The sequence below is a fragment of the Aeromonas sp. QDB03 genome, assembly GCF_027707985.1.
GTDB classification, from domain to species: Bacteria; Pseudomonadota; Gammaproteobacteria; order Enterobacterales; family Aeromonadaceae; genus Aeromonas; species Aeromonas hydrophila.
Genome location: NZ_JAPCJG010000001.1, coordinates 576,716 through 634,386, shown reverse-complemented (window position 1 = coordinate 634,386; position 57,671 = coordinate 576,716). Strand labels below are relative to the sequence as shown.

General features: G+C 61.2%; 46 protein-coding genes and 1 other annotated feature (1 of these 47 cut by a window edge). Of the genes, 22 read left to right on the top strand and 24 right to left on the bottom strand.

What is annotated here, in order from left to right:
- Window positions 1-79: 79 nt before the first annotated feature.
- Window positions 80-724, bottom strand: a complete 645-nt coding sequence (locus PG900_RS02840) for a glutathione S-transferase family protein (protein WP_227291399.1) — start codon at window positions 722-724, stop codon at window positions 80-82.
- Between the two features lie 260 nt (window positions 725-984).
- Between PG900_RS02840 and PG900_RS02835 the strand changes: the two genes are divergently transcribed.
- The 4 genes from PG900_RS02835 (at window position 985) to PG900_RS02820 (ending at window position 5,359) form a co-directional block, all read left to right on the top strand.
- On the top strand, window positions 985-2,169 hold the full coding sequence (locus PG900_RS02835) for an acyltransferase family protein (protein WP_270830882.1): 1,185 nt from the start codon (window positions 985-987) through the stop codon (window positions 2,167-2,169).
- A gap of 383 nt (window positions 2,170-2,552) precedes the next feature.
- A complete protein-coding gene (selD, locus tag PG900_RS02830) occupies window positions 2,553-3,590 on the top strand; it encodes a selenide, water dikinase SelD (protein ID WP_016350735.1) in 1,038 nt (345 codons plus the stop codon).
- The gene (mnmH, locus tag PG900_RS02825) at window positions 3,587-4,687 is read left to right on the top strand and encodes a tRNA 2-selenouridine(34) synthase MnmH (protein ID WP_270830881.1); all 1,101 of its coding nucleotides are present in this window, start codon (window positions 3,587-3,589) and stop codon (window positions 4,685-4,687) included. The genes selD and mnmH overlap by 4 nt, the downstream gene beginning before the upstream one ends.
- Window positions 4,688-4,714: 27 nt before the next feature.
- The gene (locus tag PG900_RS02820) at window positions 4,715-5,359 is read left to right on the top strand and encodes an MBL fold metallo-hydrolase (protein ID WP_024945381.1); all 645 of its coding nucleotides are present in this window, start codon (window positions 4,715-4,717) and stop codon (window positions 5,357-5,359) included.
- Here the strand turns inward: PG900_RS02820 and PG900_RS02815 are convergent.
- The 7 genes from PG900_RS02815 to PG900_RS02785 form a co-directional block, all read right to left on the bottom strand.
- The gene (locus tag PG900_RS02815; RefSeq protein ID WP_270830880.1) at window positions 5,349-6,350 is read right to left on the bottom strand and encodes a response regulator; all 1,002 of its coding nucleotides are present in this window, start codon (window positions 6,348-6,350) and stop codon (window positions 5,349-5,351) included. The two genes, PG900_RS02820 and PG900_RS02815, sit on opposite strands and share 11 nt — an antisense overlap.
- On the bottom strand, window positions 6,347-9,517 hold the full coding sequence (locus PG900_RS02810; protein ID WP_270830879.1) for a hybrid sensor histidine kinase/response regulator: 3,171 nt from the start codon (window positions 9,515-9,517) through the stop codon (window positions 6,347-6,349). The genes PG900_RS02815 and PG900_RS02810 overlap by 4 nt, the downstream gene beginning before the upstream one ends.
- 205 nt (window positions 9,518-9,722) lie before the next feature.
- A complete protein-coding gene (gene rplY, locus PG900_RS02805) occupies window positions 9,723-10,010 on the bottom strand; it encodes a 50S ribosomal protein L25 (protein ID WP_024945378.1) in 288 nt (95 codons plus the stop codon).
- A 106-nt stretch (window positions 10,011-10,116) separates the two neighbouring features.
- On the bottom strand, window positions 10,117-10,983 hold the full coding sequence (locus PG900_RS02800; RefSeq protein WP_270830878.1) for a hypothetical protein: 867 nt from the start codon (window positions 10,981-10,983) through the stop codon (window positions 10,117-10,119).
- Between the two features lie 66 nt (window positions 10,984-11,049).
- The gene (gene hrpA / locus PG900_RS02795; RefSeq protein ID WP_270830877.1) at window positions 11,050-14,964 is read right to left on the bottom strand and encodes an ATP-dependent RNA helicase HrpA; all 3,915 of its coding nucleotides are present in this window, start codon (window positions 14,962-14,964) and stop codon (window positions 11,050-11,052) included.
- Between the two features lie 219 nt (window positions 14,965-15,183).
- Entirely contained in the window at window positions 15,184-15,606 is a 423-nt protein-coding gene (locus PG900_RS02790; RefSeq protein WP_270830876.1) for a CBS domain-containing protein, read from the bottom strand.
- Window positions 15,607-15,690: 84 nt separating this feature from the next.
- Window positions 15,691-16,761, bottom strand: a complete 1,071-nt coding sequence (locus PG900_RS02785; RefSeq protein ID WP_011706072.1) for a helix-turn-helix transcriptional regulator — start codon at window positions 16,759-16,761, stop codon at window positions 15,691-15,693.
- Window positions 16,762-16,931: 170 nt separating this feature from the next.
- Here PG900_RS02785 and PG900_RS02780 point away from each other — a divergent pair, with 170 nt between their 5' ends.
- On the top strand, window positions 16,932-17,270 hold the full coding sequence (locus tag PG900_RS02780; RefSeq protein ID WP_270830875.1) for a hypothetical protein: 339 nt from the start codon (window positions 16,932-16,934) through the stop codon (window positions 17,268-17,270).
- Window positions 17,271-17,802: 532 nt separating this feature from the next.
- Window positions 17,803-19,491: an ArnT family glycosyltransferase gene (locus PG900_RS02775; protein WP_333563437.1), complete on the top strand. Its 1,689-nt coding sequence runs from the start codon at window positions 17,803-17,805 to the stop codon at window positions 19,489-19,491.
- A gap of 186 nt (window positions 19,492-19,677) precedes the next feature.
- Here PG900_RS02775 and PG900_RS02770 read toward each other — a convergent pair whose 3' ends face one another.
- From PG900_RS02770 to PG900_RS02755, 4 genes are all read right to left on the bottom strand, one after another.
- Window positions 19,678-20,007 carry a YbaB/EbfC family nucleoid-associated protein gene (locus PG900_RS02770; RefSeq protein ID WP_011706069.1) on the bottom strand — a complete coding sequence of 110 codons (330 nt, stop codon included), beginning with the start codon at window positions 20,005-20,007 and terminating at the stop codon, window positions 19,678-19,680.
- A 115-nt stretch (window positions 20,008-20,122) separates the two neighbouring features.
- Window positions 20,123-22,675: a DNA polymerase III subunit gamma/tau gene (gene dnaX, locus PG900_RS02765; RefSeq protein ID WP_270830873.1), complete on the bottom strand. Its 2,553-nt coding sequence runs from the start codon at window positions 22,673-22,675 to the stop codon at window positions 20,123-20,125.
- A gap of 182 nt (window positions 22,676-22,857) precedes the next feature.
- Window positions 22,858-23,403 carry an adenine phosphoribosyltransferase gene (gene apt / locus PG900_RS02760; protein WP_016350746.1) on the bottom strand — a complete coding sequence of 182 codons (546 nt, stop codon included), beginning with the start codon at window positions 23,401-23,403 and terminating at the stop codon, window positions 22,858-22,860.
- 131 nt (window positions 23,404-23,534) lie between these two features.
- On the bottom strand, window positions 23,535-23,912 hold the full coding sequence (locus PG900_RS02755; RefSeq protein WP_270830872.1) for a YbaN family protein: 378 nt from the start codon (window positions 23,910-23,912) through the stop codon (window positions 23,535-23,537).
- 219 nt (window positions 23,913-24,131) lie between these two features.
- Between PG900_RS02755 and dusC the strand changes: the two genes are divergently transcribed.
- The 3 genes from dusC to PG900_RS02740 all read left to right on the top strand — a co-directional run bounded on the left by dusC (window position 24,132) and on the right by PG900_RS02740 (window position 26,395).
- Complete coding sequence (dusC, locus tag PG900_RS02750) at window positions 24,132-25,076, top strand: tRNA dihydrouridine(16) synthase DusC (RefSeq protein ID WP_270799943.1); 945 nt, start codon at window positions 24,132-24,134, stop codon at window positions 25,074-25,076.
- A 97-nt stretch (window positions 25,077-25,173) separates the two neighbouring features.
- A complete protein-coding gene (locus PG900_RS02745) occupies window positions 25,174-25,542 on the top strand; it encodes a TraR/DksA family transcriptional regulator (protein WP_011706064.1) in 369 nt (122 codons plus the stop codon).
- 94 nt (window positions 25,543-25,636) lie between these two features.
- On the top strand, window positions 25,637-26,395 hold the full coding sequence (locus PG900_RS02740) for a substrate-binding periplasmic protein (RefSeq protein ID WP_270799945.1): 759 nt from the start codon (window positions 25,637-25,639) through the stop codon (window positions 26,393-26,395).
- Between the two features lie 45 nt (window positions 26,396-26,440).
- On the opposite strand, the gene rnd is transcribed toward PG900_RS02740, so the two are convergent.
- The 7 genes from rnd to PG900_RS02705 form a co-directional block, all read right to left on the bottom strand.
- A complete protein-coding gene (gene rnd, locus PG900_RS02735; protein ID WP_270799948.1) occupies window positions 26,441-27,553 on the bottom strand; it encodes a ribonuclease D in 1,113 nt (370 codons plus the stop codon).
- 96 nt (window positions 27,554-27,649) lie between these two features.
- Window positions 27,650-29,326 (bottom strand): long-chain-fatty-acid--CoA ligase FadD, encoded by a 1,677-nt coding sequence (fadD, locus tag PG900_RS02730; protein WP_011706061.1) that lies wholly within the window; start codon window positions 29,324-29,326, stop codon window positions 27,650-27,652.
- A 198-nt stretch (window positions 29,327-29,524) separates the two neighbouring features.
- Entirely contained in the window at window positions 29,525-30,382 is an 858-nt protein-coding gene (locus PG900_RS02725) for an alpha/beta fold hydrolase (RefSeq protein WP_411608561.1), read from the bottom strand.
- Between the two features lie 17 nt (window positions 30,383-30,399).
- Window positions 30,400-30,915 (bottom strand): Slp family lipoprotein, encoded by a 516-nt coding sequence (locus PG900_RS02720; RefSeq protein WP_011706059.1) that lies wholly within the window; start codon window positions 30,913-30,915, stop codon window positions 30,400-30,402.
- Window positions 30,916-31,010: 95 nt separating this feature from the next.
- On the bottom strand, window positions 31,011-31,712 hold the full coding sequence (tsaB, locus tag PG900_RS02715; protein WP_270799952.1) for a tRNA (adenosine(37)-N6)-threonylcarbamoyltransferase complex dimerization subunit type 1 TsaB: 702 nt from the start codon (window positions 31,710-31,712) through the stop codon (window positions 31,011-31,013).
- A 109-nt stretch (window positions 31,713-31,821) separates the two neighbouring features.
- Window positions 31,822-33,744, bottom strand: coding sequence for an ATP-dependent DNA helicase (locus tag PG900_RS02710; RefSeq protein ID WP_270830869.1), 1,923 nt, complete (start codon window positions 33,742-33,744; stop codon window positions 31,822-31,824).
- Between the two features lie 67 nt (window positions 33,745-33,811).
- Window positions 33,812-34,054, bottom strand: coding sequence for a hypothetical protein (locus PG900_RS02705; RefSeq protein ID WP_201973721.1), 243 nt, complete (start codon window positions 34,052-34,054; stop codon window positions 33,812-33,814).
- A gap of 186 nt (window positions 34,055-34,240) precedes the next feature.
- Window positions 34,241-34,369 (top strand) — a sequence feature (His leader region).
- Between the two features lie 24 nt (window positions 34,370-34,393).
- Between PG900_RS02705 and hisG the strand changes: the two genes are divergently transcribed.
- The 11 genes from hisG (at window position 34,394) to hisIE (ending at window position 49,225) form a co-directional block, all read left to right on the top strand.
- The gene (gene hisG, locus PG900_RS02700; protein ID WP_017408376.1) at window positions 34,394-35,290 is read left to right on the top strand and encodes an ATP phosphoribosyltransferase; all 897 of its coding nucleotides are present in this window, start codon (window positions 34,394-34,396) and stop codon (window positions 35,288-35,290) included.
- Window positions 35,291-35,302: 12 nt separating this feature from the next.
- Window positions 35,303-36,628, top strand: coding sequence for a histidinol dehydrogenase (hisD, locus tag PG900_RS02695; protein WP_270830868.1), 1,326 nt, complete (start codon window positions 35,303-35,305; stop codon window positions 36,626-36,628).
- On the top strand, window positions 36,625-37,695 hold the full coding sequence (hisC, locus tag PG900_RS02690; RefSeq protein WP_270830867.1) for a histidinol-phosphate transaminase: 1,071 nt from the start codon (window positions 36,625-36,627) through the stop codon (window positions 37,693-37,695). Before hisD ends, hisC begins: the two co-directional genes overlap by 4 nt.
- A 15-nt stretch (window positions 37,696-37,710) precedes the next feature.
- Window positions 37,711-38,862: a bifunctional histidinol-phosphatase/imidazoleglycerol-phosphate dehydratase HisB gene (gene hisB / locus PG900_RS02685; RefSeq protein ID WP_270830866.1), complete on the top strand. Its 1,152-nt coding sequence runs from the start codon at window positions 37,711-37,713 to the stop codon at window positions 38,860-38,862.
- The gene (gene hisH, locus PG900_RS02680) at window positions 38,862-39,503 is read left to right on the top strand and encodes an imidazole glycerol phosphate synthase subunit HisH (protein ID WP_073350368.1); all 642 of its coding nucleotides are present in this window, start codon (window positions 38,862-38,864) and stop codon (window positions 39,501-39,503) included. The genes hisB and hisH overlap by 1 nt, the downstream gene beginning before the upstream one ends.
- A 5-nt stretch (window positions 39,504-39,508) precedes the next feature.
- A complete protein-coding gene (gene hisA, locus PG900_RS02675) occupies window positions 39,509-40,252 on the top strand; it encodes a 1-(5-phosphoribosyl)-5-[(5-phosphoribosylamino)methylideneamino]imidazole-4-carboxamide isomerase (protein WP_270830865.1) in 744 nt (247 codons plus the stop codon).
- A gap of 165 nt (window positions 40,253-40,417) precedes the next feature.
- Window positions 40,418-41,527: a response regulator gene (locus PG900_RS02670; RefSeq protein WP_045789725.1), complete on the top strand. Its 1,110-nt coding sequence runs from the start codon at window positions 40,418-40,420 to the stop codon at window positions 41,525-41,527.
- Complete coding sequence (locus PG900_RS02665) at window positions 41,520-43,676, top strand: PAS domain-containing protein (protein WP_270830864.1); 2,157 nt, start codon at window positions 41,520-41,522, stop codon at window positions 43,674-43,676. Before PG900_RS02670 ends, PG900_RS02665 begins: the two co-directional genes overlap by 8 nt.
- The gene (locus PG900_RS02660; protein ID WP_270830863.1) at window positions 43,673-47,644 is read left to right on the top strand and encodes a PAS domain S-box protein; all 3,972 of its coding nucleotides are present in this window, start codon (window positions 43,673-43,675) and stop codon (window positions 47,642-47,644) included. Before PG900_RS02665 ends, PG900_RS02660 begins: the two co-directional genes overlap by 4 nt.
- A gap of 179 nt (window positions 47,645-47,823) precedes the next feature.
- Window positions 47,824-48,597 (top strand): imidazole glycerol phosphate synthase subunit HisF, encoded by a 774-nt coding sequence (gene hisF / locus PG900_RS02655; protein WP_024945358.1) that lies wholly within the window; start codon window positions 47,824-47,826, stop codon window positions 48,595-48,597.
- On the top strand, window positions 48,590-49,225 hold the full coding sequence (gene hisIE, locus PG900_RS02650) for a bifunctional phosphoribosyl-AMP cyclohydrolase/phosphoribosyl-ATP diphosphatase HisIE (RefSeq protein ID WP_270799980.1): 636 nt from the start codon (window positions 48,590-48,592) through the stop codon (window positions 49,223-49,225). Before hisF ends, hisIE begins: the two co-directional genes overlap by 8 nt.
- 39 nt (window positions 49,226-49,264) lie before the next feature.
- Here hisIE and PG900_RS02645 read toward each other — a convergent pair whose 3' ends face one another.
- The 3 genes from PG900_RS02645 to PG900_RS02635 all read right to left on the bottom strand — a co-directional run bounded on the left by PG900_RS02645 (window position 49,265) and on the right by PG900_RS02635 (window position 52,517).
- Window positions 49,265-49,753 (bottom strand): hypothetical protein, encoded by a 489-nt coding sequence (locus PG900_RS02645; RefSeq protein ID WP_270799982.1) that lies wholly within the window; start codon window positions 49,751-49,753, stop codon window positions 49,265-49,267.
- Window positions 49,754-49,846: 93 nt separating this feature from the next.
- On the bottom strand, window positions 49,847-50,755 hold the full coding sequence (locus tag PG900_RS02640) for a KAP family P-loop NTPase fold protein (RefSeq protein WP_270799983.1): 909 nt from the start codon (window positions 50,753-50,755) through the stop codon (window positions 49,847-49,849).
- 139 nt (window positions 50,756-50,894) lie between these two features.
- Window positions 50,895-52,517, bottom strand: a complete 1,623-nt coding sequence (locus tag PG900_RS02635; protein ID WP_270830862.1) for an acyl-CoA synthetase — start codon at window positions 52,515-52,517, stop codon at window positions 50,895-50,897.
- Between the two features lie 635 nt (window positions 52,518-53,152).
- On the opposite strand from PG900_RS02635, the gene PG900_RS02630 reads away from it, so the two are divergent.
- A complete protein-coding gene (locus PG900_RS02630) occupies window positions 53,153-54,679 on the top strand; it encodes a YfcC family protein (protein WP_253627780.1) in 1,527 nt (508 codons plus the stop codon).
- A 60-nt stretch (window positions 54,680-54,739) separates the two neighbouring features.
- On the opposite strand, the gene PG900_RS02625 is transcribed toward PG900_RS02630, so the two are convergent.
- A complete protein-coding gene (locus PG900_RS02625; RefSeq protein WP_268000991.1) occupies window positions 54,740-54,928 on the bottom strand; it encodes a hypothetical protein in 189 nt (62 codons plus the stop codon).
- A 505-nt stretch (window positions 54,929-55,433) separates the two neighbouring features.
- On the opposite strand from PG900_RS02625, the gene PG900_RS02620 reads away from it, so the two are divergent.
- The gene (locus tag PG900_RS02620) at window positions 55,434-55,979 is read left to right on the top strand and encodes a glycine zipper 2TM domain-containing protein (protein WP_016350791.1); all 546 of its coding nucleotides are present in this window, start codon (window positions 55,434-55,436) and stop codon (window positions 55,977-55,979) included.
- A 126-nt stretch (window positions 55,980-56,105) separates the two neighbouring features.
- Here the strand turns inward: PG900_RS02620 and PG900_RS02615 are convergent, their stop codons facing one another.
- Window positions 56,106-57,671: the end of an ExeM/NucH family extracellular endonuclease gene (locus PG900_RS02615; protein WP_270830861.1), read on the bottom strand. The gene runs 1,653 nt beyond the window's last position; only the last 1,566 of its 3,219 coding nucleotides appear in the window; its start codon lies off the right edge, out of view — the gene reads right to left on this strand; its stop codon occupies window positions 56,106-56,108.

Below are 57,671 nucleotides of genomic sequence, written 5' to 3'. Positions count from 1 at the left end.
GCAGTCGATGCCGCCATGCCCCTGTCCGCCTCGCACATTGCCCGGGGCGGCAATGCCCGCCCGCCACAAACCATTCCGTTCAGTCACGCGCCGGCGCGCCCAGCGGAAAATAGTGTCGAAATGGCCTGCCCTCCTCCACTACCCGCACGATGGAGGGATGGCTAAGCAACCGGGCGCGATAGGCACGCAGACGGCCATAGCCAACGGGGATCTCGTGGGCCCAGTCGGCGTAGAAGAGCGAGGGGGCGGCGGCGCAATCGGCCAGCGTGAAGCCAGCGCCGGCAATCCAGTGGCGCCCTTCGAGCCGCAGATCGAGCCAGGGGTAGATCTGATCGAGCAGCTCGCGGGCCTCCACTACGCCATAGCGGTCGCGATCCGCGACCGGGCGCAGTGCATCCAGCACCACTTTTTGCATCGGCGTCATCACATAGTTGTCGAAGACGCGATCCAGCATATGCACCTCCAGACCCGCATCGCCAGGCGGGATCAGGCTGACGGGGCCCGGGTGGTGCGCCTGCAGATGGGCGACGATGGTGCTGCTCTCGAGAATGCAGCGACCGTCATCGAGCAACACGGGAAAGCGCTTGAGTGGCCACAGGGCGGCAAGTTCGGCGTTGGCCGCCGGCTCTTCGAGATTCAGGTATTCGAACGGGGTGGCATTCTCGTAGAGGGCGATCAGCACCTTCTGGCTGTAGGATGAGAAAGGATGGGCATAGAGTTTCATCGGGACAATCCTTGCACGCTGATGGATGACTTCCCTAGTCTAGATCCCCTCTTCACCTTCGCTGCAGCGCTTATTCCTTGCTGGTTTTTGGATGATAAATGCGCATTCATGATGACAATCACACCCGTATGGCTCTCTTTTAGGTAGGGTGATCCCGCCTGTGGCCGCCAAGCCGGGGCAGCCGACTCATCAGGGTTGATGAGCGGCACCACAACAAAAATCGATGTCAGGCCAAGCTGAACATCATCAAGGATCCCGTCATGAATCAATCATTGCCGCTGTTGACGCCGCTGCGGGGCATCGCTGCTCTGATGGTGGTGCTGTTCCACGCCCGCTTGCTGCTCTTTCCCCAGTGGATGGAGTCGATCGCCGGCCACACCCAACTCATCGAGAACGGCTACCTCTGGGTCGATCTGTTCTTTATCTTGAGCGGACTGGTGCTGGCCCACGTCTACGGGGAAGCCTTCGCCCGCTCGCCCCGCACCATAAGTTATGGCCGCTTCCTCTGGCTGCGGCTGACCCGGGTTTATCCCCTCTATCTGGTGACTCTGCTGCTGCTGGTGGGCTGGGAGCTCTACAAGGCCCACCATGGGATTGGCTTCTACGCCGGCCCCCTGTTCAAGATGTGGGAGTGGGAGGGGATGCCTCCTTTCGGCTCGCCCTTTACCCCGGCCGAGGCGCTGCCAAGCAGCCTGTTGCTGCTGCAGGTGGTAACCGATCACGGGTTGACCTGGAACTTCGCCGCCTGGTCGCTCAGCGTGGAGTGGATCAGCTATCTGTTGTTTCCGCTGCTCATCCCGCTCGCCGTCACCCGCAGCCGCTGGAGCAACCTCGCCCCCTTGCTGGCCCTGACGGTGCTGGCCTTTATCGTGCACAGCCGCGGCACCCTGGATGTCACCAGCGGGGCGCTGGCCATCGGGCGCGGGGTAAGTGAATTCGTGCTCGGGCTCTGGCTGCTGCCGAAGGTCAAGGCTGCCCGCCAGTGGCCCATGATGCAGCAGGATCTGCCGCTGCTGCTCGCCTTTCTACTCCCCTTCGCGCTGATGCAGTTCACCATGACGCCGCAGCTGACTCTGCTGCTGATCAGCGCCTACGTGTTGCTGATCTGGATTGCCGCCTGCCAGGGTGATCGCCAGAGCCCGCTGCTGCGCCTCCTGGATAACCGCTTCACCAACTGGCTGGGGGATCTCTCCTACTCCATCTACCTGCTGCACGCCCTGGTGCTGCTCACCGGCTGCGAGCTTGTCCACTATCTGGCGCCAGGGCTCACCGCGTGGTGGTACGCCCAGACCAACCCCTTGCTGGGTGTACTAGCCACCTTGTTGATGCTGGCTGTGCTGATCGGGCTCTCGGCGCTGAGCTACACCCTGCTGGAGCGGCCGCTGCAACGGCGCCTGCGCCGGCTCGGCAAAACTCGCCAGCCGGTAATGGAGCAAGCCGGCTAAGTTCCCCACCAAAAGATGGCCCCGATGGCAGCATGGCTCGCCTTCGGGGCTACGCCGGGGGAGGACCTTGCCGGCGTCATGCCCAACGGCTCCCTTCCTCTAAACCCGCCAATTCCCTGCGCTTTGTGTGAATTCCAGTTCGAACCTGAAAGACCATTTATGGCATAATGGCCCGTCCTGTGGCCCTTGGCGGGGCTGCGCCGGCGCATCTGTCGCCTCTCCTCCCCCGTCCTGCCAGACTGCCTTGCACGGCTGCCTGACATCGCTGCGCTCAAAGCCAGCCAAGGCCACCCGAATTTCGCGCGCATACGCGCACATTTGACGGCTCCACAGAGCCGCTGCACTTATTTTTACACGCAAGTTTGCACACACAAGGGGAAAGTATGTCTTCCATTCGTCTGACCCAATACAGCCACGGCGCTGGCTGCGGCTGCAAAATCTCTCCCAAGGTGCTCGACACCATTCTCAAAAGCCAGATCCCGGGCTTTGACGACCCGACGCTGGTGGTCGGCAACAGCAGCAAGGATGACGCGGCCGTGGTCGATATCGGCAACGGTCAGGGTATCGTCTCCACCACCGACTTCTTCATGCCCATCGTCGATGATCCCTTCACCTTCGGCCGTATCGCCGCCACCAACGCCATCAGCGATATCTACGCCATGGGCGGCAAACCCATCGTCGCCATCGCCATCCTCGGCTGGCCCATCAACACCCTGGCGCCGGAAGTGGCCCAGCAGGTGATCGACGGCGGCCGTCAGGTGTGCCACGAAGCGGGAATTTCTCTGGCTGGCGGCCACAGCATCGATGCCCCCGAGCCCATCTTCGGCCTCGCGGTGACCGGTATCGTGCCGCTCAATGCCATCAAGCAGAACGACACCGCCAAGGTGGGTGACACCCTCTATCTGACCAAGCCGCTTGGCATCGGCATCCTCACCACCGCCCAGAAGAAGGGCAAGCTCAAACCCGAGCACGAACAACTGGCCCCCAACGCCATGTGCACCCTCAACAAGATTGGCCAGCGCTTTGCCGAGCTGCCCGGTGTGCATGCCATGACCGACGTGACCGGCTTTGGCCTGGCCGGCCATCTGCTGGAGATGTGCGAAGGTTCCGGCGTCAGCGCCCGCCTCGACTTCAAGGCGCTGCCGCTGCTGGACGAGGTGGATTACTACCTGAGTGAGGGCTGCGTACCGGGCGGTACCCTGCGCAACTTCGACTCCTATGGTGACAAGCTGGACGCCATGGATGATCGCACCCGCAACATCCTGTGCGACCCGCAGACCAGCGGCGGCCTGCTGGTAGCCGTCGGTAAAGAAAGTGAAGCCGAGCTCCTCGCCATTGCCGCACAGGCAGGGTTGACCCTCTCCCCCATCGGCCAGCTGCAGGCCCGCACCGGCAACCAGTTCATCGAGGTTGTCCAATGAGTGCACTGCCACTGGCCACGGATTACGCCCGGATTTTTCTCGATGACGTTCCGCTCATCGACCTGCGCGCCCCCATCGAGTTCAAGGAGGGGGCCTTCCCCTGCTCGACCAATCTGCCATTGATGACGGATGATGAGCGGGCCCAGGTCGGCACCTGCTTCAAGCAGCAGGGGCAGGCGGCCGCCATCGCACTGGGCCATCAACTGGTCGGTGGCGCCGTGCGGGCCGAACGCCTCGAGGGCTGGCTGGCTCAGCTGCGTCAGCAGCCGGATGCCGTGCTCTACTGCTTTCGCGGCGGCCTGCGCTCGCAAACGGTGCAGCAGTGGCTGCATGAAGCTGGAGTCACCCGCCCGCGGATCGCCGGCGGCTACAAGGATCTGCGCCGCTTCCTCATCGATACCCTCGACGGGGCGGCGGCAGAGTGCCAATGGACCGTGCTGACCGGCATGACCGGCTCCGGCAAGACCCACATGCTGGCCGAGGTGGCCCAGGCACTGGATCTGGAAGGCCATGCCCATCACAGGGGGTCGTCGTTTGGCCAGCTGCCCGGCGGCCAGCCCAGCAACATCAACTTTGAAAACAATCTGGCCATCGAGCTGCTCAAGCGTCGCCATCAGGGCGAGCAGGCGTTCGTGGTGGAGGACGAGAGCCGCCTCATCGGCCGCTGCTGCCTGCCCAATCCACTGTTCGATGCCATGAGCCAGGCGCCGCTGGTGGTGGTCGAGGTGCCGCAAGAAGAGCGCGCCGAACAGATCCGCCAGGACTATGTGCACGATCTCTGGCTGCGCTATCAGGCGATGTTTGGCGCCGAAGAGGGCTGGCCACTGTTTGCCGCCTACCTCACCGATGCACTGGCCAGACTCAAACGCCGGCTTGGCGATCAGGCCCATCGCGAGCTGGACGCCCTGATGCAGAACGCGCTCACCGAGCAGGCCAGCAGCGGTGATACCTCGCTGCACCTGGCCTGGATCACCCTGTTGCTGACCCGCTATTACGATCCCATGTATCTTTACCAGCTTGGCAACAAGCGCGAACGCATCATCTTCCAAGGTGACAAGCAGGCTTGCCTCGACTTCTTTGCCGAGCAGCGCGCCTGAATCAGCGGCCCATCAAGAGGACCCCATATGTTGAAATTCGAGGTGATCCCGGTCACCCAGTTTGCCCAGAACTGCTCCCTTATCTGGTGTGACGAGACCCATCAGGCCGCCCTCATCGATCCGGGCGGCGAAGCGGACAAGCTGCTGACCGCCATCGCCAAACGCGGGCTGACCCTGACCCATATCCTGCTGACTCACGGTCATCTGGATCACGTGGGTGCCGCTGCCGAGCTGCGGGAGAAAACCGGGGTGGCCATCACCGGCCCCCACAAAGAGGATGCGTTCTGGCTCGACATGCTGCCCCAGCAGAGCCAGATGTTCGGCTTCGCCCATACCCCCGCGTTCACGCCGGATCACTGGCTTGAGCAAGGTGACAAGGTAAAGGTGGGTCAATGCGAGCTGGAGGTGTACTTCTGCCCTGGCCACACTCCGGGCCATGTGGTACTGCTCTCTCAGACCGAGCGACTCGCCTGGGTGGGTGACGTGCTGTTTGCCGGCAGCATAGGTAGGACCGACTTTCCCCGTGGCGATCACGGGACGCTCATCAAGTCGATCACCGAGACCCTGCTGCCCCTTGGCGATGACATTGTCTTCATCCCCGGCCACGGTCCCAGCTCGACATTCGGCCGCGAGCAGGCAAGCAATCCCTACCTGACACAACCTATCTGGTGATCCCCCGCTCCTCGCGGGTGTCCCACTGGGCCTTGAGGCGCAAGATCTCCGGCATGATCTCGAGAAAACAGGCGAGCAGCCGGGGATCAAAGTGCTGGCCGGCACCGTCACGCATCGTCGCCAACACCTGCTCCAAAGGCCAGGGATCCTTGTAAGGGCGACGCACGCTCAAGGCGTCAAACACATCGGCGATGGCCACGATCCGCGATGCCTCGGGGATCCCTTCACCGGTCTCTCCTGCGGGGTAACCCGAACCGTCCCACTTCTCGTGGTGATGCAGGGCAATCTCTGCCGCCATCCGGAAGATGAGCCCGTCTGAGCGCTTCAAGATTTCGTAACCGATGCGCGGGTGGGTGCGCATGATGGCCCACTCCTCTTCGGTGAGAGGACCGGGCTTCTTGAGGATATGATCGGGGATCCCAATCTTGCCCATGTCGTGCATGGGGGCCGCCAGCTCCAGTAGCTCGGACTGATCCGAACTCCAGCCCGCCGCGTCGGCCAGGGCTCGGGCATAGGCGGCCATGCGCCAGATATGTACCCCGGTGTCGGTGTCGTTGTAGTGACCCGCCTCGCTCAACATCACGATGGCGGTGCGGTAGCTGCGCTCGAGCTGATCGAGGCGCACCAGCGAGAGGTGAGTACGCACCCTGGCGCGCACCGTGCTTGGGCAGACCGGCTTGTAAATGTAATCCACCCCGCCCGCTTCGAACCCCTGGCTCTCGCTGTCCGTGTTGTCGCTCGCCGTGATGAACAGCACCGGGATCCCGGCGTGAGCCGGATCGGCCTTGAGCCGGCGGCACACCTCGTAGCCGTCCATGTCAGGCATGCGCACGTCAAGCAGGATCAGGGCCGGTTCGTGGCGCGCCACGGCGGCCAGCCCCTCCTCGCCGCCTTTGGCGAAAAAGAGGCTGTACTCCTCCTTGAGGATTTGCCGCAACAGCCCGAGGTTGCTCGGCTCGTCGTCGATGATCAGCACTCGCGGTCGATTCATGATCCAGGTGCCTCCCGATTATCCAGATACCCCTCCAGCTTGCAGGTCGCGAGCTGGATGTCGAACAGCTCCAGGGCCGCACCGATCTCGCTCACCAGCTCAGCAGGCAAGTAACTCTTGGCCTGGCCCAGCGCCGGTTCAATCAGTTCCAGATCCTCGCTTACAAGTGCCTCACGCAGGGCGTGCAGGCACACCTCCTGCGCCTCGCCCTGCGCCAGCGGGGAGCTGACAGCCCCCGGCTCGCGTCCGGCATAGAGGTCGATGGCCTGCTGCGCCCGTTCCAGTGCCTCCAGGAACGGAGCTATCAGCTGACTGGTGTCTCCCCCCTGCTCGATGGCCTCATTCAGTTCTGCGCTGATGCGCGCCACATCGGTGAGCGACAGGCTGCCCGCCACCCCCTTGAGCTTGTGTGTCAGGCTCGCGGCTGCATCAGTCTCGTGCTGGGCGATGTAGTCCGGCAGCACGGTACCGACCGTCATGTAGTCATCACGGAATCGGCGCAGGTATTTGAGATAGACGGAGGCCTCGCCCCAGTTGCGAAGCCCGGTATCGATATCGATGCCGGCTACCGGCTCCACGGCAGGTGGCGCGTCGTTGATCGTGAGCGGCACCACGCTGTCGGGCAGGTAACGCAGCAGGGTCGCAATGAGCTGCTCCACATCGAGCGGCTTGGCGATGAAATCGTTCATGCCACAGGCCAGCGCCGCCTCGCGTTGATCCTTGAACACCCCGGCGGTGAGTGCCAGCACAGGCGTCTCCTTGTGTCCCGGCAGCTGACGCAGGCGACGGGTCGCCTCGTAGCCATCCATCACCGGCATCTGCACGTCCATGAGCACCAGATCGATACGCTGCGTCGGGTTGGCAAGACAGGCCAGGGCCCGCTCCCCGTCGATGGCGGTGATCACCTCGGCCCCCTCCCGCTGCAACAGGCGGGTTGCCACCTCCAGGTTGATGTCGCTGTCATCGACCAGCAGTATGTGAACGCCAGGCAGGCGCAGACGGCGCTGGCCGCTCTCCAGCAGATCCACATGCTCGCGCTTCTCATGAATGAGGCGCGCCACCGCGTTGTAGAGGCTGGAGCCGGTGACCGGCTTGTGCAGCACCAGATCCACCTGCTCTGAGCCGGGGCGGCGCATCAACTCTTCCTGGGAATAGGCCGTTGCCATGATGATGATGGGCGAACGATCCTGCTGCTCGAAGGCTTGGCGAATGGCCACGCAGGTCTCGAGACCGTCCATGCCCGGCATGATCCAGTCGAGCAGGATCACATCGAAACGCTCCCCCTGCCGCAGCAGATGGTGCAAGGCCTGTTCGCCCGACTCCACCACCCGTGACTGCCAGCCGAGGGAGCCCACCGTCATCGACAGGGTGTCGCGGGTCACCTGGTTGTCGTCGGCGATAAGCAACGAAACGTGCTGCAGCCGCTCGTGGAAAGCCTCGGGCCGCTCTACCTGCTCCAGCCGGACGCGGAACCAGAACTCGCTCCCCTTGCCCAGTTCGCTGATAACGCCGATGTCGCCCCCCATCAGGTTCACCAGACGGCGACTGATGGTCAGGCCGAGCCCGGTTCCTCCAAAACGGCGGCTGGTGGAGGAGTCGGCCTGGGAGAAGGCATTGAAGATGTTGGCCTGCTGCTCGGGCGGAATGCCGATCCCGGTGTCACGCACCCGAAACAGCAAGGTGGCCATGCCGTCTTGCTCGGCTTCCAGCTCGACCTTGACCTCCACCTCCCCGCGCTCGGTGAACTTGATGGCGTTGCCGGTCAAGTTGAGCAATATCTGCTCGAGGCGCAGGGCGTCCCCAACCAGGTGGGCGGCCTGCTCGGGGGCGCTGCTCACCACCAGCTCGAGGTGCTTGTTGCCAACGCAGGTGGACATGATGGCTGCCACATGATCGAGCACCTCTTCCAGGCTGAATGGCACCTGCTCGAGCTCGAGCCGGCCCGATTCAATCTTGGAAAAATCGAGGATGTCATTGATGATCCCGAGCAGAGCCTGCCCGGCCTGATGGATCTTGCGTACCAGGGCGCGCTGGCCATCGTCGAGCCCCCCCTGTTCGAGCAGGTAAGCCAACCCCATGATGGCGTTCATGGGGGTGCGGATCTCGTGGCTCATGTTGGCGATGAAATCCCCTTTGACCCGCGCCAGTCTGGCCGCCTCCTGCTGCGCCAGCTGCTCCCGATGCCGGCTGAGCACCAGCGAGGCCACTGCGGCGCCGAACAACAACAGCAAGATGGCGCAAGTGGCCGAGATGATCCCCCAGATATGAGTGCGAATGGCCAGCAGCTCGCTGCGTGGCACCATGGAGGCAGCCTTCCAGGCCAGCTGATCGTGATTCAGTGCCGGGTACAGCGTGGTCCAGCTCCACAGACCGTCGGCGAGTTCAACCTGGCCGCTCGAAGCCCCCAAGAATGCCTGCCAGGCCTGGGGAGAAAACTGCTTCAAGGTGAGGTCCGGACGCTCGAGCATGAAGCCCCACTCCTGTGCCGGATCCGGGCTGCGCAGCCAATAGCCATCCTGATTGAGCAGCATGGTGTGATCGGCGGCCCTGCCACTGCTGTTGGCAAATACCTTGAGCATACGGCCGGCCTGCACGTTGATGAGCAGCAAGCCCAGATCGCGATCCCCCAGGCGCAGGCGCTTGGCAATACGGATCATGGGATTGAAGGGGCGATCGATCACCCCCTGCTCGACGTTGAGATCGAGCGGCGAGACGTAGATCCGCTCCCAAGGCAGCGCCATGGCATCACGGAAATAGTAGCGATCCTTTTTGTTTTGCAGCTGGTCATCGGGCACACGCTGCAGATGCTGGCCCTGACGATTGAAGCGCACCAACTCCATGCCATCGGGCGCCAGCCAACGCACCTGGGCGTAGTCGGGATTGCGGTTCATCAGCACGGTAAACTGGGCGGCAATGTTGTCACGCTCGTTGCGCCCCGCCGCCTCGAGCAGGATGGGTTCTTCAGACATGCTGCGCACATGGCGCAGCGGCACCGCCAGTTCGTCGTCGAGACGACCGCTGGCGAGCGACAGGAAGGTGCTCTCATCGCTGCGTACACGGTAGAGCTCGCGCTCGATCAGTGCGTCACCCAGCAGATACCCACCCACCAAAACCAGTACCAGAATGGGTGTGAACAGCAGGAAATATCCCCGTATGATTCCCTTCATCACGGTCAACATTACCCCGTATTTGGACTTGTTCGAATACTTTATAGATGCCAGAGCATCACAGTTGGTGTGCTGCTGTCAATCATGCCTACAAGTAAAGACTAACAGTACTATTTGAGTATTTTATTTTTATCGGGGAAAAATCCTGTAAAAACAAAGAGGCCACCCAATTGGGTGGCCTCTTTACTGGAACGTTCGTTGTCGATTAAACGCGAACGAAGTCCAGGTGAACCAGCTTGTAACGTACCGGGTGACGCTGGATAGCCTTCACTTTCACGTTAACTTCTTCGCCGTTGATAACCAGAGTCAGTACAGACTCGTAGAATTCCGGCTTTTCTTGGGCCAGGATGAATTTCTTGTGGTCAACGGTGATGGACTGGGCTTCTTTGCCTGCACCGTAAACGATGGCAGGAACTTGGTCAGCATGACGCAGGCGGCGGCTCGCACCTTTCCCCAGGTCAGAACGGACTTCAGCTTGGAATACGAAAGACATAATGTTTATCTCATATGGATGAATGTATGGTGTTGACTGCGACCGGTCAGCACCTCGCAAAACGAGGGCGCATACTATCACGGGCCCCGAACAGTGACAAGAGACCTTAACGCCCCTGCTCCAACCGGGCAAAGCGCTGCTGCCGCTGGGCCGGGCTCAGGGCATCGAAGCGGGCCAGGGTCTGCGGCGCCGGACAATACAGGGTGTCTCCGGCCTTGACCCGAATGCCGTTGCCCATCAGCGCCCGATTGTCATCGACGATGGCCAGCAGATAGCTGTAGGTATCCCCTGCCGTCCCCGTCACGGTTCCGCTCTGGGCCAGCATGGCGGCGATGCGCCAGAGCGTCTCCCCCGCCGCGACCTGATGACATACCCGTTTGCCGCCCGCCGCTGGTGCCGCCAGCGTGAGGGTACTGCCGGTCGGCTCGCTCGCCAGTGAAACCAGCGCGGGATCCTGCCCCTCACCTGCTTGAGCAAGCAGCGTCGCAGGCGCTTGCCAGTCCGCTGCTCGCAGATTCATAACGGCCAGCAGGGGCTCGGCATCCTCTGTACTATTGCTACGGGGCTGACCTTGTCGCTGCGGCGCGGCAAACTCGGCCATGAAGGGCACACCAAGGGTGGCCACCTCTTGCTGCGCATGGTGCTGGTAAGGGGGAACCGCAACGGGTGCCAGCCCGTAGGCCGCCTCGTCAATGCGCCTTAACCTGGCCAGATAGGCCTTGGAAAGCTCGGCCTCCCCTTCGAACAGATCGAATGGGGGCACCAGCCTGGCCGGAAACAGCACCTGCCAGCGCCCCTTCTTCTTCTTGAGTTCCAGGGTGGGAAATTGATTGCCCCGCCAGGCCACGAACATGGCGGGCGGGGTGCGTTGCAGCGGGTAGTATTCCGGGTTCAGTTGCACCCAGGTTTGCTCGGCAATGGGTTGATAGCCACTGATGTTGACCATCGCCATCCCTAACCAGATTCCAAGCATCCTTGCTCCTCCGTCAGCGTCCATCCGGCCGGCAACACGGCACCGGCCCCTCTCCTTTACAGCAGATTAGCACTGAGCGATAGCGTTCAGCACCCGTTTATCGGAGACCGGATAGGGGGTACCCAGATTCTGGGCAAAAAACGATACCCGCAGCTCCTCGATCATCCAGCGGATATTGGCCACCTCGGTGGGAATAAGCTGGGATTTGGGGATCTTGGCGAGCAGCGCCTTGTACTCCGACTCCACGCTGTGCACCTTGAGCATGTAGACCCGATCCCGGTTGGGATCGATGGCGAGCTTCTCCAGGCGACGCTCGATGGCCCGCAGGTAGCGCAGCAAGTCAGGCAGCCGCTGCCAGCCGGTCTCGGTGACAAAGCCCTTGTGGATGAGGTTGCCGAGCTGCTGCTGGATGTCGGACATGGCAAAGGCGGTGTCGAGCTGCATCTTGCCCTTGAGCCGCTTCTTGATCTCGTGGGATAGCGTCAGCACGGCTTCCACCTGCTTGGCCACCTCCACCACCGCATCGTTGAGCTCGGCGCGGACATACTCCTTGAGCGCCTCGAAACCGGCCTCGTCCCACGCCATGCCGCCGTGCTGCTCAATCAGCTTGTCGCAGCCGCAGGCGATGCAGTCGTCAATCAGCTCGGCCACCTTGCCAAACGGGTTGAAATAGAGCCCCAGCTTGGCCTTGTTGGGCAGCTTCTCCTGCAGGTATTTGATGGGGGATGGCACGTTGAGCAGCACCAGCCGGCGCTGACCGGCCCACATCAGCTGCTGCTGCACCACCGGGCTCTCCACCAGCTGGATGGCGACCGAATCCTTCTGATCCACCAGGGCTGGATAGGCTTTCACCTCGAATCCGCCGCGCTTCTGGCTGTACTCTTGCGGCAGCTCGCCAAAGCTCCACAGAGTGAGACCGGACTGCTCGATATCATCGTCCGCCACTTGTGACAGGGTCTCCTGCACCTTGCCACGCAGCGACTCTTTCAAGGCCTCCAGATCTTTGCCTTCCGCCACCTTCTTGTGTTTGTCGTCCACCACCCGGAAGGTGAGTTTCAGGTGATCGGGCACAGATGCCCAATCCCAGGATTCGCGGGGTACGGAGACGCCTGTCATGCGGCGCAGCTGGCGCTCCATCTCGTCCAGCAGCGGCCCCTGCTCTGGGTTGAGGCTGGCGAGCAGGGCATCGGCGTAGTTGGGCGCCGGCACAAAGTTCTTGCGCATCGGCTTTGGCATCGACTTGATGAGGGCCACCAGCAGCTCATGGCGCAGCCCGGGGATCAGCCACTCGAACCCTTTCACCTCCACCTGATTGAGCAGCGGCAACGGAATGTGCAGGGTGACGCCGTCCGCCGCCTCCCCCGGTTCAAACTGGTAGCTCAACTTGAGCTTGAGTCGCCCCTGTTGCCAGAAGTTGGGGTAGTCGAGATCACTGATGTGGGCAGCATCCCCCTTCATCAGCATCTCTTTCTCGAAGTTGAGCTGCTCGGGATCCTGCTTTTGCGCCTCCTTCCACCACTTGTCGAAGTGGCGGGCGGAGATGACGTCTTCCGGCAAGCGGGCATCGTAGAAGCGGAACAGGTCCTCGTCATCCACCAGGATGTCGCGGCGACGGGACTTGTGCTCCAGCGCCTCCACCTCGGCCAGCAGCTTGCGGTTATCGCTGAAGAAACGGTGGCGGGTCTCGAAATCCCCCTCCACCAGCGCACGGCGAATAAACAGCTCACGGCACAGCGCCGGATCGATACGGCTGAAGTTGATGGTGCGCTCATTGACCAGCGTCAGGCCATAAAGCGTCACCTTCTCCTTGGCCATCACGGCGCCATTTTTCTTCGACCAGTGGGGGTCGCTGTGGTGCAGCTTGATGAGGTGGCCCGCCAGCGGTTCCACCCACTCGGGTTCAATCTTGGCGTTGATGCGAGCGTAGAGGCGCGAGGTCTCCACCAATTCTGCGGCCATCACCCACTTGGGTGGCTTTTTGAACAAGCCCGAGGCCGGGAAGAGGTGGAAACGGCCGTTGCGGGCCCCGAGGAATTCGGCCTTTTCCAGATCCTTGTTGCCGATATGGCTCAAGAGGCCGGTCAGCAGCGCGCAGTGCACCGTCTTGAAATCCGCCGGTTCATGGTTGGCTTTAAAACCAAGCTCTTTGACCGTCTGACGCAGCTGGAAGTGAATGTCCTGCCACTCGCGCACCCGCAGGTAGGAGAGAAACTCTTTCTGACACATGCGGCGGAACGGGTTGCTGCCAAGGACATCCTGCTGCTCTTTCAGGTAGTTCCACAGATTGACGAAGGCGAGGAAGTCGGAATCCTTGTCCTCAAAGCGTCTGTGCTGCTCGTCGGCGGCCTGCTTCTTCTCCATGGGCCGTTCGCGGGGATCCTGAATGCTGAGGGCCGCGGTGATCACCATCACCTCGCTCAGACAGCCGGTCTGCGCCGCGCTGATCACCATCTTCGCCAAACGCGGATCAAGGGGAATGCGCGATAACTGGCGACCGGTCTCGGTCAGCTGAAGTTTAGCTTCGTGATCGCCGGTGGCGGGCAGCTCGCGTACCGCCTCCAGCTCTTTCAAGAGAGTCAAGCCATCCTTGATATGGCGTGACTCCGGCGGCTCGACGAAGGGGAAGGCCTCCATATTGCCAAGACCGAGCGCCAGCATCTGCAGGATGACGGATGCCAGGTTGGTGCGCAGGATCTCGGGGTCGGTGAAGGCCGGACGGCCGTTGAAATCCTCTTCCGAGTAGAGGCGGATACAGATGCCGTCCGCCACCCGGCCGCAGCGGCCTTTACGCTGGTTGGCGCTGGCCTGGGAGACCGGCTCGATGGGCAAGCGCTGCACCTTGGTGCGCCAGGAGTAGCGACTGATGCGGGCGGTGCCCGGATCGATGACGTAACGAATGCCCGGCACCGTCAGCGAGGTCTCCGCCACGTTGGTGGCCAGCACGATGCGCCGCCCGGCATGTTGCTGGAACACCTTGTTCTGCTCAGCGTTGGAGAGGCGGGCGTAGAGTGGTAGCACCTCGGTATCGCGCAGGTTGAGCTTGCGCAGGGCATCGGCGGTATCGCGGATCTCCCGCTCGCCGTTCATGAAGATGAGGATGTCCCCCAGCCCTTCGCGGGCCAGCTCTTCCACCGCATCGAAGATCCCCTGCAGCTCGTCACGCTCTTCCAGCCCTTCACTTTTATCACTGCTTTTTTTATCAACAAATAGCGGGCGGTAGCGCACCTCCACCGGATAGGTGCGACCGGAGACCTCGATCACCGGCGCCTTGTTGAAATGTCGGGAGAAGCGCTGCGGGTCGATGGTGGCGGAGGTGATGATCACCTTGAGATCGGGGCGCTTTGGCAGCAGCTGTTTGAGGTAGCCCAGAATGAAGTCAATGTTGAGGCTGCGCTCGTGGGCCTCATCGATGATGATGGTGTCGTACTGGGTGAGCATCCGATCGTTCTGGATCTCCGCCAGCAGGATACCGTCGGTCATCAGCTTGATGTGGGTCTGCTCGCTCACCTGATCGGTAAAGCGCACCTTGTAGCCCACGTAGTGGCCGAGTTCGGACTCCATCTCTTCGGCAATACGGGCCGCCACGGTGCGGGCTGCCAGACGACGCGGCTGGGTGTGGCCGATGAAACCCTTCACCCCGCGCCCGAGCGCCAGACAGATCTTGGGGATCTGGGTGGTTTTGCCCGAGCCGGTTTCACCGGCGATGATCACCACTTGATGCTCTTCAATGGCTTTGGCGATCTCCGCCTGCTTCTGGCTGACCGGCAGGTTGTCCGGATAGGTGACCTTGGGTACGCCTGCCAGACGGAACTGATAACGCGCCTGGGCGGCATCCAGATCGGCGGCGATGGTCTCAAGCACGGCCGCCTGTTTGCCCTCGGGCAGCTTCTTGGCTCCGTGCAAACGGCTGGAGAGACGGCGGGCGTCGAGATTCATGCAGGCAGGGAGACGGCGGCGCAGCGCCTCGATAGAGAGAGACAAGGTACGAATTCCTTAAAAGAGTGCCCGGCAAGAGGGCCATATCGATAGCTGGGAGAGATCCTAAAGAGCGAGGCAGGAGGGTGCAAGCCTTAAAGCAGCCGCAAGGGCGATGAAAGAGGCGCTATCCGGGTAGCAAGCCCTGCATGACGGACTCACCATAAGAAAGAGCAGGCCAGATGCCTGCTCTTTGGATGACAACAGTGCCCCCATCAACCGGGCTTAGGCCCGCACCTTGCGCACGAAGCAGGCTCCCAGCTGGGCGTGGATGGCCTGCATCACATCGTGGCGGCTGATGACCCCGAGCAGGTGCCCCTCTTCCACCACCGGGTAGATCTTGGGTTTTTGCCCCATCATCATCTCGGCCAGCTCCAGGATGCTGGTATCAGGGCCGACGGCCAGCACCTCCTTGCGCATCACGTCACGAACCTGGGCCACCTGTTCACAGTGGTAGGCCTCTTTCAACATGACGGCGATGCAGTCCTGCTCAGAGACCCAGCCCACCAGATGGCCCCGCACATCCACCACGGGGCCGCCAAGCTGGCGGCTGTTGAGAAATTTTTCCACCGCCGCCTGCACCATCATCTCTGCGCTGAAGGTGATGGGCCGAGTCTGCATGTAATCTTTTGCCTTGAGTGATTCCATCCTGCATTCCCCCAACCGGCCTCCCGGCCGGGAGGCGCGAGCCGGGCACTATGTCCGGCTCACTCCAAGCATAGCTTGCATGGATCAGGAGATGGATTGCAGCAACAGCAAGAGCTCGTTCTGGCTGTGGCAATCGGTCTTCTTGAAGACCCCCTTCAAGGTTGAGCGCACGGTTTCCACCTTGACGCCGCGCAGCTCGGCGATGTCGTTGCTGCTGTAGCCCTTGCTCATCAGCACCAGCAACTCTTTCTCGCCGATGGTGAGCGGATAGAGGCTGGCCAGCGCTTCGATGTCCGGGTTGAAGGAGTGTTCGGGATCCCGCAGCACCACTTCCACATACCGCTCAAAGCGGTTGAGACCGCTCATCAGGGTGCACTGGATCAGCAACGGCCGCAGATTGGGCTGACGGGGAATGGACATATAAGCGCTAGCACCGGGCAGCAGATAGGCAAAGCCATTCAATATCTCTTTGAACTGGCGTTGCTGCTCCTTATTTTGCAACGAGAAAATACCATTGCCTGCCCGCAACTCCACGTTCTCGTCGGCAATACGATTGAAGGCCACGTTGGAATAATGAATATGCCCTTTGTCATCCACGATGGCGCTGGGTTTATTGTGGTTTTTTACCAGCTGTTGCAGCTGATAGTTCTGGGTTTCCAGGGCCAGCAGGTTCCAATAATGTTGGCTCCAGGCCGCGAGGCCAGAATAAACTTCGCCAAGGGAAGAAATTTCCTGGGCGCTGAAATCATCCTGGGTGGCCGCCCGATAAGTACACAGGCTGCTAAGTCCCCGCCCCTTCACCCGGCAGACACCGCCGGCCGCGAACTGGGCGCCGAAGCTGGCCAGCAGACCCGCCGAGTTGGACAGCGTGTTGGCGCTGACGATCCCCTGGCAGCCCTTGTCCAGATAGTGATTGAACCACACATCCTGGCGATGGTGCTGAACGTAGAACTGCTGCTGGGCCTCAGTCAAGCCGCTCGCGAAGAGCTTGATGCCGTCGCTCTTGTCATCATCGCGCAACAGGAACAGCGACGAGCTGCCCGACACGTCGGAGCGGAACTGATCCACCACCAACTTAATGTCAGAATCATTAATACCGCACTCATATAACTGGCTTATATAGGGCGATACCCTTTCTTTTACTAATGCCTTCACACCCGAACTCCTAATTCTTATTTTTATTGAAGTGGCATCTTACTCTGCAATGAGAAACGCGAAAAGTAGTCAAATGAACAAAGGTTTTATAACTGATCCATAAATAGTAATGATGAAACGACATAAGCGGCTTCGAAAGCGAAAATCTTAAATCCAAGTTAATGTTTTATATGATTTTTGTCGCTGATGTTGGATTTGTCTGCAACAAGGCAACAGGCCAGTACCACGGTCAATTGCGCGCAAAAGCTCTCATCTTGCACCATTTGTCGCGACAAGTTGCACTGCAACGACAAAATCATCCCGCCGGCCGGGTCGTTGCCCCAGTTATTCTGGGCCTGCCGCCGGCGCTACGCACTCCTCGATTCGAGCGTATTGGCTGGCAACTTGTCCGGATAGCTGAGGGCAACAACCAGGGTTCTCTCGGCAACTCGAAGCGCTTTATCTCGACTTTTGTCCCCAGCATCCTCCTCATCGTCTTGGTCAACGTGGATCCGCTGGCGGTGATCTGACTGCAGAATGAGCACACCCAAAAGACACTATCACCTCACTTGCTGTTGACGTCTCCAATCAAGCGAAGATCCCAACGCAATGCCGTCTGCTCCGCCTACCTTCGTCATTGCCTCGATACCAGGTGCACCTTCCATCAGGAAGTCGCGCATATCGAGCTCCAGAAAACCGATATGAAAAATAAAAACATAGAAGCGGCCAGCAGTGTCAATATATAGCCGACATGTTTATCCATGGTTCGTCAAGCACATTGCTGAATACAGATAAAAGGAATAGGTGAAGCAATCAATACATTTATTTTTCAAATAGCAAAATAAGACAAAACCCCTCACCACAATAAAGGCGAACGTCTTAAGTAATATTTGGTAACAACTTGTTCATTGGCATTCGTCAGAATATGTGATACTAGATTGAACATCGATATTTTAGTGTGGTGAGCCTTTATCAATATGGATATTACCATGACCTATTCTCAAACCACGGGTATCAGTCCGTTCGTTGTCAAAGCGCTACCTTGCCTGCCGGGAGGCTCTCATGCAGCCCACTAGCACAGCCCCAAATACGCATCTGTACGGCTTATTGCTGATGGTGTTGGCCATCACTCTGATGGGCCAGTTTGGACACCAGTTGTGGACCCCCGACGAGCCTCGCGAGGCAGCCATCGCCTGGGAGATGTTCACCAGCCGTGAACTGGCCATTCCGACGCTGGGCGGCAGCAGCTTCATCGAAAAACCGCCCCTCTATTACATCCTCACCATTCCCTTTCTTGCCCTGCTGCACGACAACCTCGGCGTCACGGTGGCGCTGCGTCTGGTAGGGGCTCTGTGGGCCATGGCAACCCTGCTGTTCACCGGCCTGCTGGCCAGACGGGTACTGGGCTCCAGTACTGCCGCACTCTGGTCGGTGATCGCCCTGGGCACCATGGAGGGCTTCATCATGAACAGCCACTGGATCCGGGTCGATACCAGCCTCGCCTTTTTCGTCGCCTTCACCATGTGGGCATTTGCCGAATGGTATCTGGCGGATCGCCAGCACATGCTCTGGTGTGCGGGGCTTGGGCTCTCCCTCTGCTTTCTGGTCAAGGGCCCCATCGGCCCCATAACTCTCTTCTTCGGCTGGCTGGCGCTGTTTCTGCCGGCACTCAAACGCCATCTTGCACATCAGGAGGGTGGCCGCTTCGTGATACAGCACCTCGGCATGACCCTCCTGTTTGTCGCCCCCATCGCCGGCTGGCTGCTGGCCCTGTGGCAGCATCCTGAGGGGGAGTCGCTCTGGCAGCAGTGGTTCTGGCAAAATCAGGTGGGCAGGTTGACGGGCAGCTCGGCCGAACTCGGTCACATCAAGCCCGGTGAATACCTCTTTTACCTTGGCGGGCTGGCCGAATACACCCTGCCCTGGCTACCCCTGGTGCTGCTCTGGTGCTGGCAGACCCTGAGGCAGAAGCAGTGGAGCGCCTCCCGCCTGTTTCTGCTGAGCTGGGCGCTGGGCACCCTGCTGCTACTCAGCATCGCCTCCACCAAGCGGACTCTCTACCTCTTTCCACTGATGCCGGTCTTTGCCCTGATGATCGGCCAACTGAGCGTCTGCTGGCCTCGCTGGCTCAATGGTTATGGCCGTGGCTGGACCTTGTTCATGTTCCTGTTTGCACTGGCGCTGTTGATGGCCCCCTTTTATCTGCCGCTGTTGTCGCTGGAAATACCCGATAACGTGCTCAGGGTCATCAGTACGCTGGGCTGGCGGCATGTATTTGCGGCCATATTACTTATCTTTGCAGTAGAACAGTTGTGGCGCTGGCGCGAAATACACGGTGCAACCTTGCTGGCCAGCGCAGCCTGCATTATGTTTATGCTGACGTTTATTCTGGCCTACCCCGCCATTGATGCTGCCAAGAATATGAAAGATGACACCCAACACTTCTTGTTTAAAATACCGATAGAACAACGCGCCAATATTGCCGGCTGGCAATTTGGTGAAACCGAACGCGGATTATTCTCCGTATATGGCAACTGGCAAATAACCAATGTCGATAAGGCCCGCCTCAATGATATTTTGACCTGCCGGGACCCCGTCTATACCAGCCTACTCATCAACCAGGATGACCCACATTTCCAACTGACCCAGTTGCTGACAGGGCAGCCTTACCGGCTGCTGGCGACAGGCCACCCCAGGGTGGACAAGGATGCCCGAGCCATCTATTGGGTGAAGGGACGCTGCCTTCCTTGAGAGTACCCTCCTGCATAGCTGGGGTAGCACTTCGCAGTTGCGCGCCAGCAGGCGACCAAACAAGACCGGCTGCCGCCTTGCAAACCGGATAAAAAAACACAGCGGATACATCTCTGTATCCGCTGTGTCGTCTGGTCACGCCGTCATCCGCAAGACACGCAGTACGGCGCGCTTGCCAGGCCGAACTTAGAACGGCATCTTGAAGCCGGGGGGCAGTTGCATGCCGCCGGTCAGTTCGCCCATCTTGCTCTTGTTCTGCTCTTCCACGCGACGCACGGCATCGTTGACGGCAGCGGCCACCAGATCTTCCAGCATCTCTTTGTCATCTTCCATCAGGCTCGGGTCGATCTCGATGCGGCGCACGCTGTGGCTGCCGGCCATGGTGACCTTGACCATGCCAGCGCCGGCTTCACCGACCACTTCCATCTGGGCAAGCTGCTCTTGCATCTTCTGCATGCGCTCTTGCATCTGTTGGGCCTGTTTCATCAGGTTCCCCATTCCACCTTTACCAAACATATGTCGTCTCTCGTCTTGAAATCCGGCATCCAGCGCCGGGCCGTGGGTTTACCCGTCCTAAGTGGGGACGGCCAAACCATTTTTCAACCGGGCACCTGGCCCGGCATGGTGTTTGTCAGCGACTCAGCGGCTCTATGCTGTCGTGGTGAAGCACGGCGCCAAATCGCTGCTGCAAAAATTGCACGTTGGGATCCTGCTCCAGATCCCGGGTGACCTGCTCACGCACCCCGAGATAGAGGCGATGTTCTATCTCCAGCGGCGTCTCCTGCTCAGGCACATTGCCCAGCGTGACCTCCACCTGCACCGGTTGCCCCAACTCGGGGCCGATGATCTCGGCCAGATCGGCGCGCGCCCTGTCGCTGATCAGATGGCGCTGCTCCGGTTTGAGGGTCAACAGTACCTTGTCCCCCTGCTGGCTCATGACCGAGTTGATGGCCAGCTGACGCAGTCGACCACCGACCCCGGTGCGGGCAATCAGCTCGGCCCAGGGATCGCCACAGCTGCTTAGCAGGGAAGACGGGATCAATCTGGCCGCCACGTCTCCCGCTTGCGGCTGGTTGTCACCCTCCAGCTCGTCCCAGTCGATGGTTTCCATCACCGAGACGGCAGGCACCGGCTCGCTGACAACGACCTCGCGAGAGGCCGCCACGGGAGCCGCAACAGGCACAGCGGTAACCTGCCGAGGTGCACTGCCGTCCAGATCCCAGGGCGGTAGATCGTCTGACTGAGGACGAGCAACGGCCGCGGGAACAGGCGCCGGCGACAAAGCCTCGGCAGTCCGCTCCGGCAGAGGGGCGCTGGCAAACGCATCGCTGAAGCCTTGGCTCAAATACTCTTCGTAGTCGCTGCCGCTCTCTTCATAGGCATCGAGCGGCGGCAAGTCGTCATACCCCGTCTGCGGGGCTGGCCGGGCAGACGCCTGCCCTTGCCCATCAACCCGCGCCGGTTGCGGCTCGAAAGCTGGGGCTGGAGTGGCGGCGGCAGGTTGCATCGCAGTTGCTGGTCTGGCGGCTGCTACCGGTTTGGCGGGCGCTGTGCGCGCAGCGCTGGTCGCCGCAGACGGTTCGCTACGCAAGCGACTGCGCAGCAGATTGCGCTTGCCAAGCAGGCTTTGCATGCTGGAGACCGTCGAGGGAACGGCCTCTGCGTCGGCCACCACCTCGGCCTGCGGGATTGATTCGGGCTCGGGCTCGGCCATGACAGGCACTGAGGAAGGAGCCACAGACGGCTCTGCCGGCAGGTTGCCGGACGCGGCCGGCAACGTCGCCGCCTCGTAGCCCATCTGCTCGGCCTCGCGCAGCAACTCATCCTGCTCGGCAAACAGCGGATCCAGCTCGGCGCCGTTATCCTGTCTCTCCAAAGCTGGCTCGACAGCTGTAGGCTCGGCCATCACCACAGGGGCCATGGTCGCGGCAGGCGCGGTGGCGGCAACCGCAGACGAAGCCAGTGGCGCTGCGCTGGCAGCCGGGGCCGGCTCAGCCCCCTGGGGCTTTCCCGGCGCCGCTGCGCCACTTCTCGCCTCTGTCGCAAACCCTCCCATGGCGGGGGGCAGCGCCGTCAGGCTGGCAGGGTGCAGTACTTCGCGCCGGGGCGAGAAGGCCAGCATCCGCAGGCAGGTCATCTCCAGTGCGGTGCGGCCATCGGGGGCCCAGGGCAGATCCTTGCGACCGCCCAGCACGATCTGATAGCAGAGCTGCACCTCTTCCGGGCTCATGGCCTGGGCCAGCTGCAGCAGGGCATCGGCGTCCGCCCCCTGCTCCTGCACGGTGGCGGGCAGCAGCTGCGCCATGGCGATGCGATGGAGCAACCCTTCCAGCTCGGCGTGCAGCTGATCAAAATCGGGGCCCAGGGTGGCGATTTCGGTGATCTTGGCCATGGTGGCCGGCGCATCCTGGCGCAGCACCGCCTCCAGCAGCTGGTGCAGATGGCGATGATCGAGCGTGCCCAGCATGGCCAGCACGCTGTCGAGGCGCACGCTGCCATTGCCGTGGGCCAGCGCCTGATCGGTCAGGCTCAGGGCATCGCGCATGCTGCCGTCAGCCGCCTTGGCCAGCGCCAGCAGGGCGCGTGGTTCAAAGGGTTGCCCCTCCTGATCCAGCACCCATTCGAGCTGCTTGGCGATCTGGGTCTGATCCAGACTCTTCAGATGAAACTGCAGGCAGCGCGAGAGGATGGTGATCGGCAGCTTTTGCGGATCCGTGGTGGCCAGCAGGAACTTCACATAGGGGGGCGGCTCTTCCAGGGTTTTCAGCAGGGCGTTGAAGCTGTGGCGCGACAACATGTGCACTTCATCGATGAGATAGACCTTGAAGCGGCCACGGGCCGGCCGGTACTGCACGTTGTCGAGCAGTTCGCGGGTATCTTCCACCTTGGTGCGCGACGCCGCATCGATCTCCAGCAGGTCGACGAAGTTGCCCTGATCGATCTCGCGGCAGGTGTCGCACACCCCGCACGGGTGGCTGCTGATCCCCTGCTCGCAGTTGAGGCTCTTGGCCAGGATGCGGGCGATGGTGGTCTTGCCGACCCCGCGGGTGCCGCTCAGCAGATAGGCGTGATGCAGCCGTCCCTGATCCAGGGCGTTGGTCAAGGCGGTCAGCACATGATGCTGGCCTACCACTTGTTCAAACGTATGGGGGCGCCATTTACGCGCCAGAACCTGATAGCTCATAGATCTCGATGCAGGGATGACAAGGCATTGAGGCTGGATGCTAACACAAATGCGGGGCGGGCTGTATCGGCTATCGGCCAGGGCGGGAGGGATCGCTTGAATTTCAAACCGATGCCCGTACGGGCACCGGTCTGGACGCAGGCAAGGCTGACGAGACCTGCCAGCTTGGTCAGACTGAGGGCTTATTCGCCCGGCAGTTCGACCAGAGAAACCACCTTGACGCCGGCGGCGGTCAGGCGGGCATCACCACCGAGGGACGGCAGGGAGATGATGAAAGCGGCATCAACCACTTCACCGCCAGCGCGGCGAATGAGCTTGACGGTCGCATCGACGGTGCCGCCGGTGGCCAGCAGATCGTCCACGACCAGCACCTTGTCACCGGGCACGATGGCGTCGGTGTGCAGTTGCAGGGTGTCGGTGCCGTATTCGAGGGCATAGGACTCTTCGATGACGGCGCGGGGCAGCTTGCCCGGCTTGCGAACCGGCACGAAGCCCAGACCCATGGCGTAGGCAACCGGCGCGCCGAAGATGAAGCCACGCGCTTCGGTACCGACAATCTTGGTGATCCCTTGATCACGATAATGATTGGCCAGCAGATCGATGGTGGCCTTGAAGGCGTCGGCATTCTCGATCAGGCTGGTGATGTCGCGAAACAGGATGCCCGGCTTCGGATAGTCGGGAATGGTCTTGATGCTCGCTTCGATAAATTTCAGGGTTTCCGGATTCATGGTTTGACCGTTTGTTTTTCGACGCAGATGGTCGTTTCTCTCAGCTTCCCGCCAGCGGGAAATAAAAAGGCCCGTCACGCAAAAATGACAGGCCGACTCCATAGCATTATTGCCGCAATAGCTTAGGGACTTCACTTCTCCATTGCAACTGGCTCCAGCACCGGCAGACGCATTAACCAGGTGAGCAGGATCACCATTATGGCAATGAGCAGCAGCCTGACCCACAGCAGGGGGACCACCGCCAGCGACACCGAGAAGGAGAGCAGAATGAAGAGGATGGCGCGCCGCCGCGCATGGCGGCGAATGCCGCGATACTGCTGCCAGTCGGCAATGGGCGGCCCGAACCAGGGATGGGCCAGCAGCCAGCGGTGAAAACGGGGCGACGAGCGGGCAAACAGGGCCGCCGCCAGCAGCATGAAGGGCGTGGTCGGCAACAGGGGCAGCACGATGCCGATGATGCCGGTCACGAATGCCAGCCAGCCCAACCCCATCAAACACAAACGTTCCATCGTAGCCCCTCTTACCATGCCCTTGCGTCATCCTAACAGGATCCGCCCCCATGTTGACAACGATTCCCATTATCATGGCAACTGATGCCCTGGATTGCGGGGCTTGCGCACCAGTCATGGCCTGAACCTGCCCATTCCCGTGGCATGACGGCTGACAACCTGCCCCGTTACCACTACAATCTGCGCTCTTTTTTCTCTGTTTGCCCTTCGGAACCGGTTATGCGCGTTATTTTGGCCCCCATGCAGGGGGTACTGGATCACTTGATGCGGGAGGTGCTCACCTCCGTCAACGATTACGACCTCTGCGTCAGCGAATTCATCCGGGTGGTCGATCAGCTGCTGCCGGCCAAGGTGTTCCATCGCCTCTGCCCCGAGCTCAAACAGGACGGCAAGACCCGGGCCGGCACCCCGGTGCGGGTACAGCTGCTGGGCCAGCACCCCGAATGGCTGGCCGAAAACGCGCTGCGAGCCATCGAACTCGGCTCCCCTGGCGTCGATCTCAACTTCGGCTGCCCTGCCCCCACGGTCAACAAGAGCAAGGGGGGCGCCGTGCTGCTCAAAGAGCCCGACACCATCTATCGCATCGTCAAGGCGGTACGCGAGGCGGTGCCTGCCCATCTGCCGGTGAGCGCCAAGATCCGCCTCGGCTACGATGACAAGGAGCTCTATCTGGAGAACGCTCATGCCGTTCATCAAGGGGGCGCCAACGAGCTGGCCGTGCACGCCCGCACCAAGCGCGAAGGCTACAAGGCGCCGGCCCACTGGGAGTATGTGGACGCCATTCGCCGTGCCCTGCCCATTCCCGTCACCGCCAACGGCGAGATCTGGGATCATGCGGATGCCCTCGCCTGCGCCCAAGTCTCCGGCTGCGACACCCTGATGGTGGGTCGCGGCGCCATCTCCCTGCCCAATCTGGCCAACGTGATGAAAACCGGCTGTGCCCATATGAGCTGGGCCGAGGTGCTGCAGCTGATGGTGAGCTACACCGAGCAGGACTTGGCAAGCGAGAAGGCGGACTACTACCCGAGCCGGATCAAGCAGTGGTTCAGCTATCTCAAGCGGGAGTATCCCGAGGCGGATCGGCTGTTTGAGGAAATACGGGTACTCAAGGAGACCCACCCCATCCGGGATGCCTTGCTGCAGGCGTCGAAAACTGTGATCTAACCGTCCTTTACTTGACGCATATCATCTTGATAATCCTGTCGCTTCCCTATACTGCCCCAGATTCGTAATTCGTCTGTTGGGGGCTAGTGTGTGTGAAATGACGCAAGCTCAGTTGGCCGTGTGGCGTGATCGCCTGCTGACTGACTGGGCGCAAGTAAGAGAAGAGCTGATCGGTCAGCTCAAAGCCTGTCGGCGTGACGAGTGGGCAGAGAAGGTGGATCACTGCGAGCGGGATCAACTGGTTGATCTGACCAGCCGCCTCGACTTGCCCAAGGTGGAGCAGAGCGTGGCTCGCCTCAAGCGTATCGATGCCGCCCTCTGTCAGATGGATCTGGGCCTCTATGGCCTCTGTTCCGACTGCGAGGAGCCGCTGGCCATCGAACAGCTGGAACAAGACCCGACCCTGCAACGCTGCCCGCGCTGCGAGGCCCGCTATCGCAAGGGATTCCACGCCCACGAACTCTGAGGGATGCACGCCCGTGCATCCTCTTCTGCGGGCTGGTCAGCCCGACATTTCTATTCAATAATCAACAACAACCACGCTGAACAGGGACATCTCCGTGTACAGAGTCTTGTTGTTATGGTGTTTGTGCTGCTCCGCCTGGGCGCAAGAGTCGCTGCTGGTAGGCTGGTCAAGCTGGCACCCGTTCAGCTTTCGCGACGAACAGCAGCAACTGCAGGGGCTGGATATCGACCTGCTGGAAGCCATCTTCAACCGGGCTGGGTTTCACGCCAACTACAGCGAGATGCCCTGGGCCCGTGTGCTGCGCGAGCTGGAGTTCGGCACCATCCAACTGACCATGTCCGCCAACCAGACTGCCGAGCGCAACCTGTATGCCCGCTTTACCCTGCCCTATCGCAATGAAGAGACTGTGCTGCTCATCCGCCGTCAGGACAAGGGGCGCTGGCAGGAGATAACCCAGCTCTCCGACTTGCTCTCCCGGCCGGACTTCACCATCGGCCTGCTGCGTGATTTTGATTACGGCACCGATTTTCGCACCTTCATGCTGTCACCCCAGATGCAGCAGCGACTGCTGGTCAGGCTGAAAATGGAACCGCTGATCAAGCTGCTGCTGGCCGGCCGGATCCAGGGGGTTGTCATGGACCCCATGGGGTTGCAGCAGCTCAATCTGGCCGGGATCCCCCTCGATCAACTGACCACCCTGCTCGACATCCAGCAGACCCCTGTCCACCTGATGTTGAGTCGACGCACCACCACGCCGCAGCAGCTGCAACGGCTTGATGAGGCGATCCGGGCCCTGCTGCAGAGTCCGGAGTACGGGCAGATCCTGGCTCGCTACCGCTATCCGCTGCAGTAACGCCGACAAAAAAAGGGCCCCAAGGGCCCCTTTTTTATCTTGTGATCACTGTGCCAGCAAATGGCCAACCAGTTCATGGCGCCAGCCCTGCAGCAGCATCGGCTTGTCGGCCCGGGCGCGCTCTTCCTCGTTCATGCGCCAGCTCCAGGTGAAGTACTGGTGAATGATCTTCTTGCTGGCAACCAGCTCGGGCGGAATGTTGCTGGCCTTGGCCTTCTCTTCCACCATCCCCTTGATCCGCTTGAGCTCGGCCTTGTACTGGGGGTAGTCCACCAGCCGGCGAATGGGCTCGGGCCAGCTGTCGGGATCGCTCTGCTGGGCCGCGGCCACGATATCCAGCATCCGCTTGCCGTGGATCTTGATCTCGATGGGGGCCAGCCCCAGCTCGTTCAGATCGCGCAGCGAGGTCGGTCTGCGCTCCGCCACCTTGAACAGGTGCAGCTCTTTGACCACGAAGTTGAGGGCCAGATCACGGCGCACTGCCTCCTGCTGACGCCAGGCGGCCAGCTCACGCAGAATCGCCAGCTCACGACGCCCCAGTTGCCAGGCATTGACGATGTCGAGATAGGCCTGGCGGGGATCGCTGGTCTGGGTCTTGCGGGCGGAGTGGTTATGGCACTCCTGCTCGAACCAGGCGAACTTGCCGCTCTCATGCAGCTTGGCCATCACCTTCTCGTAGAGCGGCAGCAGATAAAACACGTCGGCCGCCGCGTACTCGAGCTGACGGGGAGTCAGCGGGCGCGCCAACCAGTCGGTGCGGGCCTGATCCTTTTCCAGCTCCACCGCGAGAAACTCGTTGACCAGGGCGCCAAAGCCGACCGATACCCCGTAACCCAGGAAGGCGGCTGCCAGCTGGGTGTCGTGCATCTGGTTGGGCAGATGGCCCGCCTGATGCTGGATAAGCTCCAGATCTTCACCGGAGGCGTGCAAGATGGCGATCTGCCCTGCCCGGCCAAGCCGTTGCCAGAGGGAGGAGAGATCCAGCGTCAGCGGATCCAGCAGTGCCAGATGCTCACCGTCATAGATCTGGAACAGGCCCAGCTGGGGATAGTAGGTGCGGGTGCGAACGAATTCAGTATCGATGGCCAGGGGAACATCGGCCAGGGAGGCGAGATACTGATCCAGTTCGGCTTGCTGTGAAATGAGTTGATAGTGCATCTGTGCCTGCGCGTTGATCAGGGCCAAAAGAAAAAACCGTGGGCTGACCCACGGTTTTGCATAACGACGGCAGGCTGCTTGGCAGCGCCACGCCGGTTACTGCTTGGCAATCTCCTCGTCGCGCAGCACGCGGCGCAGGATCTTGCCCACATTGGTCTTGGGAAGTTCGTCACGAAATTCTACCAGTTTCGGTACCTTATAGGCAGTCAGATGTTTGCGGCAGTGAGCAATAATCTCGTCTTCCTGCAGCTTTGCATCTTTCTTGACCACGAAGATCTTCACCAGCTCGCCGGAGACCTTGTGCGGCACGCCGACAGCGGCCACTTCCAGCACTTTCGGGTGCAGCGCCACCACGTCTTCAATTTCGTTCGGATAGACGTTGAAGCCGGAGACCAGGATCATGTCCTTCTTGCGATCGACGATCTTGAAGAAGCCCTGCTCGTCGCACACCGCAATGTCACCGGTACAGAGCCAGCCATCCTGCATCACCTCGGCGGTGGCTTCCGGCCGCTGCCAGTAGCCGCTCATCACCTGCGGACCACGCACCTGCATCTCGCCGGGTTTGCCAAGCTCGTGGATCACCTGACCTGCATCATCCACCAGCCGGATGTCGGTGGAGCAGACCGGCAGGCCGATGGAGCCGTTGTAGTCGAGCAGATCATAGGGGCAGACGCTCACCAGCGGCGAACATTCGGTCAGGCCATAGCCTTCCAGCAGCGGTGTATCGGTCAGCCCTTTCCACTGTTCGGCCACCGCCCGCTGCACCGCCATGCCACCACCTATGGTCAGCTTCAGGCGGGAGAAGTCCATCGACTGGAACTCACCGTTGTTGACCAGCGCATTGAACAGGGTGTTGACCCCGGTGATGCAGGTAAAGGGGTACTTTCTGATCTCTTTGACAAAGCCCGGGATGTCGCGCGGGTTGCTGATGAGCAGGTTGTAACCGCCGATGCGCATGAACAGCAGGCAGTTCACGGTCAATGCAAACACGTGATAGAGCGGCAGCGCGGTGACCACGAACTCCTTGCCTCGTTCCAGCATGGGGCCGTATACCCCGAGGCACTGCTCGACGTTGGCGATGAGATTGCGGTGAGTCAGCATGGCCCCCTTGGAGAGGCCGGTGGTGCCGCCGGTGTACTGCAGGAAGGCCAGATCGTCGTTGTTGATCTCGGGCTTGATGTACTGCAGATAGCGGCCCTTGGCCAGCGCCTGGCGCATGGTGCTGGCGTGAGGCAGATTGTATTTGGGTACCAGCTTCTTGACGTATTTCACCACGAAGTTGACCAGGGTGCCCTTGGCCAGGCCCAGGTTGTCGCCCATGCGGGTCAGGATCACGTGCTTGACCGGGGTGTCGTAGACCACTTTTTCCAGGGTATGGGCAAAGTTGGAGACGATGACGATGGCCTTGGCACCGGAGTCCTTGAGCTGATGTTCCAGCTCGCGCGGGGTGTAGAGCGGGTTGACGTTGACCACTATCATGCCGGCACGCAGGATGCCGAACACCGCGATGGGGTACTGCAGCAGGTTGGGCATCATCACGGCGACCCTGTCACCCTGACTGAGCTTGAGCTCGTTTTGCAGGTAGGCGGCAAAGGCGCGGGACTGCTCTTCGAGGCGACGGTAGGTAATGGTCTGCCCCATGTTGACGAAGGCAGGCTGGTCGGCGAATTCGTTCACCGACTCTTCAAACATTTCGACCAGGGAGCTGTATTGGTCTGGATTGATCTCGGCGGGCACCCCTTCTGGATAACGCTTCAGCCAGACTTTTTCCACGAACTTCTCCTGCATAACTAGCACCTGTGCGCTCACTGTGTTGCCTCCGTCCCTGTTCACATCCATTTCAAGCAGTTGTTTTAAGCTCATACTCTAATGCCGCCCATATTTACATAGGGCAACATCAATTAACAGCAAATTAACAACGGAAAAATGTGAGGGAGAAGACAAACCTGGAATTATTGAAAGCCGTCGATTCTACCGAATTTGACAAAATTTTTCGATACAAACCGCGGTCTCTGCCGAATTTTCCATATGAAAATGGTGGTTTCCCGCCAAAACGACCCGCTCTATCTGGGTAAACGCGGCATGACGCTGTTGCCACTGCGCCTGCAGGCTGGCAAAACCCTCTGCACCGGCGATAAACAGTACCGGGCAACGGATGGCCCGGATCAGCGCCTGGGCCTGCCCTTCGCTCATGCGCATGGGGGAGAGATCCCGCAAACAAGGATCGCTGCGCCAATGCCAGCGCCCTGCCCGTACTTCCAGCTGCCGCTCGCAGATGAGGCGTGCCGAACCTGGGTCAATGTCGGCCACCTTGCAGCGCGCCACCACCGCTTCATCGATGGACGCAAAGCCCAGGGAGGCTCGCTCACGGGTACGACTGCGATTCAGGATGGCGCGGCGCAGCTGCTCCGGCACCGCCTCGTCGGGTTGGCTGAGAGGCCCGAGCCCCTCCAGCAGGATGAGTCGCTCCACCTGCTCGGGGAAGACCCCGGCATAGGCGGAGGCGATCAAGGCCCCGAGGGAGTGGCCAAGCAGCGTGAAGGCCGTCCAGCCCGCCGCCTGGACGATCTGGTAGAGATCGTCCAGCCAGTCGACGAAGACATAGGGCGTGCTCTTGTGATCCGAGTGACCGTGCCCCGGCAGATCGATGCAGACCAGCTGAAAGTGGGTCAGATAGGGCGCAAGGGGCACAAAGCTCGCACTGTTGTCGAGCCAGCCATGCAGCGCAACCAGCAAGGGTTTGCTGGTCTGCTCACCCGGCGCTGGCTGACTCTCAAGCAAGGCCACCCGGCGGCCATCGGCCAGGGTCAGGAAGCGCTCCTGCAGCATGGTCTTCACTCCCGGTCCTAGCGGCGCAGCGGCCGTCTCGGCCAGTAGGGATCATAGAAGGGGTCGTAGAAGTAGGGATCCACATAGCGAACCTCCACCTCCTTGACCGGCGGCCACAGCTTGCTGCCCGTCACCTTGAGCACCGAGAAACGGTATTTGTGCTCACCTATCTGGCTGTCGAGCGGCTTGTCGATGGTGCCGAGCACCGTCAGGCTGCGCCCCTTGGCATAGAGGGTCGGGTCGACAAAGCCCTGCATGATGGCCAGAAAACGGCCCGGGCTCTGCTCGGTCTGCTCTGGCACCCCGTTGGACTTGAGCGGCAGATAGACCACCTCGATGACGCTCTGATCCGCCTTGTTGTGTACCGCCGAGATCACCCCGCTCCAGCGTGCCGGTTTGCCCTCCAGGCCGGCAAGGGCCGGCTGATAGGCCACCAGCTGGTTGGCGGGCTCATAGGCCAGCTCTTTCGGGACCGAGCTGCAGGCACCGAGCAAGATCCCTGCGGCCCCCATCACCATTGCACGCTTCAACATGTCACGCTCCTTTGGCCGGATGAAACCGGCCTGTCAACCACCCGCAATGGGGCATGTTCCGATCGGCGTAAGCGACATGCCTGCCACTCCCGCCCTTATTCGCGACCCGGCAGCTTTTTCCAGGTCACCTTGTCACGCAAATAAACCGGTGTCGCCTGCTCCACTGCCACCGCCTCGCCAGCCAGCCAGGCGCAGCGCGCCAGCGGCAGCATGTCCAGCGCCGCCGGGAAACGCACCTGGCTCACCACCAGCTCGTCGGCAAGACCACTCAAAATCTCGCCATAGGTCTCAAAACCGGTGCCGACGCAGGTCACCCGACCCGCCAGCTTGCCACGGGCGTCAACCAGTGCCGCGGGATCGCTCACCACCTCGTCGCCCACCAGTTGCATGCGGCCGTCGATCAGCTCATAACGGCCGAAATAGACCTCGTTCATCCGCGCATCGATGGCGGTCAGCACCTGCTCGGCGCCATCCAGACGATGGGCACCTTGCGCCATGGCGGCCAGGGTGGAGAGGCCGATCAGCGGCACGCCAGCCCCAAATGCCAGGCCCTGCGCCACACCGATGCCGATGCGCACCCCGGTAAAGGAGCCGGGACCACGGCCAAAGGCGATGGCATCGAGCTCATCCAAGGTTATCCCGGCGTCGTCCAACACAGCCTGAACCATGGGCAGGATCTTGCGGGTGTGATCCCGCGGCGCCTCCTCCCAGCGGGAGAACACCTGCTCCCCCACCAGCAAGGCGGCGGAGCAGGCTTCGGTGGCGGTATCAACGGCCAGGATCTTCAACTCGTTCATGCTTTCCAATCTCTATAAAATCAGTCAATTACATAATCTGCAAGCAGACAGTGCCAGCAGTTTTTCAAAATGTTGCAAGGCTTGGCCGGCCGCGGCCGCGCAAACGCGATCACCGACCGGCGAGCGCCTGCTGCTCAAAGAAATTCCCCAGCATCGCCAGCTCCCGGGTCCGTGGAATGGCGGGCAGACTCTTGATAACGGTGGCACCGTAGGGCTTGTTGACCATGCGGGGATCACAGATGACCAGTACTCCGTGATCACCGCGATCACGGATGAGCCGCCCTACCCCCTGTTTCAAGGCGATGACCGCCTTCGGCAGCTGGATATCGGCGAAGGGATCGCCGCCCCTGAGCTTGCAGTCATCCACTCGCGCTTTAAGCTGCGGATCATCGGGGCTGGCAAACGGCAGCTTGTCGATGATAACACAGGAGAGCGCCGCTCCCCGCACGTCGATCCCCTCCCAGAAGCTGCTGGTCGCCACCAGCACGGCGCGGCCATTCTCGACAAACTCCTTGAGCAGCCGCTGCTTGTTGTCCTCCCCCTGCAACAGGACGGTACGGCCGATCTCCCGGCGCAGCACCTCGGCCACCTGGCGCATCACCTGATGGCTGGTACAGAGGAAGAAACAGCCCCCCGGCGTCTTGTTGATCAGCGGGATCATCAGATTGGCCAGCTGCTCACCGCGGCCAAAGGCATTGGGCTCAGGCAGAAAGCGCGGCACGCACAGCCGCGCCTGCTCGCCATAGTCGAACGGGCTGTCGAGAATAAGCTCGGCGCTGCCGGCCAGCCCCAGCTCGGCTTTGAAGTGATCAAAGCGCATGTCCACCGTCAGGGTGGCCGATGTAAACACCCAGGCGACCTCTGGGCGCAGCACCTCGGCACCAAAGCGCTCAGCCACCGACAGCGGGGTCAGGTTGAGGGTAAAGTGCAGCCGCGAGCAGTCATACCAGTAGGAGAAACCGGTCTGGTTGATGGCCAATACCTCTCCCAACCGAGTGCGCAGCTCACTGATCCGCTCGAAACAGTGATCCAGCTGCTCGCCGCGCCCGAGCGCCAGTTTCAGCACTTCATAACAGAGTCCGAGAGCATCATTGAGGCGGGCCAGCGCCTGGCCCCAGAGCGGCTGGCGCAGCATGTCGCGGGTGTTGCCGCGCCCACCATCCACTCCGAAGGCGAGCCGCAAATCCTGGCTGGCGATGGCGAGCCGGTCGGCCGCCTTGCCGAGCTGGGCCATGTCGTGGGCCTCGGCCCGATAGGCGAGCTGGATATCCTGCGCCAGATCCAGGATGGTGCGGCTGCCCACAGACTTGCCGAAGTAGTTGGTGGCGATCTCGGGCAGCTGGTGCGCTTCGTCAAATACGTAAACCTGCGCTTCGGGCACCAGCTCGCCAAATCCGGTGTCTTTGACCGCCATGTCGGCGAAGAAGAGGTGGTGGTTGATCACCACCACCTGGGCATCCATGGCACGGCGGCGAGCCACCACCAGATGGCAGTCGTCGTAATAGGGACAGTCGCGACCGAGGCAGTTTTCATTGGTGCTGGTGACGTGCGCGAGGATCTCGGCGTTCTCCTGCAGCCCCGGAATATCCCCCACGTCGCCGTTGTCGGTGGCGGTGGACCAGGACTTCACCTTGACCAGGTCATTGAGTACTTCCGGTTTTTGCAGGTGGGATTCGCTGAGCAGCCGGTTCATCCGCTCGATGCACAGATAGTTGCTGCGCCCCTTGAGCAGGGCCACCGGCGGGGTATAGGAGAGCGCCCCCGTGATGGTGGGAAGATCCCGGTAGAAAAGCTGCTCCTGCAGGTTCTTGGAGCCGGTGCTGATCACCACCCGTTTGCCGGATTCCAGTGCCGGCACCAGGTAGGCGTAGGTCTTGCCGGTACCGGTGCCCGCCTCCACCAGCAAGCGACCATGCTCCTTGATGGCACGCGCCACCGCCTCGGCCATCTCCAGTTGCGGGGCACGGGCTTTGAAGCCGTCGATATGGCTGGCCAGAGGGCCGTCTGGCTTGAACAGGGTCTGGATGGTCAAAAGGGCGTCCCGCAGCAAAAGGAGGCATTATGCCAAAAGTGTGGCAAAAGCGGGACTGATTCTGCGCCTAGACGAAGAGATCGATCTGGTGATCGGGATCCGGTTTGTGATCATCCTCTTCAGGTGCTGGCTGATCATGCTTGGCCGATGGGTAAGGCTGCTGGCGCTGCTGGGAGTCACCGTTGTCGGTGCTGGTCTTGCGCAGCTGATGCTTCTGGCTGATCTGGGTCACTTCCCGCTTGATGTCGTCACTGCTCGGGGCAGCCGGTGCCCGGGGCAGAATGGGGAATAACAGGTCCTGGCTGGGCATGATGTCGCCTCCTCTGGCTCACCTTGTCTAGTTATCGACCAAAAAACCGTTTTCTCAACTTTAATCGACCAAATCACATTTTCCGGTTGCTTTTTCCGTCAAGGCAGGTAGTTTAAATCGGGCGTCAACTACGACATCTTATTTGTAAAGGATTAATTACATGCAGTTCACCAGCCTGAAGACTCATCACCACCATCATCATCCCGAATAGTCTTTCAGGAGGTTGACTGCTGGAAGACACTTAACTGGTGACTTCCAAAAGGACCGCAAGATTCATAAGCCCTCGGAAGCACTGACTTCCGAGGGCTTTTTCGTTTTTGACTAGAAGGAAATCGAGCAATGGAAACACAACGTCTGCGCATCGCCATGCAAAAATCCGGTCGTCTGAGCCAGGACTCCCAGGCCCTGTTCAAGAGCTGCGGCCTCAAGATCAACCTGCGCGAACAGCGCCTCATCGCCCATGTCGAGAACATGCCCATCGACATCCTGCGGGTACGCGATGACGACATCCCGGGGCTGGTGATGGAAGGGGTGGTCGACCTTGGCATCATCGGTGAAAACGTGCTGGAAGAGGTGCAGCTCATCCGCGCCTCCCAGGGCCAGCCCTTTGCGGTCAAGACCCTCAAGCAGCTCGACTTCGGCGGCTGCCGCCTCTCCCTGGCGGTGCCGGACGACGTCACCTATACCGGGCCACAGAGCCTCGCCGGCAAGCGCATAGCCACCTCTTACCCGGGGCTGCTCAAGCGTTTCTTCGACGAAAAAGGGCTCGGCTTCAAGAGCGTGATGCTGGGAGGTTCGGTGGAAGTGGCCCCCCGCGCGGGCCTGGCCGATGCCATCTGCGATCTGGTCTCCACCGGCGCTACTCTTGAGGCCAACGGCCTCAAAGAGGTAGAGGTGATCTACCGCTCCAAGGCAGTACTGGTGCAAGCGCCTAACCCCTTGTCCGATGCCAAACAGAAGATCATCGACACCCTACTGCCCCGTATTCAGGGGATGCAGCAGGCGCGCGAGAGCAAGTACATCATGCTGCATGCGCCCAAGGACAAGCTCGATGCCATCACCGATCTGCTGCCGGGCGCCGAGCGTCCCACCATCATGCAGCTGGCGGGCGAGACCAACCAGGTGGCGCTGCACGTCGTCTCCAGCGAGACCCTGTTCTGGGAGACCATGGAACAGCTCAAGGCGCTGGGTGCCAGCTCCATTCTGGTGCTGCCCATCGAAAAAATGATGGAATAAGGAAGGAACATCATGCAGACCCTGATCTGGAAGACCCTCTCCCCCACCCAGCAGGCCGACGTGCTGACCCGGCCGGCCCTGAGTGACGAAGCCGACATCGGCGCCGTGGTGCGGGAGATCATCGCTGCGGTGCGCAGCCGGGGCGATGAGGCCCTGCGCGAGCTGAGCCAGCGCTTCGAGCGCGCCCCCCGCCAGCAACTGCAGGTGAGCGATGCCGAAATCGAGGCCGCCTGCGCCCGCTTGGATGATGACATCAAGGGCGCCATCGAGGCGGCCATCGCCAACATTCGCACCTTCCACGCAGCCCAAGTACAACCCGTGGTGCGGGTGGAGACTCAGCCCGGGGTGGTGTGCGAGCTGCGCACCCAGCCCATCAGCCGGGTCGGCCTCTACGTACCGGGGGGCAGCGCGCCGCTCCCCTCCACCGTGATGATGCTGGCCATTCCGGCCCGCTTGGCCGGTTGCCGTGAAGTGGTGCTCTGCACCCCATCCCCGGCGAGCGACGAGATCCTGTTCGCCGCCCGCGCCTGCGGGGTCGAGAAGGTGTTCGCTATCGGCGGCGCTCAGGCCATCGCTGCCATGGCCTATGGCACCGAGACCATTCCCAAGGTGGACAAAATCTTCGGCCCGGGCAACGCCTTTGTTACCGAAGCCAAGGGCCAGGTGTCGCGCGACTGGCGCGGCGCCGCCATCGACATGCCCGCCGGCCCCTCCGAGGTGCTTGTGATCGCCGACGAGAGCGCCAACCCCGCCTTCGTGGCGGCGGATCTGCTCTCCCAGGCCGAGCACGGCCCCGACAGCCAGGTGGTGCTGGTGACCACCTCGCCGCTGCTGGCCGACGCCATCAACGGCGAGATCAAGCGCCAGCTGGCCAAGTTGACTCGCCGCGATATCGCCGCGCAGGCGCTCGGCAGCAGTCTGGTGATCCTCTGTGACGATCTGGCCGAGGCCTGCACCATCTCCAACGCCTACGCGCCGGAGCACCTGATCGTGCAGACCCGCGCTCCCCGTGATCTACTGGATCAGCTTGAGAATGCCGGCTCCATCTTCTTGGGAGCATGGACACCCGAGTCGGTCGGCGATTACGCCAGCGGCACCAACCACACCCTGCCCACCTACGGCTATGCCCGCACCTGCTCAAGCCTGGGCCTCGCCGATTATCAGCGCCGCTACACGGTGCAGGAGCTGAGCGAGCGCGGCATTCAGGGCCTTGGCCCCATCGTCGAGCGCATCGCCCAGGCCGAGGGGCTTGATGGCCACAAAAATGCCGTCACCCTCAGGTTGAACGCGCTGGCCGCCGCGCCCCAACAAACAGCACAGCAGAAGGATTTGTCATGAGCATTGCCAACCTGGCGCGCCGCGTGGTGCGGGCCCTCACCCCCTATCAATCCGCTCGCCGCATCGGCGGCAAGGGCCACGTCTGGCTCAACGCCAACGAGGCGCCGCTGGCCTATCCCTTCACCATCGAGGGCAGCCGTCTCAACCGCTACCCCGAGTGCCAGCCGGCCGAGGTGGTGAACGGTTATGCCGCCTACGCCGGGGTCAACCCTGATCAGGTGCTGGTGAGCCGCGGTGCCGACGAGGCCATCGAGCTCTTGATCCGTACCTTCTGCGAAGCGGGTGAAGATCAGATCCTGATCTGCCCGCCCACTTACGGCATGTACGCCATCAGCGCCGAAACCTGTGGCGTCGGCATCGTCGAGCAGCCGCTGACCGCCAGCCACCAGCCTGACTGGCCCGCCATTGCCGATCGCCTTTCCGACGTGAAGCTGGTGTTCCTCTGCTCCCCCAACAATCCCACCGGAGATCTGGTGGGTCGCGACGGCCTTATCGCCCTGCTGGAGAAAGCGCGGGATCGCGCCATCGTGGTGGTGGACGAGGCCTATATCGAGTTCTGCCCCGAGGCGTCCGTGGTGGACCTGCTGGCCCGCTTCCCAAATCTGGTAGTGACCCGCACCCTCTCCAAGGCCTTTGCCCTGGCGGGGATCCGCTGCGGCTTTACTCTGGCCAGTCCCGAGGTGATCGCCATGCTGGCCAAGGTGATCGCCCCCTATCCCATCCCCGAGCCCATCGCCCAGATCGCGGCGCAGGCCCTCTCCCCCATGGGACTGGAGCTGATGCAGGAGCGAGTGGTGGAGCTCAACAAGCAAAAAGCCGCCTTCAAGGCCGCGCTGGCAACCCTGCCCTGCGTGAAGGAAGTGTTCGAGGACAAGGGCAACTTCGTGCTGGTGCGCTTTGTGGATGGCGCCGCCGTCTTTGCCGCCATGAAGGCCGCCGGCATCATCTTGCGGGATTTCTCCAGCAAGCCTGGCCTTGACAACAGCATTCGCGTCACCATCGGCTATCAGGGCGAGATGGATGCCGTGCTGGCGGTATTGCGTGACCTGCCCTCTCCCTCTTTTTAAGACAAGGATGTAGCGATGAAGACCCCGTTTTTGTTTATCGACCGCGACGGCACCCTGATTGAAGAGCCGGTCACCGACAAGCAGGTGGACAGCCTTGCCAAGCTGCGCTTCGAGCCCATGGTCATTCCAGTGCTGCGCGAGTTGCAGGCCGCCGGCTACGTGCTGGTAATGGTGACCAACCAGGACGGGCTGGGCACTGCCAGCTTGCTGCTGGAGAATTTCCAGCCCCCCCACGATCTGATGATGCACCTGTTCGAATCGCAAGGGGTGAACTGGGAGCAGGTGCTGATCTGCCCGCACTTCCCCACCGATGGCTGCAGTTGCCGCAAACCCCACCTCGGGCTGGTGAAGGAGTATCTCGCCTCCGGTCGCATCGACTTTGCCAACTCCTTCGTGATTGGTGACAGACAGACCGATCTGCAGCTGGCCGACAACATGGGCATTCGCGGTATTCGCTACCATCCGCAGGATCACGACTGGCTCGCCATCCGTGATCAGCTGCTGTCCAAGGGGCGCGTGGCCGAGGTGGAGCGTTACACCAAGGAGACCCGCATTCAGGTTGCGGTGGATCTCGACAAGAGCGGCGGTAACCAGATTGCCACCGGCATCGGCTTCTTTGATCACATGCTGGATCAGATAGCGACCCACGCAGGTTTCAGACTCAAGCTCAAAGTGAGCGGCGATCTGCACATCGACGATCACCACACGGTGGAAGATGTCGGGCTGGCCCTGGGTCAGGCGCTGCGCCAGGCCCTCGGCAACAAGCGCGGCATCGGACGCTTCGGCTTCGTGCTGGCGATGGACGAGGTGCAGGCGGTGATCGACGGTCGCCCCCGCCTGGTTGACGGCGCTGATGACAGCACCCAGGCCCCCTCGCTGACCGAGCTGGACGTGGCCACCGCGCTCGACTTGAGCGGCCGCCCCTACTTCGTGTTCGACTGCCCGAGCGGTTTTGGCCGCGACAGAGTGGGCGAGATGGCCACCGAGATGGTGCCCCACTTCTTCCGCTCCCTCTCGGACGCCATGGCCATCACCCTGCAGATGAAGGTGGGCAGCGGCAACACCCACCACCAGGTGGAGGCGCTGTTCAAGGGCTTTGGCCGCGCCCTGCGCCAGGCCATTCGGGTGGAAGGGAGCGAGCTTCCCTCCAGCAAGGGAGTGCTGTGATGGATGTGAGCAAGCAGAAGCTGGTCATTATTGACACCGGCTGTGCCAATCTGGCCTCGGTGCGCATGGCATTCGAGCGTCTCGGCGTGCAGCCGCAGGTCTCCCGTGAGGCTGCCGACATCGAGCAGGCGGACAAGCTGATCCTGCCCGGCGTCGGCACTGCGGTGGCCGCCATGAAGAATCTCAACGAACGGGGGCTGGTGCCGCTAATTCGCGCCGCCAAGCAGCCGCTGCTGGGTTTTTGCCTCGGCATGCAGATGCTGGCGGAGGCCTCCGAAGAGAGCATGGCGGCCGATGGCAAGACCCATGCCTTGATCGATTGTCTTGGCATAGTACCGGGCAGGATCAAGCTGATGGAGGTGGGCAACCTGCGCCTGCCCCACATGGGCTGGAACCAGATTGAGCACGACGAGAGCCATCCTTTGCTCAAGGGGATCCCGAGCGGCAGCTACTTCTACTTCGTGCACTCCTATGCGCTGGAGGTGACCGAAGCGACGCTGGCGACCTGTGACTACGGCAAGCCTTTCACCGCCATCGTGGGCGGGGTGGCAGAGCACAGCAATTTCTTTGGCGCCCAATTCCACCCGGAGCGCTCCGGCGCGGCCGGTGCCCGCCTACTGCAAAACTTTTTGGAGCTGTAACAAGGATGATTATCCCAGCCATTGATCTGATTAACGGCCAAGTCGTGAGGCTCTATCAGGGCGACTACGGCCAGAAGACCGCCTACAGCGACAGCCCGCAGGCCCGCTTCGACGAATATGTCTCCCAGGGGGCGGTGCAACTGCACCTGGTGGACCTTGATGGTGCCAAGGATGCCAAGGCGCGCCAGCTCTCCCTCATCGCCCAGCTGCTGTCGGCCACCGAAGCGCCGGTGCAGGTGGGGGGCGGCGTGCGCAGCGAGCAGGATGTGGCGGATCTGCTGGCCGCCGGCGCCAGCCGGGTGGTGATTGGCTCCACCGCCGTCAAATCGCCGGATCTGGTGGCCAGCTGGATGGAAAAATACGGCCCCGAGCGCATCGTGCTGGCACTGGACGTCAACATTGATGCCCAGGGCAATCGCCATATCGCGGTAGCCGGCTGGCAGGAGAACAGCGGGGTCACCATCGAGGCGCTGATCGAACGCTTTCTGCCCGCCGGGCTCAAGCACGTGCTCTGCACCGACATCAGCCGTGACGGCACCCTCTCAGGCACCAACGTCGAGCTCTACCGGGATCTTTACGCCCGTTATCCGAGCGTCGGTTTTCAGGCCTCCGGCGGCATTGGCGGCATCGAAGACATAGAGGCGCTCAAGGGCTCAGGGGTCAAGGGGATCATCCTCGGCCGCGCCCTGCTGGAGGGCAAGTTCTCGGTAGGGGATGCCATCGCCTGCTGGGGGAATGGCAGCCTGTAAGCAAGCCGCAGCGTCGCCATCAGGACGTCGATTGAGAGAGAGGCTCCCTGCCGGGTCGTCCGGCCGGAAGCCTCTTCATCAAGGGGTAAATCGAGGTAAGTCCTTATTACTTGGTAACAATTGACTCTATACTCGAATTCACTGAGACAACGTCACGGAGGACCTATGTTTACATCTCACTCCGCCACCATCCTGATTGTCGATGACTCACCCGAAAATCTGATGGTGCTGACCGACCTGCTCTCTCCCACCTATCGGGTGCTCGCCGCCCAGAGCGGGGAGAAGTGTCTGCGGATCGCCACTGGCAAGACAATCCCGGATCTCATCCTGCTGGATGTGATGATGCCTGGCATGGACGGCTATGAGGTGCTCAAACAGCTGCGTATTACCCCAGCAACCAGTCGTATTCCAGTGGTGCTGCTCACCGCCCTCGCCGACCCCCAGAGCGAGGAGTACGGCCTGTCGCTGGGAGCCGCCGACTACATTACCAAACCCATCAAACCGGCCATCGTCCAGGCGCGGGTACGCACCCAGCTGGAGGCCAAACAGGCCCGCGACGGCCTGCAGAATCAGAACGCGGCGCTGGAGGCCGAGGTGGCACGCCGGATGACCGAGAACGACCTCATCCAGCAAGTCTCCATCCGGGCGCTCGCCCATCTGGCGGAGATCCGCGACCCCGAGACCGGCAATCACATCTTGCGCACCCAGGGCTATGTCAGGCAACTGGCCTGTGCGCTAGCCAGCCACCCCCGTTTTAGCGACACTCTGACCCCCCGCTACATCGACCTGCTGAGCCGCTCGGCGCCGCTGCACGACATCGGCAAGGTGGGCATTCCGGATCAGATCCTGCTCAAGCCGGACAAGCTGACCCCGGCGGAGTGGCAGATCATGCGCACCCACGCCAAGCTCGGCAGCGATGCCATCGAAGAGGCCGAACGGGACATCGAGCAGCCGCTGGTGTTTCTCACCCTGGCCAAGGAGATCGCCCACTGGCATCACGAAAAGTGGGATGGCAGCGGCTATCCCGATGGCCTGCAAGGGGACGCCATTCCGCTCTCGGCCCGCCTGATGGCACTGGCGGACGTGTTCGACGCGCTGATCAATGTGCGGGTCTACAAGGCGGCCATGCCCTATGAGGAGGCGCGCGCCCTGATCCTCTCCGGCAGCGGCCAGCATTTCGACCCGGATGTGGTGACGGCGTTTGACAACCACTTCGAGCAGTTCGTCGCCATCGCCGAGCGCTACCAGGATGACAATGAGGCCAGACATGGCTGAGCAGCCCTCGTTGACCCGGGCCCATGTGCTCAACGTCGTGCTCACCTATGCCGCGGTGGCGAGCCTGTGGATCCTGCTCTCCGACAAGGCGGTGGAGTGGCTGTTCAGCACCCCGGCCCAGTTCGCGCTGGCCAGCACCATCAAAGGGTGGCTGTTCATCCTCATCACCGCCACCATGCTCTATACCATGCTGCGCCGGCGCATCGACCAGCCGACGGTGACCACTTCCCCTTCCCGGCGCCAGCTGCTGCCATTCGTGCTGCTCAACGGCCTGATCCTGGCCCTGACCGCCATGGCCATCGCCCAGAACATCAACCTGACCCAGGACAAAGAGGCCGCCCGGCTCGAGACCATTGCCGATCTCAAGAGCAAACGCATCACCGAATGGCTCAGCGCCCGGGAGTTTGACGCCCACATTCTGTTTGAAAACCCGCTGTACGCGGCGCTCTATCGCGAGGCCCAGGCCACCCGGGCCGGTCATGCCAACCTGATGAGCAAACTGGACGAATTTATCTCCATTCGCCGCTTCAGCGCCGCCAGCGTGCTCTCGCCAGAGGGCAACCTGCTGTGGCACACCCCGGATGCCAGCGGCCTGAGCCCCCAGTTGCGCGCAGCGTTGAAGGGCGCAAAAAGCGGCAGCATCACCCGGGTCGGCCCCTATCTGGACGAACAGGGTCAATCCCGCCTCGATTTTATCGCCCCGCTCCCCATGGCGGGCGACAAGTCGCCTTTCATCGTGCTGCAGATAAGCCGCAGTGACTGGCTCAACAACATTCTCAAGTCCTGGCCGGTGCCGGACAGCAGCGGGGAAGCCCTGCTGTTTCGCCGCAGCGGCGATCAGATCCAGTTTCTCAACGATGTGCGCTATCGCCCCGGTTCGGCTCTCACCCTGCAGTTGCCTGTCAGCAGCAAGGAGTTACTGGCCGTCCAGTTCCTGCAGCAGAGCCGCAATAATGAAGAGGGCAAGGCGCTCTTCTTTGGCAAGGATTACCGCAACACGCCGGTGTTTGGCACCGTACAGCCGGTCATGGGTACCGACTGGTATCTGCTGGCCAAGATAGACGAGGCCGAACTCACCCGGGCGGAACTCAAAGAGAGCGTCTGGATCGGGCTGATCGGCCTGCTGGTGCTGCTTATCGCCAACACCGGCATCGTGCTGCTGCGCCAGCACACCCGGTTGCAGATGGCCGAGCAGGTTCGCCAGTCCCAGGCCGGCCGCCTGCAGGCGCTGCAACTGCTCTCCGCCATCGCCGACAGCTCGGAAGATGCCATCTTCGCCAAGGACAGAGAGGGCAAATACATCCTGTTCAACCGCGCCGCCAGCCAGTTTGTCGGCAAATCGGCCAGCGAGATGCTGGGTCAGGACGACATGGCCATCTTTCCCCCCGATCAGGCCCGCATGCTGATGGCGCTGGGTGAACAGGTGATCGCCAACAACCGGGTACAGACCCAGGAGGAGTACCTGACCCTGCCAGGCGGCGAGCGGGTGTTCCTCGCCACCAAGGGGCCGCTGCAGGACAGCGATGGCCAGGTGATAGGTATCTTCGGCATCTCTCGCGACATCACGGATTTCAAGCGGGCCGAAGCGGGCCTGCGCGAGCGGGAGGGGCTGTTTCGCGCCCTGGTGGAACAGTCACTGGCCGGCATCTACATCATCCAGCAGGGCCAGCTCTGTTACATCAACCCAGGATTTGCCCGCCTGTTCGGCTACGCCTCGACCGCCACCCTGCTCAAAATTGGCACACTGCACGCCCTCGCCAGTCCGAAAGACAGCGCCAGGGTGGCTGAGCAGCTGCAGCGCTGCGAACAGGAAGACAGCGAGATCCACACCCGCTTCACCGCCCTGCACCACGACCACCAGAACATCGAGATGGAGCTCTATGGGCGCCGCGTCGACTATCGCGGCCAGCCTGCCGTGCTTGGCCTGCTGCTGGATGTCACCGAGCGCGAACAGGTCGAGCAGGCCCTGACCCGTCAGGCCAGCGAGCTCCGTCAGCAAAACAATGAGCTGGAGCGGTTCAACAAGGTGATGGTGGACCGGGAGCTGGCTATGCTGGCCCTCAAGCACAAGATCAACGAGCTGTCGCTTCAGCTCGGGCAACAGCCCCCCTATCCGCAGGCCCCCACCCCGCCGGAGGAGTCCCTATGACGAGCTGGTCTTCACTGTGGCACCTTCGCCAACCCAGACAGCGCTGGGGGGTCTGCCTGCTGGCTGTGCTGCTGCCCGTGCTGATGCTGCAGATCCGGGTCCAGCTGCCCATCGCCTTTGGCGAGCGGCCGCTGCTGGTGCTGTTCATGCTGCCCATCACCATCTGCGCCCTGCTCGGTGGCCTGCTGCCCGGCCTGCTCTGTACCTTGGTGAGCGGTCTGCTCACCACCTACTTCCTGCTCGCCCCGCTTCACGAGCTGCGCATCGGCGCCGGGCAGGATCTGGTGCAGTGGGGCATTCTGATCGCCAACGGCGTTCTTATCAGCCTGCTCAGCGCGGCCGTGCACCGCTCCCGCGCCCGGGAAACCCAGCGCTGGCAGGAGCTAAGCAGCATCCAGTCCCGCCTGCAACAAAGCGAGACCCGCTTCCAGGCTACCTTCGAGCAGGCTGCGGTCGGCATCGCCCTGGTCTCCCCGGATGGCAAGTGGCTGCGGGTCAACCGGCGGTTGTGCGACATGCTGGGCTACCAGGCTGACGAGCTGATGGGCATGACCTTCCAGCAGATCACCCACCCGGATGATCTCTTCATCGACCAGACCTACGTGGCCCAGATGCTGGCAGACGAACGGCAGCACTACACCCTGGAGAAGCGTTATCTGCGCAAGGGCGGCGAGGTCCTCTGGATCACCCTGACGGTGGCGCTGGTCAAGGACCTCAAGGGAAAACCGGATTACTTCATCTCGGTCATCGAGGATCACCAGCAGCGCAAGGAGACCGAAGAGGCGCTGCGCCGCAACGAGGGGATCCTGCGCGAATCCCAGCACCTGGCCAAGATCGGCAACTGGCGCTGGAACATCGCCGATGACAGCCACTTCTGGTCGCCGGAGATCTACCGCATCTATGGCCGCGATCCTTCCCTGCCTCCCGCCATCTACCCCGAGGTGAGGAAGTACTTCACTCAGGATGGCTGGCGCGCCATCGCCCAGTCGGTCGAGCGCTGTCTGCAGGATGGCCTGCCCTACGAGTGCGATGCCGAGGTGATCCACGAGCAGGGCGAACCCATCTGGATCATCGCCCGCGGCGCCGCCCTGCGCGCCAACGACGGCACCATCGTCGAGCTGTATGGCACGGTGCAGGACATCACCGAACGCAAGCTGGCCGAGCAGCAACTGTTGCACAACCAGCAGGTGGCCCTCGATACCCAGCGCCGCGCCAGGCTGGCGGCGCTCAACCTGATGGACGACGCCATCAGCGCCCGCATCCGCGCCGAAACCACCAGCAGCGCCCTGCGCGAGAGCGAGCAGCGGCTGCTGATGGCCCAGGAGGGAGCCCACGTCGGGATCTGGGAGTGGAACATGCAGGGCGGCCGGCTCTTCTTCTCGCCCGAATGTGCCCGCCTCTATGGTCGCAGCACCGAACAGCTCAGCGAGTTCAAGCAATGGCACAGCTGCCTGCACCCGGACGACAAGCCCCGCCTCGACAAGTTGCTGGCCGAGTTGCCGGCAAGCGGCAAACCCATCGAGATCGAATTTCGCATCCTCTTGCCAAACGGCGACGTGCGCTGGCTCAGCAGCAAGGGCAGCATCTACCGGGATGCCCAGCAGCGCCCACTGCGCCTGCTCGGCATTCACCTAGACATCACCGAACGCAAGCAGGCCGAGCAGCAGTTGCGCCAGCTTTCGCTCGCCCTGGAGCAGAGCCCGGATGGCGTCTTCATCACCGATACCCAGGCCCGCATCGAATATGTCAATGTCGCCTTCCTGGCCGCCAGTGGCTACCAGCAGAGCGAGGTGATAGGGCAGACCCCTTCTCTGCTGCGCTCCGGCCTCACCCCCAAGGCCACCTACATCGCCCTGTGGGATGCTATCAAGCGCGGCCAGCGCTGGCACGGCGAATTCATCAACCGGCGCAAGGACGGCTCCCACTATCAGGTGCTCGCCACCGTCTCTCCCATTCGTCAGGAAAACGGGGCCGTCACCCACTATGTGACGGTGCAGGCCGACATCACCGAGAAGAAGCAACTCGGCGAGGAGCTCGATCAGTACCGCTACCACCTGGAGGAGATGGTCAACGAGCGCACCCTGCAGCTGGCTCAGGCCCATCAACGGGCGGAGAGTGCCAACCGCGCCAAGAGTGCCTTCCTGGCCAACATGAGCCACGAGATCCGCACCCCGATGAACGCCATTTTGGGGCTCACCTACCTGCTCAAGCGCGACACGCCGGATCACACCCAGCAGGATCGACTGGAGAAGATCGACAACGCCGCCCAGCACCTGCTCACCATCATCAACGACATCCTGGATCTCTCCAAGATCGACGCGGGCAAGATGGCGCTGGAGCAGAGCGACTTCTCCCTTACCGCCATGCTGGACAACGTCAGCGCTCTGATGAGCGAGCAGGCGCGCGCCAAGGGGCTCACCATCATTGTCGACATCGGCGATACCCCGGCCTGGGTGCACGGCGACATCACCCGCCTGCGTCAGGCGCTGCTCAACTACGCGGCCAACGCCATCAAATTCACCGAACAGGGCTCGGTCACCCTGCGAGTCAGGGTGGATCACCCGCTTGCCGGCGGCTATCTGCTGCGCTTCGAGGTGGAGGATACCGGTATCGGCATCAGCCCGGAGCAGAGCGAGAAGCTGTTTCAGGCTTTCGAGCAGGCGGATGTCTCCACCACCCGCAAATATGGCGGCACCGGCCTTGGGCTTGCCATCACCAGCCGGCTTGCCACCCTGATGGGCGGGGAAGTCGGGGTCACCAGCACCCTTGGCAAGGGCAGCTGCTTCTGGTTTACCGCCCGCCTCGCGGTGGGTCAGGGTGAACCGCAGCAACCGGCAGCGCTCGAGCAGACGGTGCAGCAGGCCCTGTTCTTTGCCAACCACGCCAGGGTATTGCTGGTGGAGGACAACGCCATCAACCGCGAGGTGGTGCTGGAGCTGCTCAACAACAGCGGCCTCGTCATCGAGACGGCGGTCAATGGCCAGGAGGCGCTGGAGCGCGTCAGCCAGCACGCGTTCGATCTCATCCTGATGGACATACAGATGCCGCTGATGGATGGCTACAGCGCCACCCGGGCCATCCGCGCCCTGCCAGGCTGGGAGCAGGTCCCCATTCTGGCGCTGACCGCCAGTGCCTTCGAAGAGGACAGAAAGGCCTGCGAATCCGCCGGCATGAACGACTTCATCGCCAAACCGGTGACCCCCGCCAAGCTATTCGAGGCGCTGCAGCAGTGGCTGCCCCACAGCACGGCCGCCGCCCCCAAATACCAGCGGCGAACAACCGACCAGCTGACTGGCCCCCTCACCCGCCTGCAAAATCTGCCCGGGCTGGATCTGCAACAGGGGCTGGCGGCATTGCAGGGCAACCAGAGCAAATACGTCGCCCTGCTGCACCACTTCGCCAGCGAGCACAGTCAGGACATGCAGCAGTTGGAGAGCCATCTACATGCTGGCGACAGGCCGGCCGCCAGCCGGCTGATCCACACCCTGCGCGGGGTGGCCAGCACCCTCGGGCTGGTTGAACTGGCCGCCCAGAGCCAACAACTGGAGCAGGATCTGGCCAACAACAGCCAGACCCTGGCCGAGCGGATGGCCCCCATTGCCCGCCTCCTCAGCGAACTGCCAAGTCTGCTGGGGGAAGAAGAACCCAGCCCCGCCGCGAGCGCCGCGCCGCTTGCCAACCACTGGCAACAACAGTTGCTGCGCCAGATTGAGGAGTTGCTGGTGCAGAGCGACACCGCCGTGATCCCGCTGTTTGAGCAGTACGCGGCCCCCCTACTGCTCACCTTGGGGACGCCAGGTGAGATCCTGGCCCGCCAGCTGAAAGTGTTTGATTTTGACGGTGCCCTACTCACCCTTCGTGAGCTGCTGGCAGCAGATGGCTCTCAGCCAGGCTTGAGCGGCCAGGCGCCGGCTGGCACCAGCCGGCATCAGGGCGCGAGCAAGCTGGATAAAGGGTTGAATCACTGAATAAAGTCGTGCATATAGTGGTACTCCCCCGAGTGAAGACGCCGCCCGTTTCGGGTCTCTTTTTCCCGCTCAGGAACCCGCTGTTAAAGCATGCAAGCCACCTTTTTCACTCGCCGCCGGGCCCCTGGCCCGTTGGCAACAACCTTAGTTTTAACAGTGCTTTACATGGAGCAACGAGCATGTTGTCAAAGCGTATTATCCCCTGCCTCGACGTCAAAGATGGCGTGGTGGTCAAGGGAGTGCAGTTTCGTAATCACGAGGTGATGGGCGGCATCGTCGAGCTGGCCCGCCGCTACGCCAGCGAAGGGGCCGACGAGCTGGTGTTCTACGACATCACCGCCTCGAGCGATGAGCGGGTGGTGGACAAGAGCTGGGTAAGCCGGGTGGCCGAGGTCATCGACATCCCCTTCTGCGTCGCCGGCGGCATCAAGAGCGTGGAGGATGCCCGTCAGATCCTGGAATTCGGGGCCGACAAGGTCTCCATCAACTCGCCGGCGCTGGCCGATCCCACCCTCATCACCCGACTGGCCGAGCGCTTTGGCGTGCAGTGCGTGGTGGTGGGCATCGATTCCTATTTTGATGCGCAGAGCGGTCACTATCAGGTCAAGCAGTTTACCGGTGACGAGAGCCGCACCCGCACCACCGCCTGGCATACCCTCGATTGGGTCGAGGAGGTGCAAAAGCGTGGCGCCGGTGAAATCGTGCTGAACGTGATGAATCAGGATGGCATGCGCCAGGGCTATGATCTCGAGCAGCTCAAGCTGGTGCGGGCCGTCTGCAAGGTGCCGCTCATCGCCTCCGGCGGTGCCGGTGCCATGGAGCACTTTCGCGATGCCTTCACCCTCGCCGACGTGGACGGGGCGCTGGCCGCCTCCGTGTTCCACAAAGGCCTTATCCCCATTCCCGAACTGAAACGCTGGCTGAAAACCGAAGGAGTCGCCATCCGTGAATAATCAAGCAGTAAACAACGAGCAGCCGCTCGCCGAACGTCTGGACTGGGCCAAATGTGACGGCATGATCCCCGCCATCGTCCAGCATGCCGCCAGCGGCGAAGTGCTGATGCAGGGTTTTATGACCCGCGAAGCACTGGCAAAGACCCAGGCCAGCGGCCAGGTCACCTTCTTCAGCCGCAGCAAGCAGCGCCTCTGGACCAAGGGGGAGAGCTCGGGCCATGTGCTCCAGCTGGTCGCCATCACCACCGACTGCGATCAGGACTCCCTGCTGATCGCCGCCAACCCCATCGGCCCCACCTGCCATCTGGGCAATCCCTCCTGCTTTGACGGTCACCCTGTACCGCCCCTTGGCTTCCTGGCCGAGCTCGAGCAGATCCTGGCAGCACGCAAAGGCGCGGATCCGGCCACCAGCTACACCGCCAGCCTCTATGCAAAGGGCACCAAGCGCATCGCCCAGAAGGTGGGTGAAGAGGGCGTCGAAGTGGCGCTGGCCGCCATGGCCAAGGATCGGGAGGAACTTATCAACGAATCCGCCGATCTGCTCTATCACCTGACCGTGCTGCTGCAAAATGAGGGGCTGGGATTGCAGGATGTCGTTCAGCGGCTTTATGAACGGCATAATAAATAAATTTTCTTATTGCTTAACGGGCTATTCAGCCCGTTAAGCTCAGTCAAATGACATCGCTAACTCAACCCAGTTTCTATATACCGACATATCTAATCTGGATTTTTCATATAGCTCTGCATTTAAAATGTAATACTTCAGAGCCTCGCAGTGCTCATCTCTATTAAATCGAGAATGCTGATCAATTAAAATTTTATTTTGTTCTAATAGATGAACAGATGCATTATTGTGTTCACCAAGATAACTCCAAAGATAGTCTCTGATTAAATTTTCAATTTGAATACTGTATTCACCAGCAACAAATTCGACTCCCTGCACTGCTCTCATGGAGAGATATATTGAGCCTTGCAGTTCATTTAATGCCTTTGGTTTTATTTCCTGCATCTTTACATTTGCCAGTTTCTGTCTGCTTCTTGCCATTGTGATTATCATTTCATAATCGGATGGTTTTATCTCATGTAATGCAAGCATATAAGCCAAGAAGACTACATTAATATCGTCTTTCTCTAAATTTAAAAGTACCAATGTCATACGGTCAATTAACTTCTCTGTACTTCGCAAAGATAAGTGGCATGCATCAGATATGGATGACAATACTGTGATAATAGCTTCTATATTTAACCCTTAAGGCCAAACATTATCAAAAGAATGATCTACAAGTACACTATTAGATAAATTACTTTCTATAAAATGTCGTTTTGAACCAGCTAACAAGCTAAAGCGCCTACTAAAAAAACGACTTAAATATGTATGTGCATCAAAATCAGCGCCGTAAATCACCTTCACTGCATGTTGCAATTGCTCTGTATCCGTTGCCAATACAAAAACAACTTTGGGAATGTCGAATATATGCTTGATTGTTTCCAGCATTTCTACCGCATAGGAGGGGCGGCAGCGATCCAGTTCATCAATCAAAATAAAAGCGGGATAATCAAGATCTCCATTACCTAATCCAACAGCCCCTTCCACCCATTGCCGTATCTCTTGTTTAAGATACTGGATAGATTCATAACGCTCTTTCTGATTACTGCATAAGGCATCTACCAGCTGATTGGCATCATCCCCTTCCAGAGAAAAATCATCTTCTTCCAATCCAGCCTTCTTAATGGCCGCTTTCAATGCCAGTTTGCCGCCGACCTTAAATAATCCCAACAAACGCTGACGCATTCTCTCGGGAATAGGGTTCTCTTTACCTGCAACATGCTTTAGCTGGTCAATAATCGAAGAGATCACCGTCAATAAGGGATCATCAGAAAAGTCCTGCTGCCAAGCATCGATATAGACGGTGGGATAGTGCTGTTTCAGCTCCATATACCAGCGCTTGATAAACCAGGTTTTGCCTGCCCCCCATTCGGCATTGAGGTTCAACACATAGTTGCGCTGTTTGCCCTCTGTCGCCAGATAATTGGTCAGAAATTCGGCATAGCGAGCGCGATCCAGTCGATCTCCCGCGAGAGTATCCTGCACTCCTTCAATGGCCCCCGGACCACTCCATGCAATGGAGTTTTCCCAATTAAACTCTGCACGCGTCATAATATTTTCCTGCCTCGATATTGAGCAGGATATTACCAGAGTGAGCTCCGAAAGAGTTTGATGGACATAGAAGTTTGGTGCCATTTTGCTCCAGGCAAAATGGCACCAACTCAAAACTTGGGATGAGAGTGGCTAGCTCCTACCCCAGCTGCTGGCGCAGCATAAATTTCTGCACCTTGCCGGTGGAGGTTTTCGGCAGCGGGGTGAAGATGATGCGCTTGGGTGCCTTGAAGTGGGCCATCTGCTCGCGGCAAAACGCAATGAGTTCGGCCTGGGTGAGTTCGCGCCCCTCCTTGAGCTTGACGAAGGCGCAGGGCACCTCCCCCCACTTCTCGTCCGGCATGGCTATCACCGCCACCTCGTCCACATCGGGATGGCGATAGAGTACATCCTCCACCTCCAGACTGGAGATGTTCTCCCCGCCGGAGATGATGATGTCCTTGGATCTGTCCTTGATCTCCACGTAACCGTCCGGGTGCCATACCGCCAGATCGCCGCTGCGAAACCACCCCTCCGCCATCGCCTCGGCGCTGGCGACCGGGTTCTTGAGATAGCCCTTCATCACCACATTGCCGCGCAGCACGATTTCGCCCATGGTCTTGCCATCCCGGGGGACCGGCTCGCCGCTGACCGGGTTGATTACCCGCATCTCTCCCTGCAGCGGTGACGCAACACCCTGGCGCGCCTTGAGACGCGACAACGTGGTGGCATCCTGCCCCTGCCAGCTCTGCTGCGGCTCGCACAGCACGCAGGGGCCATAGGTTTCGGTGAGGCCGTAGACGTGGGTCACGGCGATCCCCATCGCCTCCATGCCGGCGATCACGGTGGCGGGGGGCGCCGCCCCTGCCGTCATCGCCTTGATGGGGTGGTCGAGCCCGCGTTTGAGGGCCGGATCGGCGTTGTTGAGCATGTTGAGTACGATGGGGGCGGCGCAAAAATGGGTCACCTTGTGCTCGTGCAGCGCCTCATAGATGGCCGCCGCCTGCACATGGCGCAGGCAGACGCTGACCCCGGCCGTCGCCGCCAGGGTCCAGGGGAAGCACCAGCCGTTGCAGTGAAACATCGGCAGGGTCCAGAGATAGACGCTGTGCTTGGGCAACTCCCAGGAGAGCACGTTGTTGACCGCATTGAGGTGGGCGCCGCGATGGTGATAGACCACCCCCTTGGGGTTGCCGGTGGTGCCGGAGGTGTAGTTGAGGGAAATCGCCTGCCACTCATCTAGCGGCAGCCAGCCTGGCTCATCCCCATTGCCCTCTGCAAGAAACCCCTCATAGTCAAGGTCGCTGACCAGCTCCCCCTCCCGGTAGAGGGGATCGTCGATGGCGATGAGCAGCGGCGCGAGTTCAATCAATGCCAGCGCCTTGCGCACCACGGCGCCGAATTCCCGGTCCACCAGCACCACCTTGCTCTGGGCATGCTGGAAGATAAAGGCCATCGACTCGGCATCGAGCCGGGTGTTGATGGTGTTGAGCACGGCACCGCTCATGGGCACCCCGAAGTGGGCCTCGAACATGGCCGGGGTATTGGGGGCGACGATGGAGACGGTATCCCCCTCGCCGATGCCGCGGCGGCGAAGGGCCGAGGCCAGCTGGCGGCAGCGTCGCTCGGTCTGGGCCCAGCTCTGGCGCAGGGGGCCGTGGATCAGCGCCGGATAGTCGGGGTAGACCTGGGCGGTCCGCCCCAGAAAGCTGATGGGGGTCAGCGCCTGGTAATTGGCGGGATTTTTTTCCAGATCGCGCTGATAGATGTTCTGCTCTGTCATCGGGTTCCTTCCTCACAGGTAGCAAAAGCGGTGCGCTCCCGGGAGCGCCGGCAACCACCCTCTGGCGTCCTGCCAGAGGGTGCTCGTATCGGGGATCACAGCCTAGCGCGAGGTGATGGCCACAGGTATTAGCAAAACGTCTTAGAGGCGCGGTGCTGGCGCCGCGAATCTGACCGAGCTGCATGCTGGTGCCTGTTTTTTCAGCGACAAATGTCGACGGCCAATATCCTCGGCATAAAACCCGGCAAATAATGAATATGCTGATGCTTGCATGCAAGCTGGCCATATCTGGTTGCAGGCTTGCCGATATCGATATATTTCCAAATATCGCCAGATGGATATTTATGGCATAAAAAAGTGCATCCGCTTATTGCTATAAAATTAATGACAGATTCCTCATGAAATATATTTTGTGACGGCTTCCATAAAGCAGGCCCGCAGCGCTATTCATGCCTCCCCTCGGCGGGTTATGGTTTCCTGGTGAAACAATCTACCGGATGTTCAATATCAGGCCAGATTTCTCGCCATACGATGCGCTACAACTAGTGAGTTTGCGCACTCCCACTGCATGACGAAGGAACCCTATCGACCCGATATTCCGCCGAGCCCGAACCTGCTTTATCGAGGAGCATTTTATGTGTGCCGAGCCGAATACCCAGACCCGCAGACAATTTCCCACCGCGTTTACCATTTTGTTTTTGATCATGTTGTTGGCCATCGCCCTCACCTGGATAATTCCGGCGGGTGCCTATGCCAAGCTCTCTTATAATGCCGCCAGCCATATGCTGACCATCAATACGCCGCAAGGGGAAACCCGGCGAGTGCCCGCCACTCAGGATGAACTGACCAGACTCGACATCAATATCGGGGTGGAGCAGTTCGTCAATGGCACCATCCGCAAGCCCATCGCCATCCCCGGTACCTATGAGCGGCTGGCCCAGGCGCCGAAGGGGCTTTCCGACGTGGCGGTGAGCATGGTCAAGGGCACCATAGAGGGGGCCGACATCATCGTCTTCATCCTGGTGCTGGGGGGGCTGATCGGCGTCATCAACAAGACCGGTGCCTTCAATGCGGGGCTGGTGGCGCTGTCGCGCAAGACCCGCGGCAACGAGTTCCTGTTTGTGGCGCTGGTCTGCTTGGTGATGGCGTTGGGGGGCACCACCTGCGGACTGGAGGAAGAGGCCGTCGCCTTCTATCCCATCCTGGTGCCCATCTTTCTGGCGCTCGGCTATGACGCCATCGTCTGCGTGGGGGCCATCTTCCTTGCCGCCTCCATGGGCACCACTTTCTCCACCATCAACCCCTTCTCGGTGGTGATCGCCTCCAACGCCGCCGGCATCCCCTTTACCGAGGGGCTGAGCTTTCGCGCCGTCGGCTGTCTGGTGGGCACCCTGGTGGTGATCGGTTATCTCTACTGGTACTGCAAGAAGATCAAGGCCAACCCGGCCTTCTCCTACACCTATGAAGACAGAGAGAGCTTTCGGGCCCGCTTCCTGAAAGAGGGCTCCCTCGATGAAGGGGTCCCCTTCACCCTGCGCCGCAAGATCATCCTGACCTTGTTCATCCTCGCCTTCCCCCTGATGGTGTGGGGCGTCTCAATGGCTGGCTGGTGGTTCCCGCAGATGGCGGCCTCCTTCCTGGCCGTCGCCATCGTCATTATCTTCATCTCCGGCCTCAAGGAGAAAGAGGCGGTCGAGGCCTTCACTCAGGGGGCGTCCGAGCTGGTGGCCGTCTCGCTCATCATCGGGCTGGCGCGGGGGGTCAATCTGGTGCTGGATCAGGGGATGATCTCGGACACCATCCTGGCCTATGCCTCCAGTCTGGTGGCCGGCATGCACGGCGCCGTGTTTGCGGTGGCCCAGATGCTGGTGTTCACCCTGCTGGGGCTGGTGGTGCCCTCCTCCTCTGGGCTGGCGGTGCTCTCCATGCCCATCATGGCACCGCTGGCGGATACCGTGATGATCCCGCGCTACATAGTGGTGTCGGCCTACAACTGGGGGCAGTACGCCATGCTGTTCCTGGCCCCCACCGGACTGGTGCTGGTCACCCTGCAGATGCTCGGCATCCAGTTCAACCAATGGGTCAGGTTCGTGCTGCCCATGGTGGGCTTCGTGCTGGGCTTTGGTGCCCTGATGCTGGTAGCGCAAGTGATGCTGATCTAGCGCACATGACCCCCGCCTAGGCGGGGGTCATGCCTTATCCAGGGCGCAGATCCGGGGGAACTAGTGGCGCACCCTGTGCTGCTGGCGAAAACAGAACAGCTTGAGGCTGATGTCGGCGAGGTCGGCGGGCAGCTCCTGCGCCGTCTCACAGAGGGGTTGATAGAGGGAGTCCAGCAACCGCTGGGCTTGTTCCTGGGTGATGATGCCGGCCTGCACAGCCGGTTGTATCCATCTTGGCAGCATCGACATATGAACCCCCTTGCTGACCGGATAACCGCAGCCGAACTGGCCTGACTGCGGGTGGCGCCTGCCGGCTCACATTGGTGCGGGCCGCCAGAGACGCGCGATTGATCCTCTCTGCCAACAGAGCAAGCATAATGCTTGCCGTGATCTGTTATCGGCCGCCAGCCATCCTGGCAACAGTGATTTATCAAGCGGTTGGCGCGCCTTGACTGGCCCTTGTTGACGACTAGGCCCCCCTTGTTTGCCACTGCGCCAACCGGTGGTGGCAGCAGATTGGCGCAAAATGGGAAAATAGGCCCATCTGAATCGCAAAATGCCACTCGCAGATCGCTTTTGCTGCCTTCATCCCGCCCCTTGTCGCCAAAGCCCGACACCTTTTTGACGAGGCTCTTTTCGGTGTAGTCAGGGGCTGTCGTGCCCGTACCGGCTTTGCCTTGTGCCTCCTTGCCCTTGTGCCAAGATGACCGCAAGCAAGAGACGCATCCCGTGATGCATTTGAGGAGAAGAGAGAATGAACAAATCCATGTTGGCAGGAGTCGGGATCGGTGTGGCCTCTGCGCTGGCCTTGTCAGCCGCCGCCAGCGGATCCCTGTTTTCATCACAGCCTCAGTTCGCCGAAGTGCTGGCCAGCAAAGCGGTGACCGAGACCATCAAGACCCCCCGTCAGGAGTGTCGCAACGTCACCGTGACCCACCGCAAGCCGGTGCAGGACGAGCACAAGATCCTGGGTACCGTGGTTGGCGCGGCGCTGGGCGGCGTGCTTGGCAACCAGTTTGGTGGCGGCAACGGCAAGAAGGTGGCAACCGCCGCGGGTGCCGTGGCGGGGGGCTATGCCGGCAACCAGGTGCAGGGCAACATGCAGGCCGGTGATACCTACACCACCACCGAGCAGCGCTGCAAGACGGTGCAAGAGAGCAGCACCCGCACCCTGGGTTATGACGTCACCTACCGCCTCGCCGGTCAGGAAGGGGTGATCCGCATGAACAAGGCCCCCGGCGCCACCATCCCGGTCAAGGATGGCAAGCTGGTGATCGACGGCCCCCAGAGCGGCAGCTGATCCCGTCAGCCTGTCCCGCTCAGAGGCCCATCCTGGTGATGGGCCTCGCTGTTTTTGGCGCTCCTGGCCGATAACAGAAACAACAGAAAGGGGCCCGCAGGCCCCTTTCTTATTGCTCAATCATCCTCAGTGGCGACCGAAGGGCCACCAGGACTTGTCGTTGTCCAGAATGTCGACCCGGGTCTCCTGCAGGTTACCCGGTTGGCCACCTTGCAATGCAGCCAGGCTCACCTTGAACTGCTCGGTCGGCTCGACAAACCAGTCATCGATGATCAGCACCTTGACCGACTTGCTGCCCCCCTCGCCTGCGGCCCAGCTCACCGATTGGCCGAACCAGGGCAGGAAATCCAGCCCCCAGCGCGCAGTGACCCCGTCAAGGGCCACCCGGGCCCGGGCCGGCTTGCTCAGATCGCCACTGCGCACCAGCGGGATCTCGGCAAACCACTGCCCCTCGTTCACCGTCAGGCTGGCGCGCGCCAGCGAGATGGTGGACGGCGCCAGCTTGTCCTTGATGGTCACCAGGGTCTGGTGCTGCTCGCCCAGGGTCGCGCCACTCGGGTCAAACAGCTCCAGGGTAAAGGTCTCGTCCCCTTCGCGCAGGGTGTCGCTCTTCACCGGGATGCTGATGGTCTGACTGTCGCTCTGCCCGGCGGCCCAGTGCAGGGTGCCGGTGAGCGGTGCCACGTCGTTGGCATCGGCGCTGCCGTAGGCAATGCGGTAGCTGACGCTGACCTCCCCATAGCTGCCGTCGCGGCGCGCCACGCTCAAGGCCAGGGTGTTGCCCTCCTCCACATTGGCAGCGGCGCTCTCGAGGCTCAATACCCCGGCGGGTGGCAGCGGATACTGGATGGCCACCAGCACCGGATCGTGATCCGAGGCGCTGAAGGGCCCTTCGGATTTCGCCAGCTGGCCGCTGTACTTAGTGCCGTACTCGAAGAAGTTGCTCTCGGCGGAATTGATGTGCCAATCCTCGATGCCGATCACCTTGGCCGCGAGGCTCGGGTTTGCCAGGGCGTGATCCAGGTTGCCGAGCTCCCCTTCGTAGCTGTAGGAGTAGGTGTCGGTGCCGTGGAAGCGGGTGTTGAGGTTCACCAGACCATACCCCTTGCCAAGGACGCTGCCGCTCTCCTCGAAGGGCTGACCCGCCAGGGTGGTGAAGGAGGCGCTCATGATCTGGCGCGCCTGGGCAGCCGGATCATAGTCGGTCAGCACCCGGATCGGATCCTCCATGCCGTAGGCGTTCATGTCGCCAATGAGCAGCAGATCCCCGGCCAAATCCTTGAGCTGTTCTCCCAGCACCTTGGCGGCGGAGACCCGCAGCGCATTGCAGTGGCCCTGGCCATCCAGCGGATCGGCAGTGGCGTAGTCGGGGTAATCTTCGAAGCAGGCGGAACCCTTGGACTTGAGGTGGTTGACCACCAAGGTCAGCGGCGCATCCCCCTTGGGCGAGCTGAAGCGCTGCACCAGCGACTCGCGCATCCCCTGGTTGATGGTCACCGGCTTGCCGCTGGCATCCACCGCCTCGGCCTGCTGCACCGGCAGCGCGATGAGGCTGGCGGCCCCCTCCGGGGTCACCTTGGCGGGTCGGTAGATCAGCCCCACCGTGATGGCGTCGGTGCCAATCGGCTTGCCATCCGGCGAGGCAATCCAGCGGTAGTGATCCGCCTCATCCGGCTGGGCAGCGTTCAAGGC

What these genes read in the sequence shown, in the direction of transcription:
- mnmH (WP_270830881.1), top strand. Translation starts at nt 3,587, where the DNA reads ATGAGTGCACTGCCACTGGCCACGGATTACGCCCGGATTTTTCTCGAT.
- hisH (WP_073350368.1), top strand. Translation starts at nt 38,862, where the DNA reads ATGGATGTGAGCAAGCAGAAGCTGGTCATTATTGACACCGGCTGTGCC.
- PG900_RS02670 (WP_045789725.1), top strand. Translation starts at nt 40,418, where the DNA reads ATGTTTACATCTCACTCCGCCACCATCCTGATTGTCGATGACTCACCC.
- hisA (WP_270830865.1), top strand. Translation starts at nt 39,509, where the DNA reads ATGATTATCCCAGCCATTGATCTGATTAACGGCCAAGTCGTGAGGCTC.
- hisC (WP_270830867.1), top strand. Translation starts at nt 36,625, where the DNA reads ATGAGCATTGCCAACCTGGCGCGCCGCGTGGTGCGGGCCCTCACCCCC.
- PG900_RS02780 (WP_270830875.1), top strand. Translation starts at nt 16,932, where the DNA reads ATGATTTTTGTCGCTGATGTTGGATTTGTCTGCAACAAGGCAACAGGC.
- PG900_RS02625 (WP_268000991.1), bottom strand. Translation starts at nt 54,928, where the DNA reads ATGTCGATGCTGCCAAGATGGATACAACCGGCTGTGCAGGCCGGCATC.
- PG900_RS02640 (WP_270799983.1), bottom strand. Translation starts at nt 50,755, where the DNA reads ATGACGCGTGCAGAGTTTAATTGGGAAAACTCCATTGCATGGAGTGGT.
- PG900_RS02705 (WP_201973721.1), bottom strand. Translation starts at nt 34,054, where the DNA reads ATGCCCAGCCAGGACCTGTTATTCCCCATTCTGCCCCGGGCACCGGCT.
- apt (WP_016350746.1), bottom strand. Translation starts at nt 23,403, where the DNA reads ATGAATCCGGAAACCCTGAAATTTATCGAAGCGAGCATCAAGACCATT.
- PG900_RS02790 (WP_270830876.1), bottom strand. Translation starts at nt 15,606, where the DNA reads ATGGAATCACTCAAGGCAAAAGATTACATGCAGACTCGGCCCATCACC.
- PG900_RS02635 (WP_270830862.1), bottom strand. Translation starts at nt 52,517, where the DNA reads ATGACAGAGCAGAACATCTATCAGCGCGATCTGGAAAAAAATCCCGCC.
- PG900_RS02725 (WP_411608561.1), bottom strand. Translation starts at nt 30,382, where the DNA reads ATGCTGCAGGAGCGCTTCCTGACCCTGGCCGATGGCCGCCGGGTGGCC.
- PG900_RS02775 (WP_333563437.1), top strand. Translation starts at nt 17,803, where the DNA reads ATGCAGCCCACTAGCACAGCCCCAAATACGCATCTGTACGGCTTATTG.
- dusC (WP_270799943.1), top strand. Translation starts at nt 24,132, where the DNA reads ATGCGCGTTATTTTGGCCCCCATGCAGGGGGTACTGGATCACTTGATG.
- PG900_RS02840 (WP_227291399.1), bottom strand. Translation starts at nt 724, where the DNA reads ATGAAACTCTATGCCCATCCTTTCTCATCCTACAGCCAGAAGGTGCTG.
- PG900_RS02665 (WP_270830864.1), top strand. Translation starts at nt 41,520, where the DNA reads ATGGCTGAGCAGCCCTCGTTGACCCGGGCCCATGTGCTCAACGTCGTG.
- PG900_RS02620 (WP_016350791.1), top strand. Translation starts at nt 55,434, where the DNA reads ATGAACAAATCCATGTTGGCAGGAGTCGGGATCGGTGTGGCCTCTGCG.
- PG900_RS02810 (WP_270830879.1), bottom strand. Translation starts at nt 9,517, where the DNA reads ATGAAGGGAATCATACGGGGATATTTCCTGCTGTTCACACCCATTCTG.
- PG900_RS02645 (WP_270799982.1), bottom strand. Translation starts at nt 49,753, where the DNA reads ATGACATTGGTACTTTTAAATTTAGAGAAAGACGATATTAATGTAGTC.
- rnd (WP_270799948.1), bottom strand. Translation starts at nt 27,553, where the DNA reads ATGCACTATCAACTCATTTCACAGCAAGCCGAACTGGATCAGTATCTC.
- hisF (WP_024945358.1), top strand. Translation starts at nt 47,824, where the DNA reads ATGTTGTCAAAGCGTATTATCCCCTGCCTCGACGTCAAAGATGGCGTG.
- rplY (WP_024945378.1), bottom strand. Translation starts at nt 10,010, where the DNA reads ATGTCTTTCGTATTCCAAGCTGAAGTCCGTTCTGACCTGGGGAAAGGT.
- PG900_RS02770 (WP_011706069.1), bottom strand. Translation starts at nt 20,007, where the DNA reads ATGTTTGGTAAAGGTGGAATGGGGAACCTGATGAAACAGGCCCAACAG.
- PG900_RS02660 (WP_270830863.1), top strand. Translation starts at nt 43,673, where the DNA reads ATGACGAGCTGGTCTTCACTGTGGCACCTTCGCCAACCCAGACAGCGC.
- hisG (WP_017408376.1), top strand. Translation starts at nt 34,394, where the DNA reads ATGGAAACACAACGTCTGCGCATCGCCATGCAAAAATCCGGTCGTCTG.
- dnaX (WP_270830873.1), bottom strand. Translation starts at nt 22,675, where the DNA reads ATGAGCTATCAGGTTCTGGCGCGTAAATGGCGCCCCCATACGTTTGAA.
- PG900_RS02720 (WP_011706059.1), bottom strand. Translation starts at nt 30,915, where the DNA reads ATGTTGAAGCGTGCAATGGTGATGGGGGCCGCAGGGATCTTGCTCGGT.
- PG900_RS02800 (WP_270830878.1), bottom strand. Translation starts at nt 10,983, where the DNA reads ATGCTTGGAATCTGGTTAGGGATGGCGATGGTCAACATCAGTGGCTAT.
- PG900_RS02755 (WP_270830872.1), bottom strand. Translation starts at nt 23,912, where the DNA reads ATGGAACGTTTGTGTTTGATGGGGTTGGGCTGGCTGGCATTCGTGACC.
- hisB (WP_270830866.1), top strand. Translation starts at nt 37,711, where the DNA reads ATGAAGACCCCGTTTTTGTTTATCGACCGCGACGGCACCCTGATTGAA.
- PG900_RS02835 (WP_270830882.1), top strand. Translation starts at nt 985, where the DNA reads ATGAATCAATCATTGCCGCTGTTGACGCCGCTGCGGGGCATCGCTGCT.
- selD (WP_016350735.1), top strand. Translation starts at nt 2,553, where the DNA reads ATGTCTTCCATTCGTCTGACCCAATACAGCCACGGCGCTGGCTGCGGC.
- PG900_RS02815 (WP_270830880.1), bottom strand. Translation starts at nt 6,350, where the DNA reads ATGAATCGACCGCGAGTGCTGATCATCGACGACGAGCCGAGCAACCTC.
- tsaB (WP_270799952.1), bottom strand. Translation starts at nt 31,712, where the DNA reads ATGAACGAGTTGAAGATCCTGGCCGTTGATACCGCCACCGAAGCCTGC.
- PG900_RS02820 (WP_024945381.1), top strand. Translation starts at nt 4,715, where the DNA reads ATGTTGAAATTCGAGGTGATCCCGGTCACCCAGTTTGCCCAGAACTGC.
- hisD (WP_270830868.1), top strand. Translation starts at nt 35,303, where the DNA reads ATGCAGACCCTGATCTGGAAGACCCTCTCCCCCACCCAGCAGGCCGAC.
- PG900_RS02630 (WP_253627780.1), top strand. Translation starts at nt 53,153, where the DNA reads ATGTGTGCCGAGCCGAATACCCAGACCCGCAGACAATTTCCCACCGCG.
- PG900_RS02745 (WP_011706064.1), top strand. Translation starts at nt 25,174, where the DNA reads ATGACGCAAGCTCAGTTGGCCGTGTGGCGTGATCGCCTGCTGACTGAC.